General features: G+C 73.9%; 35 protein-coding genes. 15 read left to right on the forward strand and 20 right to left on the reverse strand.

Annotation, left to right across the window (positions count from 1 at the left end):
* Nucleotides 1-151: 151 nt before the first annotated feature.
* The 7 genes from ACFTZA_RS15110 to ACFTZA_RS15140 form a co-directional block, all read right to left on the reverse strand.
* A complete protein-coding gene (locus ACFTZA_RS15110; RefSeq protein ID WP_378196568.1) occupies nucleotides 152-1153 on the reverse strand; it encodes a sugar phosphate isomerase/epimerase family protein in 1002 nt (333 codons plus the stop codon).
* Nucleotides 1154-1244: 91 nt separating this feature from the next.
* The gene (locus ACFTZA_RS15115; protein ID WP_378196571.1) at nucleotides 1245-1928 is read right to left on the reverse strand and encodes a hypothetical protein; all 684 of its coding nucleotides are present in this window, start codon (nucleotides 1926-1928) and stop codon (nucleotides 1245-1247) included.
* A gap of 257 nt (nucleotides 1929-2185) precedes the next feature.
* Complete coding sequence (locus tag ACFTZA_RS15120; protein WP_378196574.1) at nucleotides 2186-7114, reverse strand: ThuA domain-containing protein; 4929 nt, start codon at nucleotides 7112-7114, stop codon at nucleotides 2186-2188.
* Between the two features lie 307 nt (nucleotides 7115-7421).
* Nucleotides 7422-8594, reverse strand: a complete 1173-nt coding sequence (locus tag ACFTZA_RS15125) for a Gfo/Idh/MocA family protein (protein WP_378196577.1) — start codon at nucleotides 8592-8594, stop codon at nucleotides 7422-7424.
* A 96-nt stretch (nucleotides 8595-8690) separates the two neighbouring features.
* Nucleotides 8691-9755, reverse strand: coding sequence for a substrate-binding domain-containing protein (locus tag ACFTZA_RS15130; RefSeq protein WP_378196580.1), 1065 nt, complete (start codon nucleotides 9753-9755; stop codon nucleotides 8691-8693).
* Between the two features lie 133 nt (nucleotides 9756-9888).
* Nucleotides 9889-10950, reverse strand: a complete 1062-nt coding sequence (locus ACFTZA_RS15135) for an ABC transporter permease (RefSeq protein WP_378196583.1) — start codon at nucleotides 10948-10950, stop codon at nucleotides 9889-9891.
* Nucleotides 10947-12467: a sugar ABC transporter ATP-binding protein gene (locus ACFTZA_RS15140; RefSeq protein WP_378196586.1), complete on the reverse strand. Its 1521-nt coding sequence runs from the start codon at nucleotides 12465-12467 to the stop codon at nucleotides 10947-10949. The genes ACFTZA_RS15135 and ACFTZA_RS15140 overlap by 4 nt, the downstream gene beginning before the upstream one ends.
* A 368-nt stretch (nucleotides 12468-12835) precedes the next feature.
* Between ACFTZA_RS15140 and ACFTZA_RS15145 the strand changes: the two genes are divergently transcribed.
* The 3 genes from ACFTZA_RS15145 to ACFTZA_RS15155 all read left to right on the forward strand — a co-directional run bounded on the left by ACFTZA_RS15145 (nucleotide 12836) and on the right by ACFTZA_RS15155 (nucleotide 15690).
* Nucleotides 12836-14017, forward strand: coding sequence for an ROK family protein (locus ACFTZA_RS15145; protein WP_378196589.1), 1182 nt, complete (start codon nucleotides 12836-12838; stop codon nucleotides 14015-14017).
* A gap of 67 nt (nucleotides 14018-14084) precedes the next feature.
* A complete protein-coding gene (locus ACFTZA_RS15150; RefSeq protein ID WP_378196592.1) occupies nucleotides 14085-14750 on the forward strand; it encodes a ThuA domain-containing protein in 666 nt (221 codons plus the stop codon).
* A 22-nt stretch (nucleotides 14751-14772) separates the two neighbouring features.
* Nucleotides 14773-15690: a dihydrodipicolinate synthase family protein gene (locus tag ACFTZA_RS15155; RefSeq protein WP_378196595.1), complete on the forward strand. Its 918-nt coding sequence runs from the start codon at nucleotides 14773-14775 to the stop codon at nucleotides 15688-15690.
* Nucleotides 15691-15696: 6 nt separating this feature from the next.
* Here the strand turns inward: ACFTZA_RS15155 and ligA are convergent, their stop codons facing one another.
* A complete protein-coding gene (gene ligA, locus ACFTZA_RS15160) occupies nucleotides 15697-18138 on the reverse strand; it encodes an NAD-dependent DNA ligase LigA (protein WP_378196598.1) in 2442 nt (813 codons plus the stop codon).
* Between the two features lie 74 nt (nucleotides 18139-18212).
* Nucleotides 18213-18815 (reverse strand): M15 family metallopeptidase, encoded by a 603-nt coding sequence (locus ACFTZA_RS15165; protein ID WP_378196601.1) that lies wholly within the window; start codon nucleotides 18813-18815, stop codon nucleotides 18213-18215.
* Between the two features lie 164 nt (nucleotides 18816-18979).
* On the opposite strand from ACFTZA_RS15165, the gene ACFTZA_RS15170 reads away from it, so the two are divergent.
* Both ACFTZA_RS15170 and ACFTZA_RS15175 read left to right on the forward strand, forming a co-directional pair.
* Nucleotides 18980-20200, forward strand: coding sequence for a sensor histidine kinase (locus ACFTZA_RS15170; protein ID WP_378196604.1), 1221 nt, complete (start codon nucleotides 18980-18982; stop codon nucleotides 20198-20200).
* Nucleotides 20197-20922, forward strand: a complete 726-nt coding sequence (locus ACFTZA_RS15175) for a response regulator (RefSeq protein ID WP_378196607.1) — start codon at nucleotides 20197-20199, stop codon at nucleotides 20920-20922. Before ACFTZA_RS15170 ends, ACFTZA_RS15175 begins: the two co-directional genes overlap by 4 nt.
* Nucleotides 20923-20961: 39 nt before the next feature.
* On the opposite strand, the gene adhE is transcribed toward ACFTZA_RS15175, so the two are convergent.
* A complete protein-coding gene (gene adhE, locus ACFTZA_RS15180; RefSeq protein WP_378196611.1) occupies nucleotides 20962-23688 on the reverse strand; it encodes a bifunctional acetaldehyde-CoA/alcohol dehydrogenase in 2727 nt (908 codons plus the stop codon).
* Between the two features lie 217 nt (nucleotides 23689-23905).
* Here adhE and ACFTZA_RS15185 point away from each other — a divergent pair, with 217 nt between their 5' ends.
* Nucleotides 23906-26068, forward strand: coding sequence for a prolyl oligopeptidase family protein (locus tag ACFTZA_RS15185; RefSeq protein WP_378196614.1), 2163 nt, complete (start codon nucleotides 23906-23908; stop codon nucleotides 26066-26068).
* 171 nt (nucleotides 26069-26239) lie between these two features.
* Here ACFTZA_RS15185 and ACFTZA_RS15190 read toward each other — a convergent pair whose 3' ends face one another.
* The 3 genes from ACFTZA_RS15190 to ACFTZA_RS15200 all read right to left on the reverse strand — a co-directional run bounded on the left by ACFTZA_RS15190 (nucleotide 26240) and on the right by ACFTZA_RS15200 (nucleotide 30622).
* Nucleotides 26240-28717: a glycoside hydrolase family 65 protein gene (locus ACFTZA_RS15190; protein ID WP_378196617.1), complete on the reverse strand. Its 2478-nt coding sequence runs from the start codon at nucleotides 28715-28717 to the stop codon at nucleotides 26240-26242.
* On the reverse strand, nucleotides 28714-29460 hold the full coding sequence (locus tag ACFTZA_RS15195) for an HAD family hydrolase (protein WP_378196620.1): 747 nt from the start codon (nucleotides 29458-29460) through the stop codon (nucleotides 28714-28716). Before ACFTZA_RS15195 ends, ACFTZA_RS15190 begins: the two co-directional genes overlap by 4 nt.
* A gap of 109 nt (nucleotides 29461-29569) precedes the next feature.
* Nucleotides 29570-30622, reverse strand: a complete 1053-nt coding sequence (locus tag ACFTZA_RS15200) for a hypothetical protein (protein WP_378196623.1) — start codon at nucleotides 30620-30622, stop codon at nucleotides 29570-29572.
* A gap of 155 nt (nucleotides 30623-30777) precedes the next feature.
* Between ACFTZA_RS15200 and ACFTZA_RS15205 the strand changes: the two genes are divergently transcribed.
* Nucleotides 30778-31206, forward strand: a complete 429-nt coding sequence (locus ACFTZA_RS15205) for an ester cyclase (protein WP_378196626.1) — start codon at nucleotides 30778-30780, stop codon at nucleotides 31204-31206.
* Here the strand turns inward: ACFTZA_RS15205 and mnmA are convergent.
* Both mnmA and ACFTZA_RS15215 read right to left on the reverse strand, forming a co-directional pair.
* Nucleotides 31188-32363, reverse strand: coding sequence for a tRNA 2-thiouridine(34) synthase MnmA (gene mnmA, locus ACFTZA_RS15210; protein WP_378196629.1), 1176 nt, complete (start codon nucleotides 32361-32363; stop codon nucleotides 31188-31190). The genes ACFTZA_RS15205 and mnmA overlap by 19 nt on opposite strands.
* Complete coding sequence (locus tag ACFTZA_RS15215; protein WP_378196632.1) at nucleotides 32360-33670, reverse strand: cysteine desulfurase family protein; 1311 nt, start codon at nucleotides 33668-33670, stop codon at nucleotides 32360-32362. The genes mnmA and ACFTZA_RS15215 overlap by 4 nt, the downstream gene beginning before the upstream one ends.
* Before the next feature lie 219 nt (nucleotides 33671-33889).
* On the opposite strand from ACFTZA_RS15215, the gene ACFTZA_RS15220 reads away from it, so the two are divergent.
* Entirely contained in the window at nucleotides 33890-34939 is a 1050-nt protein-coding gene (locus ACFTZA_RS15220; protein ID WP_378196635.1) for a phosphotransferase family protein, read from the forward strand.
* A 51-nt stretch (nucleotides 34940-34990) separates the two neighbouring features.
* Here the strand turns inward: ACFTZA_RS15220 and ACFTZA_RS15225 are convergent, their stop codons facing one another.
* The 3 genes from ACFTZA_RS15225 to ACFTZA_RS15235 all read right to left on the reverse strand — a co-directional run bounded on the left by ACFTZA_RS15225 (nucleotide 34991) and on the right by ACFTZA_RS15235 (nucleotide 39140).
* Entirely contained in the window at nucleotides 34991-37129 is a 2139-nt protein-coding gene (locus ACFTZA_RS15225; protein ID WP_378196638.1) for a PhoX family protein, read from the reverse strand.
* A gap of 139 nt (nucleotides 37130-37268) precedes the next feature.
* Nucleotides 37269-38306 carry an electron transfer flavoprotein subunit alpha/FixB family protein gene (locus ACFTZA_RS15230; protein ID WP_378196673.1) on the reverse strand — a complete coding sequence of 346 codons (1038 nt, stop codon included), beginning with the start codon at nucleotides 38304-38306 and terminating at the stop codon, nucleotides 37269-37271.
* Between the two features lie 18 nt (nucleotides 38307-38324).
* Entirely contained in the window at nucleotides 38325-39140 is an 816-nt protein-coding gene (locus ACFTZA_RS15235; protein WP_378196641.1) for an electron transfer flavoprotein subunit beta/FixA family protein, read from the reverse strand.
* A gap of 154 nt (nucleotides 39141-39294) precedes the next feature.
* Between ACFTZA_RS15235 and glgX the strand changes: the two genes are divergently transcribed.
* The 3 genes from glgX to ACFTZA_RS15250 all read left to right on the forward strand — a co-directional run bounded on the left by glgX (nucleotide 39295) and on the right by ACFTZA_RS15250 (nucleotide 44697).
* Nucleotides 39295-41556 (forward strand): glycogen debranching protein GlgX, encoded by a 2262-nt coding sequence (gene glgX, locus ACFTZA_RS15240; protein ID WP_378196644.1) that lies wholly within the window; start codon nucleotides 39295-39297, stop codon nucleotides 41554-41556.
* An 89-nt stretch (nucleotides 41557-41645) separates the two neighbouring features.
* Nucleotides 41646-43382 (forward strand): FAD-binding dehydrogenase, encoded by a 1737-nt coding sequence (locus tag ACFTZA_RS15245; RefSeq protein ID WP_378196647.1) that lies wholly within the window; start codon nucleotides 41646-41648, stop codon nucleotides 43380-43382.
* A gap of 112 nt (nucleotides 43383-43494) precedes the next feature.
* Nucleotides 43495-44697, forward strand: coding sequence for a hypothetical protein (locus tag ACFTZA_RS15250; RefSeq protein WP_378196650.1), 1203 nt, complete (start codon nucleotides 43495-43497; stop codon nucleotides 44695-44697).
* Between the two features lie 33 nt (nucleotides 44698-44730).
* On the opposite strand, the gene ACFTZA_RS15255 is transcribed toward ACFTZA_RS15250, so the two are convergent.
* Together ACFTZA_RS15255 and glgP are read right to left on the reverse strand one after the other, a co-directional pair.
* Nucleotides 44731-45753, reverse strand: coding sequence for a hypothetical protein (locus ACFTZA_RS15255; protein ID WP_378196653.1), 1023 nt, complete (start codon nucleotides 45751-45753; stop codon nucleotides 44731-44733).
* Between the two features lie 201 nt (nucleotides 45754-45954).
* On the reverse strand, nucleotides 45955-48588 hold the full coding sequence (glgP, locus tag ACFTZA_RS15260; RefSeq protein ID WP_378196656.1) for an alpha-glucan family phosphorylase: 2634 nt from the start codon (nucleotides 48586-48588) through the stop codon (nucleotides 45955-45957).
* Between the two features lie 195 nt (nucleotides 48589-48783).
* On the opposite strand from glgP, the gene ACFTZA_RS15265 reads away from it, so the two are divergent.
* The 4 genes from ACFTZA_RS15265 to glgB all read left to right on the forward strand — a co-directional run bounded on the left by ACFTZA_RS15265 (nucleotide 48784) and on the right by glgB (nucleotide 56404).
* Nucleotides 48784-50847, forward strand: coding sequence for an alpha-1,4-glucan--maltose-1-phosphate maltosyltransferase (locus ACFTZA_RS15265; protein ID WP_378196659.1), 2064 nt, complete (start codon nucleotides 48784-48786; stop codon nucleotides 50845-50847).
* Nucleotides 50844-52634, forward strand: a complete 1791-nt coding sequence (treS, locus tag ACFTZA_RS15270; RefSeq protein ID WP_378196663.1) for a maltose alpha-D-glucosyltransferase — start codon at nucleotides 50844-50846, stop codon at nucleotides 52632-52634. Before ACFTZA_RS15265 ends, treS begins: the two co-directional genes overlap by 4 nt.
* Before the next feature lie 40 nt (nucleotides 52635-52674).
* Nucleotides 52675-54111 (forward strand): aminoglycoside phosphotransferase, encoded by a 1437-nt coding sequence (locus ACFTZA_RS15275; RefSeq protein ID WP_378196666.1) that lies wholly within the window; start codon nucleotides 52675-52677, stop codon nucleotides 54109-54111.
* Nucleotides 54112-54178: 67 nt separating this feature from the next.
* Entirely contained in the window at nucleotides 54179-56404 is a 2226-nt protein-coding gene (gene glgB, locus ACFTZA_RS15280) for a 1,4-alpha-glucan branching protein GlgB (RefSeq protein WP_378196669.1), read from the forward strand.
* Nucleotides 56405-56505 lie beyond the last annotated feature (101 nt).

Consider the following 56505-nt stretch of genomic DNA (forward strand, 5'->3'; position numbering starts at 1 on the left):
ACCCCGCGCCGGACCGGGTGCCCGCCGGGCGCGGGGGGAGGGGGGGCGCGGTGCCGGAGGAGGCGCACGCCGTCGTCGCGGCCGGGGCGGCGGGGGGGGGGCGCGGGGGCCGGGCGTCGAGGACGTCCGGACGAGGGCCGGGAGGCCGTGGCTACTTCGTCGAGAACGCGGCGTCGAACGCCGCGTCCGGGGCGTCGAAGGCGTACTTCTTGACGAACTCGAGCGCCTCGGGGGCGCCGACGAGGCGGTCCATCCCCGCGTCCTCCCACTCGACGGAGATCGGGCCGTCGTAGCCGATGGTGTTGAGCATGCGGAACGCGTCCTCCCACGGCACGTCCCCGTGGCCGGTGGAGATGAAGTCCCAGCCGCGGCGCGGGTCGGCCCAGGCGAGGTGCGAGCCCATCCGCCCGTTGCGCCCGTTGTGCATCCGCTTCTTCGTGTCCTTGCAGTCCACGTGGTAGATGCGGTCCTTGAAGTCCCACAGGAAGCTCACCGGGTCGAGGTCCTGCCACACCATGTGGCTCGGGTCCCAGTTCAGGCCGAACGCCTCGCGGTGCCCGATGGCCTCGAGCGTACGCACCGTCGTCCAGTAGTCGTACGCGATCTCGCTCGGGTGCACCTCGTGCGCGAACCGCACCCCGACCTCGTCGAACACGTCGAGGATCGGGTTCCAGCGGTCGGCGAAGTCCTGGTAGCCGGCGTCGATGGCCTCCTGGGACACGGGCGGGAACATCGCGACGTACTTCCAGATCGCGGACCCGGTGAAGCCCACGACCGTCTTCACGCCGAGCTTCGCGGCCAGGCGCGCGGTGTGCTTCATCTCCTCGGCCGCGCGCTGGCGCACGCCCTCGGGGTCGCCGTCGCCCCACACCACGTCGGGCAGGATGTCGCGGTGGCGCTGGTCGATCGGGTCGTCGCAGACCGCCTGGCCCTTGAGGTGGTTGGAGATCGCGTAGACCTTCAGGTCGTACTTCGCGAGGAGGTCGAGCTTGCCCTGGACGTACGCCTCGTCGTCCCAGCGCCACGGGTCCAGGTGGTCGCCCCAGCAGGCGATCTCGAGCCCGTCGTAGCCCCAGCCCGACGCCAGCCGGGCCACCTCCTCGAAGGGCAGGTCGGCCCACTGCCCGGTGAAGAGGGTGATCGGTCGTGCCATGGTCGGTCTCCTTCGTCGATCTCGGTTCTCCCCCGGGGTCGCCGGGCGGACGTGCTGGTGCAGGAACGGTCGGGAACAGGTCGGGAACGGCTCACCGGGCCGCGGTGCCGGCGGAGGTGCGGGAGCGGCGCCGTGCGAGCACGGCGGCCAGGGCCGCGGCGGCGGCGAGCACGACGGCGAGGACGACCCACAGCAGGGTCGAGGAGCCGTCGTCGGAGCCGCCGTCGGCGGTGGCCGCCCCGCCGTCGGCCGCGCCCGCCGTGGCTCCGGCGTCCGTGCCGGCACCGGCTTCCGCGTCGTCGGCGGAGTCGCCGGCGTCGGCGGCAGGAGGCTCCGGCAACGGGGCGACGTCGACCTCGGCGGTCGCCGTGGCCTCGACGGGCGCCGTCATCGTCGCGGTGAGGGTCCAGTGACCCTCCGTGAGGAGGCCGGGTTCGGAGACGTACCAGCCGACGCCCTCGGACGCCGACCGCAGGGAGACCGGTCCGACGTTCTCCCCCGTGTCGGACACCGCGGTCACGGTCACGTCCGCGGACTCCTCGACCGGGTGCCCGTCGTTGCTGTACGTGAGGTTCGCCGTGATGCCGCCGGCACCGTCGGTCCCCACGGAGATGATGACGGGTCCGCCGTGCGCGGACGCCGGGGTGGCGAGGCCGAGCAGCGCCAGCGCTGCGGCGAGCGCGGCCGCGACGAGGCCGCGGGTCGTCCGCGCGCCGTGGCGCGCTCCACCCGCGGCTCGTCCCGCACGCGGGTCCGGCGTCTCGGGTCGGGTCATGTGCTGCTCACCTCGTCGTGTCGGAGGAAGTCGGGGTCGTCGGGCGGGGAGCCGTGCAGCTCCCCGGGGGTGTGCCCCGGCGTCCGGCCGGAGCGCCGGTACCGGGCGCCGGGGCCGGGCGACCTCGCGGTCGCCCGTGGTGCTCGTCGAGCGGACTCAGGACGGGCGGCCCGGCCGAGGGCCGTCCGTCCGTCGCCGACCGCACGTCGAGCGCCCTGCCCGGCGGGCCGGTGCGTCACCGGCCCGCCGGGGGTCTGTCAGGCGCAGCTCTGCGCGGCGTGGTCCACCGTCTCGGAGAACGTCCTCCCCTCGGCGTCGGTCGCGGTCACCGTCACGGAGCCCGCCTCCACGGCGCCCGCACGCGTCGCGAACGCCTGGTAGGCCGAGGAGCCCGGGGCGACGTCCGCGAAGGACTTCTCCCCGTAGGCCGTCTCCAGGGTGACGGCGAGCGGGACCTCGTCGTCGTTGGACGCCCGGACGGCGAGGTAGACCTTGCCGCCCATGCAGCGCGGCTGCACGGTGACCGTCACCGCGGGAGCCTCGACCTCGTCCTCGACCACCCGGAAGCGGTCGAACGACGCCGGGGCCCCGGTGTCGGCGGACGCCCCCAGCGCGAACAGGCCCACGGGCGCGTCCGCGGCGGCCGCGTTCGTCACGGCCTCGTCGAACGTCGTCCAGGACTCGCCGTCGGCGCTGTAGGCACCGGTGAACGTGTCACCCGAGCGGGTCAGGCGCAGGTGCCAGACGTCGCCCTCGAGGTTGCCCGTCTGCGGCTGCGGGTTCTGCACGACCCCGCCGACCTCGCTGCGCAGCTCGATCCGCGTCGCCCGGGCCTGGCCGGCCTGGTTGTCGACCACGAAGTCGAGCTTCACGTAGTCGTCGTCGCCGCCGTAGACGATCAGACCGCCCTGCTGGTACTGGCGGTCGAACGCCGAGCCGTCGACGACGGTCTCGACCGTCCACTCCTCGGCCGGCTGGTCCTGCAGCACGATGTTCGGCACCGGGCGGTTGTCCGTCCCGTAGATGTCCGTCGGGGTCGTGTCGATCTGCAGGGAGCCGTCCGTCACGCGGTACCCGGTCGGGTCCTCGTTGACGACCGACCAGCGGCACGTGTCGAGCGCGTCGCCGTCGAACTCGTCGTCGGGCCCGGGGGCCGGCGCCGTGTCGTCGGGCGTGATGTGGAACCAGTCGAACTGCGCGTCGAGCACGGGCGAGGTGGTGCCGTTGCCCTTGAGCGACACGAGACCGATCTGCGCGTTCTCCAGGTCGGCGATCGACTTGGTCTGCGGCATCGTCGTGAAGTCGGTGCCGTCGGCCGAGTACGCCGCCTGGAGGCTCTCGCCGTCGCTGACGAACCGCACGTACACGGTGTCGGGGTAGTCGGCCCCGAGCGCCGCGCTGTTCGACTCGCCGACCTCGTTCGGCTGGGCGTTCTCCTCCCGGATGAACTGGAAGATGCGCGTCGCCGGGTCTGCCGCGGCGGACCGGCCCTGGATCACCATCTTCGCGTAGTTGTCCTGGTCCTCCCAGATGAGCAGACCTGCCTGCTGGTACTGCTGGCGCGCCGGCAGCGTCAGCTTGGCCGTGGCCGTGAACGGCCCGTCCGGCAGGTCCTGGAGCACCAGGTTCGGCACCGCCGTGTTGTTCGTGCCGTAGAAGTCGGTCGCCGTGGTGGGCAGCACCACGTGACCGTCCGTGACCGCGAGGTTCTGGTCACGGTTCAGCACCGTCCAGCGGTCCTCGTCGAGCTCGGACCCGAGGAAGTCGTCGGAACGGCCCGCGAAGCACAGCCCCGGCTCCGTCGTCGGCTCCTCCACCGTCACCGTCGTGTACTCGACCGAGTACGCGCCGCGCTCGTCCGTGGCCCGCACCTGGAGCCGGTACTCGCCCGGCTCGTCGTACGTGACCTCGAACGTGTCGCCGCCGTCGACGAACCCGTCGCCGAGACCGGCGTCCCACGCGAACGTGATGGCGTCGTCCTCCGGGTCGGTCGCGGCGACCGACGCCGTGACCGTCAGGGGCGCGGTGCCCTCGAGCGGCGTCACGTCGAACGAGTCGATGGACGGACGCACGTTGTCGGTCACGCCGCGCCCCTCGATCTCCATCCAGTTGACGTTGGAGCCGCCCTCGGTCTGGACGAGGTACAGCGTGCCGGTGCCCGACGGGACGTCGGCCAGCTCGACCCGCACGTCCGTGTACTCCTGCCAGTCCCCCGTCACCGGCACGGTCGCGCTGCCGATCTCCGGCCCCTCGGGGTCGTCCCAGCGGAGCGAGATCGTCGCGCCGGCGCTCGCCGACGCCGCGCGCAGCGTGATCGCCTCGACGTTCACGAGCGAGATCGGCTCGTGCGCCCACCAGTCGCCCGGCTCGATGTAGCCGATGTTCAGCCCGCCGCCGGCGGAGTCGCCGGTGGTCTCGGTCTGCACGCCCGGGTCGCCGCCGCTGGTCGACCCCTCGAGGCGACCGGTCGACGTGAAGAACTCCGACTGGAGCAGCTTCGGCTGGAGGACCTGCAGGTCGTTGCCCGTCAGCGGGACGCCCGCGGCGCCGCCGTCGTCGGTGTACATCGCCTCGACCACCCAGAAGATGTTCGACTCGATGCCGTGCCCCTCGTCGCGGGCCGTCTGCATGACGCCCTCGCAGCCCGTGAGCTCCTCCATGGGGTGCGCGTGCGAGTCGTGCCCGAGCGACGTGAACAGCGTGACGTTCTCGCACGTCACCTCACCGTCGGGGTCCTCCACGGCGATCTCGTAGCGGACCTGGTCGCCCCACTCGAAGAAGCCGCCGTTGTCCGGGAAGGTGATGGACACCGTCGGCGCCTCGTTGCCCACGACGACCGAGACGTTCGCGACGCCCGTCGCGCCGCTCTCGTCGGTCGCGACGAGCTGGGCCGTGTAGCTGCCGTTCTCCGTGTACGTGTGCACGGGGTTCGCCTCGGTCGACGGCTCCGAGCCGTCGCCGAAGGTCCACTGCAGCGTGATCGGGTCGCCGGCCGGGTGGCGCGTGCCCTCGGACGAGAACTGCACCGTCAGCGGTGCGGCCCCGCTCGTCACGTCCGCGCTCGCGCGGGCGATCGGGGCGGCGTCGCCCTTGACGTAGTTGACCTTGTAGACGCCGCTCGTGTCGTTGTTGCCGCCGAAGCCAGCGCCCCAGTCGATGACGTACAGCGCGCCGTCGGGACCGAAGTCGAAGTCCATCGGGCGGTCGAACCCGGAGCTCGGGTCGAAGATCTCGGGCAGGACGCGGTTGATGTCGACGAGGTCGTCGCGCTGCTCGCCCGCGAGCTGGAACGAGTACATGCGGCCCTGGTTCCACTCGCCGAACAGGGCCTTGCCGTCCCAGTACTCGGGCCACTTGACGTCGGAGTCGAGCTCGGCGTCGTACTCGTACACGGGGCCGCCCATGGGCGCCCCGCCGCCGCCGATCTCCGGGAAGTCGGGATTACCGCCGCCGGTGTACCAGACCTCGGCCTCGACGGCCGGAGGCAGCTGCTCGATCCCGTCGTTGTTGGGCGAGTCGTTGACGACGCCGCCGGCGCAGTCGAACTCCTCGCCGGACTGCCCGGTCGCGAAGTCGTAGTCGACGTACGCGTTGTTCGAGCCGGTGCAGTACGGCCACCCGTAGAACCCGGGCTCGCTCACGACGTTCCACTCGACCGCGCCGCGCGGGCCGCGGGCCGGGTTCGCCGACCCGGCGTCGGGACCGTAGTCGGCGACGAGGACGTTGTCGTTCGCCGGGTCCACGCCGATGCGGAACGGGTTGCGGAAGCCCATCGCGAAGATCTCGGGCTGCGTCTGCGCCGTCCCGGGCTCGAACATGTTCCCCTCGGGGATCGTGTACGTGCCGTCGTCCTCGGGGTGGATGCGCAGCACCTTGCCGCGCAGGTCGCTCGAGTCGGCCGACGTGCCCTGGGCGTCGAAGTTCTGCCGCCCCGCGCGCTCGTCGATCGGCGCGTAGCCGCCCGACTCGAACGGGTTGGTGTTGTCACCCGTCACGACGTAGAGGTTGCCCTCGGAGTCGAACACCATGTCACCGCCCGCGTGGCAGCACGTGTCGCGCTGCGTGGGGATGACGAGCACCTTCTCCTCGGAGTCGAGCGAGATCGTCTTCGCCGCGGCGTCGTAGTCGAAGCGCGAGACGCGGTTGTGCGGCCCGTCCTCCCCGACGTCCTCGGGCGACCAGAACAGGTACACCCAGCCGTTGTCGGCGAAGTCCGGGTCGAGCACGACGCCCGTCAGCCCGTCCTCGTTCGCCTGCGTCACCGACAGCGTCGCCGCCGTCGTCGTCTGGTTGGTCGCCGGGTCGATGACCCGCACGCGGCCGTCGCGCTCGACGTAGAAGACCGTCCCGTCCGGGGCGACGTCGAGCATCATCGGGTTCGCGGTGTTCTCGTCGAGCGGGACCATCTCGTAGCTGTCGGACTGCGTGGCGCTGCAGTCCGAGGCGACGACGCCGGCGGCGGTCTGGATGCCGCCCAGCAGGTGCTGGAGGAACTCGGGCTCCGCGAACGACTCGTTCGTGTGCCCGCCGCCGGTGTACCAGGACCGGCCGCCGTCGTAGACCTGGCACCACGCGATCGGGTGCTCGGCACCCATCGCGCCCGAGCCCGCCGTGTACGTCGTCTCGTCGAGGCTCGCGAGGACGTGCACGTCGTCGCGCGGGTTCGTCCGGAAGTTGTACCACTCGTCGTAACGGTCCCAGCGCGCGGGGAGGTGCGCGGTGGACTCGTGGACGTGGTCCTCGACCTTGACGGTCGCGTCCTGGTTCTGCGGGTGGCTGTTGAAGTAGGCGCCGACCAGCTCGCCGTACCAGGGCCAGTCGTACTCGGTGTCGGACGCCGCGTGGACGCCCGCGTACCCGCCGCCGGCCTGGACGTACCGCTCGAACGCGGCCTGCTGGTCGTCGTCCAGCACGTCACCGGTCGTGGAGAGCCACACGACGGCCTCGTACTGGGCGAGGTTGTCGTCGGTGAAGGCGCCGGCGTCCTCCGTGGCGGTCACGGAGAAGCCGTTGTCAGCGCCGAGCTGCTGGATCGCCGCGATGCCCGCGGGGATGGATCCGTGGCGGAAGCCGGCCGTCTTGCTGAAGACGAGCACGTCGAACGGCTCGGTCTCCGCGGCCGCCGCCACGGGTGCCGCGGCGAGCGCGTCACCGGGGGCGGCCGTGGCCGACGCCGCGGTGGCCATGGTCAGGGGTAGAGCGACTGCTGTCGCGGCGAGCGCCGCGACCGCGCGCCTCGTCGCGCGCGATCCTCCTAGCACGTTTCTCACAAGGTCTCCTCGTCGAGATCAGGAACTGTGCTGCGCTCCGCGGGACGGGCGTCGTCGGCCCTCCTGCCGTCCCGGACGTGGCGGATGATCCGTGCTCCGCCGGGCACGCCGCCCGTGGCCGGGCGTCCAGGGCCTCCTTCCGGGTCGACTGTCGGACGTCGTCCTCTCGCGACGTCGGGAGAGGACGCCCGGGGCGGGGCCGTGGCCCCGCCCCGGAGGTCTGCTACGGCGTCACCCAGCCACCGGACGCCGCGCTGCGCTCGACGGCGTCCAGCACGCGCTGCACGGCCAGCCCGTCGGCGAACGTCGGCGAGGGGTGCGTCCCGGACGCGATGCCCTCGACCAGGTCGACGACCTGGTGGGTGAACGCGTGCTCGTACCCGAGCCCGTGCCCCGCCGGCCACCAGTGCGCCACGTAGGCGTGCTGCGGCTCGGTCACGACGATCCGGCGGAAGCCCGCCGTCGCCGGGTCCTCCGCCGCGTCGAAGAAGTGCAGGACGTTCATGTCCTCGAAGTCGAAGGCCAGCGAGCCCTCCGACCCGTTGATCTCGATCCGGATCGCGTTCTTGCGCCCGTACGCGAAGCGCGTCGCCTCGAAGGAGCCGATGCCGCCGCCCGAGAGGCGAGCCAGGAACAGGGCGGCGTCGTCGACCGTCACCGGCCCGCGCTCCGTGCCACCGCTTCCGGACAGCCCGGCGAAGTCGGTCGCGACCGGGCGCTCCTTCACGAACGTCTCGAGCAGACCGCTCACGCCCGTGATCCGCTCGCCGGTGATGAACTGGGCGAGGTCGATGACGTGCGCACCGATGTCCCCGAGGGCACCGCTGCCCGCCTTCGACTTGTCGAGCCGCCACGACAGCGGGGCGTCCTCGTCGGCGATCCAGTCCTGGAGGTACTGCGCCCGCACGTGGCGGACCGTGCCGATGCGCCCGTCCGCGACGAGCTGGCGCGCGAGCTGGATCGCGGGCACGCGCCGGTAGGTGAACCCGACCATCGCGACCACGCCACGTGCCGCTGCGGACTCCGCAGCGGCGACCATCTTCTCCGCCTCGGCCACCGAGTTCGCGAGCGGCTTCTCGCACAGGACGTGCTTGCCGGCCTCGAGGGCGGCGATGGCGATCTCCGCGTGGGTGTCGCCGGGGGTGCACACGTCGACGAGGTCGACGTCGTCGCGCGCGACGAGCGCCTCCCAGCTCGTCTCGGTGGACTGCCACCCGAGCTTGTCGGCCGCCGCGGCGACCGACTCCGGGTTGCGGCCGCCGAGGACACGCATCTCGGGGTGGAGGGGAAGGTCGAAGAACCGGGGGGCAGTACGCCAGGCCTGCGAGTGCGCTGCCCCCATGAACGAGTACCCGACCATGCCGACGCCGAGCGAGGCGCCGTTCTTCTCTGCCATCTCGATCCTTCCGGTACGCGCGTCGACGGCCCCGTCCGGGCACGGTGGGCCGGCCCGAACGGGGCCGTCGACGCTACGTGGTTCGTGCTCGCGCGATCAGGACTCGAACGCCAGCGGCAGGTACTCCTCGACGTTGTCCGCCGTGACGACCGGGGCGAAGAGCTGGATCTGGCGCGGCACCGTGGAGGACGCGAGGTCGCTCATGCTCTTGTCCTGCGCGATGAGACGTGCGAGCTTGACGCCGTCCGCCGCCTGGGTGGACGGGTAGATGACGGTCGCCTGGACGACCGAGTCGCCCTCCTGGATCTCGCGCATCATGTTGGCCGAGCCGGCGCCACCGACGAGGAAGAACTCGTCGCGGCCCGCGCTCTCGATGGCGGCGAGGACGCCGACGCCCTGGTCGTCGTCGTGGTTCCAGATGGCGTCGATCTCCGGCGCGGCCTGGAGCAGGCTCGCCGCGGCCTCCTGGCCGCCCTGGACCGTGAAGTCCGCGGCGACGCGGTTGGAGACCTCGAGGCCGCAGTCGGACAGCGCGTCCGCGAAGCCCTGGCTGCGGTCCTGCGTCAGCGGCAGGGAGTCGATGCCCGCGATCTCCGCGACGACCGCGTCGGGCTGGTCGCCGAGCTGCTCGCAGATGTACGTGCCCGCGGACACGCCCATGCCGTAGTTGTCGCCGAGCACGGTGGTGCGGGCGGCGAACGGGCTCGAGAACTCGCGGTCGACGTTGATGACGGGGATGCCGGCCTCCATCGCCTGCGTGGCGACGTCGGTCAGCGCGGCGCCGTCGAACGGCAGCAGGACGATCGCGTCCACGCCGTCGTTGATGAAGCCCTGGATCTGGCTGATCTGGACCGCCACGTCGTTGGTGCCCTCGGCGACGCGGAGCTCGACGTCCTCGTAGTTCTCCGCCTCCTCCTCGGCCGCGGTCGTGATGGCGCCCATCCAGCCGTGGTCGGCGGCCGGCGCCGAGAACCCGATGACGACGTCGTCACCGGGGGCGTCGTTGTCGGACGCCGCCTGGTTGGTGCCGCCACCGCCGCCGTCACCGTTCTCCTCCTCCGCGGGGGTGTTCGAGGTGCACGCCGTGGCGAGCAGCGCAAGGGACGCGGCGGTGACGGTGGCGACCGTGAAACGACGGCGCAGGCTGGTGCGTGCGGACATGAGATCTCCTTCGATACTGGTCCCGCAGGTGCGGACTGGGGTGGAACGGTCGTGCGGTGGAGGCCGGTGCCCGATGCCCGAGCACCGGCCGTGGGGGGTGAGGTGCGCCTGGCGACGACCTCGGGAGGCCGCGCTAGCCGCGTCGCGCGAGGCGCTGCTGGAGCAGGACGGCGAGGATGATGATCGCGCCCTTGGCGATGGCCTGCACCGAGCTGTCGAGGTTGTTCTGGATGAAGAGGTTCGTCAGCGTCGCGAAGATCAGGACGCCGAGCACGGTGCCGACGATGGTCCCGCGGCCACCGGCGAGCAGCGTCCCGCCGACGACGACGGCGGCGATCGCGTCGAGCTCGAGGAGCGTGCCGTTGGTCGAGGAGCCCGCGGTCGTGAGCGCGAGGATCATGATCCCCCCGATCCCGGCGGTGAGCCCCGAGAGGCCGTACAGGTACATGGTGTGACGCTTGACGTTGATGCCCGCGAGGCGCGCCGCCTCGGGGTTTCCGCCGACCGCGACGGTGCGGCGGCCGAAGGTGGTGCGGTTCAGGAGGAACCACCCCACGACGGCGACGAGCAGGAAGATCCACACGATCTTGGGCAGGCCCAGGAAGTCGCCCTTGAACATGGCGTCGAACGAGTCCACGTCGACGATCTGCGTCCGGCGGTTGGCGATGAGCTCCGCCAGGCCCCGGGCCGAGACGAGCATGGCGAGCGTCGCGATGAACGCGACGACTTTTCCGTAGGCGACGAGCACACCGTTGATCAGGCCTGCCCCGAGCCCCACGGCGAGCGCGCAGAGGACCATGATCCACCAGCCGTACTGCCGGGCCATGTCCTGCGTGGCGAGCGTCGTCGCCCACACCGACGCGAGACCGAGCACCGAACCGACCGAGAGGTCGATGCCGCCACCGGTGATGACGAAGGTCATGCCGATGCTCACGACGCCGGTGATCGCGGCGAGCTGGAGGATGACCGTGAAGTTGTTGAAGCTCAGGAACCGCTCGCCCGCGGTGAGGTACCCCACCGCGAACAGGGCCAGGAGCGCCAGGACGAGGCCCCCGTTGCGGCCGAAGGACCCGGCCTTGAGCCTGCTCCGGCGTGACGAGGACGCCGAGACGTTGTCCTTGCCCCCCGCGTCGTGCGACTCGCCGGCCGGCGGCTGCTGCGCCGCATCCCCGACCGACACCTTCTGCTCGCTCACGCGACACTTCCTTCCATGACCATGTCGAGCACCTGGTGCTCGTCGATCGATGCGGCGGGTCCTTCGTGCACCACGCGGCCCTCGGAGATGACGAGGACACGGTCGGCCAGACCCAGGACTTCGGGGATCTCGCTCGAGACGACGACGACGGCGGCGCCCTCGTCGGCGAGGCGGCGGATGAGCGCGTAGATCTCGGCGCGCGCGCCGACGTCCACGCCGCGCGTCGGCTCGTCGAGCAGGAGCACCCGGCACCCGTGCACGAGCCAGCGCGCGAGCATCGCCTTCTGCTGGTTGCCCCCGGACAGCGTGCGGATCGCCCGCTCGACGCCCTTCGGGCGCAGGTCGAGGTAGCGCGCCTGCTCGTCGGCGGCCGACCGCTCGGCGCGCTCGTCGAGGAAACCGCCGCGCGCGAAGCGCGAGAACGTCGACAGGGTCACGTTGCGGTAGACCGGCTCGTCCAGGAGCAGCCCCTGGCTCTTGCGCTCCTCGGGCGCGAGGCCGATGCCGGCCCCCACCGCACCGGCGACGGAGCCCGCGCGCAGCCGGCGACCGTCGACGTGGACCTTGCCCGCGCTCGCCTTGCGTGCGCCGTAGATGGTCTCGAGGATCTCGGACCTCCCCGAGCCGACGAGTCCCGCGAGCCCGACGATCTCGCCCGCGCGCACGTGCAGGCTGACGTCCTCGAAGACGTCGCGCAGCGCGAGGCCCTCCACGTCGAGCACCACCGGCGCCTCGTCCGGCACGCCGTCCGTCTCGGGGAACACGTACTCGACGGTGCGGCCCGTCATGAGCGTGATGAGCTCGGCGGTCGGTGTCTCGGACACGGGGAGGTTCTGGGCGACCGTCTTGCCGTCCTTGAGCACCGTGATGCGGTCACCGATCTCGCGGATCTCCTCGAGGCGGTGCGAGATGTAGACGATGGCGACACCCGCGGCGGTCAGCTCCTTCACCACGCGGAAGAGGTTCGCGACCTCCTCGGAGTCCAGCACGGCGGACGGCTCGTCCATGATGATGACGCGCGCGTCGTGCGAGAGCGCCCGGGCCATCGACACGATCTGCTTGCCGGCCGCGGAGAGGTTGCCCACCTCCTGGCGCGGCGAGATCTCGGGGTGGCCCAGCCGGCGCAGGATGTCGCGCGTGTGCTTGATCGCCTCGCGACGCTGGGAGAAGCCCATCGTCGCGAGCTCGTGACCGAGGTACACGTTCTCGGCGACCGTGAGGCCGTCCACGACGTCGAGCTCCTGGTACATCGTCGCCACGCCGTGGCTGAGGGCAGCGACGGGGTTGGCGATGGTGATGGGCTCGCCGTCGAGGAGGATGCGCCCCTCGGTCGGCTGGTGGGCACCGGCGAGGACCTTGATGAGGGTCGACTTGCCGGCGCCGTTCTGGCCGAGGAGGCAGTGGACCTCACCGGGCAGGATCTCGAGGTCGACCCCGTCGAGCGCACGTGCGCCGGGGAAGACCTTGACGATGCCCTGCATGTGCAGGAGCGGCTGGGGAGGGTCTGCGTTGACCATGTCCGTGAACCTAGGGGACCTTTTGACGGACGTCAAGCAGAAGATGTGCAGCGCCCGCACTGTTATGCGTTCGTGATCACCAAAAGTCTTTCGCCCGGTATGTGCGACGGGAGGACCGCGGTCGCGGAGAGCGACGGTCGGCGAACGAGGAACGGGGATGACGGGTGCGGGACGCGCAGTGCACCAGCGAGCTGCGTGGGCGGCGAGCACCCGGACGGGAGGTCGGCAGGCCTCCGAGCTGTCGGCGACGGCGGTGTCGCCTTGTCGGGCGAGCGTAGTGGTACCTTTTGTCGATCGTCAAGCAAAAGACGACGTTGTCACCCTGCTGAGCGGACGATCGACGAGAGGCTTCGTGATTCACTGTGCCCATGGAGGAGCTCCTGAAGTTCGCACCGCGGCCGACCGGTGCGGGCGACATGTTCCAGCTGCTCAGGGACGGGCAGCCCCGCACCCGCGCGGACCTCGCCGCGATCACGGGCCAGGCGCGGTCGACCATCGCCGCGCGCATCGATCTCCTCATGGCGTCCGGCCTCATCGCCCCTGCCGGTGAGGCCAGCTCCACGGGCGGACGGCCGCCGGTCACCTTCGCCTTCAACCCGGGTGCACGCATCGTGCTCGCGGTCGACCTCGGCGCCACGCACGCCCGTCTCGCGGTCACCGACCTCGGCTCGAACATCCTCGCCGAGACCGACGCCGCCATCGCCATCGCCGACGGGCCCGACGTCGTGCTGTCCTGGGTCGCGCAGACGGGCGAGAAGCTCGTGGCGACGGCGGGACGCAGCATGGACGACCTCGTGAGCGTGGGCGTCGGGCTGCCCGGTCCGGTCGAGCACTCCACGGGTCGTCCCATCAACCCGCCGATCATGCCGACCTGGGACGACGTCGACGTGCCGGGCATCCTCGCCAAGCGTTTCGGCGCCGCCGTCCTCGTGGACAACGACGTCAACATCATGGCTCTGGGCGAGCACCGGACCACCTGGCCCACGGTGACCGACATGCTCTTCGTCAAGGTCGCGACCGGCATCGGCTCCGGGATCATCGCGGACGGCGAGCTGCGCCGCGGCGCGCAGGGCGCCGCCGGCGACATCGGCCACGTCGCGGTGCCGAGCGCCGCCGACGTGCCGTGCCGCTGCGGGAACGTCGGGTGCCTCGAGGCCGTCGCGAGCGGCCAGGCCGTCGCCCACGCGCTCTGCCAGGCCGGGCTCGACGCCACCTCCAGCACCGACGTCGTCAGCCTGGTGCGCTCCGGCGACCTCTCCGCGAGCCAGGCCGTGCGTCAAGCCGGGCGCGACATCGGCTCGGTGCTCGCCGCGTGCGTCAGCCTCCTCAACCCGTCGCTCATCGTCATCGGCGGCGTCGTCGCGGAGGCCGGCGAGCACCTCATCGCGGGCATCCGAGAGATCGTCTACCAGCGCTCGCTGCCGCTCGCGACGCAGCACCTGCGCATCGTGACGTCCCAGGCCAGGGGCCGGGCCGCGGTCCTGGGTGCCAGCGCCATGGCGGTCGATCACGTACTCTCTCCCGCAGCGATCGACGCCCTCATCTCCTGAGGCGGCGCCTCACGGGCCGCCACGGCGGCGCGGGCGGCAACGGTGTGACGACGCACGAGGAGGACGCATGACCGAGCGGGGCCGTCGGGCGCTCGTGGTCCGGGGCGGCTGGGCAGGGCACGCCCCCGAGGAGGCCGCGGAGCTGTTCGTCCCGTTCCTGACCGAGTCGGGATTCGACGTGACCCTCGAGGGATCGCTCGAGGCGTACGCCGACGCCGACTTCATGGCGGAGATCGACCTCGTCGTCCAGTGCTGGACGATGGGCGAGATCCTGCCCGACGAGATGCGCGGCCTGCGCACGGCCGTCGCGAACGGCACCGGGCTCGCCGGGTGGCACGGCGGGGTCGTGGACTCCTTCCGCCTCGCGACCGACTACCTCCAGCTCGTGGGCGGCCAGTTCGCCGCGCACCCCCACGACCTCGTGGACCACACGATCGAGGTGGTGGCCGAGCGCGCGGACCACGAGATCGTCGCCGGCGTCGGGACGATCGCGCTCCACTCGGAGCAGTACTGGGTGCTCACCGACTCGTTGAACGACGTGCTCGCGACGACGACGATCCGCTCGCGCGAGGGCGACCCCTGGCACGAGCCGGTGGTCTCCCCCGCCGTCTGGACGCGGCGCTGGGGTGCCGGCCGGGTCTTCGTGAGCACGGTGGGTCACCAGCTCGCCGACCTCGAGATCCCCGCGGTCCGCACCGTCGTCGAGCGCGGGCTCCTCTGGGCCGCCCGCTGAGGGACGCCCCTACACTCGGCCCGTGAGCTTCCGCGGCCTCCTCGCCTACCCGATCACCCCGCTGACCCCCGACGGCGCGCCGGACCTCGGCGCGCTCGCGACGCTCGTGCGGTCGGCCGGGGCGGCGGGCGTCGACGCCGTCACGGTGCTCGCGACGTCGGGGGCGGGCGTGACGTTCGCGCCGGAGGAGCGGGACGCCGTCGTCCGAGCAGCCGTCGAGGCCGCCGCGACCTCGCCGACCGGCCCGATGCCCGTGAACGTCGCGGTGAGCTCCGTCTCCACGGAGGCCGTCGTGCGCGCAGCGCGCGCCGCGCGCGGAGCCGGGGCGGCGGGGCTCGTCCTCGCGCCCTTCTCGTACCTTCCCCTGGACGACGCCGAGGTCGTCGCCCTGTTCGCGGCCGTCGCGGACGCCGTCGATCTGCCGGTGTGCTTCTACAACAAGCCGCTGCAGACCGGCTACGACGTCTCGCCCGACGTGCTCGCCCGGCTCGCCGAGGCGACGCGGGTCACCGCCGTGAAGGACCCCGCCTCGCTGCCCGCCCGTCCGGACGGCCGCGCCGAGGAACTCCGCGCGGCGCTGCACGGGCTGAGCGTCGACGTCGGGCTGAGCGGCGACGTCGCGCTCCTCGACGGCGCCCCGGCCGCCGACGCCTGGCACAGCGGGCTCGCCGCGCTCGCTCCCGAGGAGTATGTCACCGTCCGCCGCGAACGGTCCACGGGCGCGCGCACCCGAGGCGGCGAGCAGGCACGCCGCTGGTTGCTCGACGTCGCCCGCGAGCTCGCCGCCGCGCGTCCCGTGAGCGGCCTCCATGCGCTGGCGACCTCGCTGGGCACGCCCACCGCTCCCCCGCGCGGCCCGTCGCTCCCCGCGACGCCGGACGTCGCCGCGAGCATGCGGGCACTGGTCGCCCGGCGTCCCGTCGGCGCGCCGGCGACCTGACCCGGGTCAGTCCTGCGGCGCGTCGCCCGCGGCGTCGCCCGCCGCGTCACCGACGAGGTGCGCGACCGCGTCGGGCCCGCCCGCGAGGAGCGCGACGAAGCCGTCCTCGTCGAGGATCGGCAGCCCGAGGTCGCGCGCCTTGGTCTCCTTGGACCCGGCGTTCTCGCCGACGACGACGTAGTCCGTCCTCTTCGACACCGAGCCCGACGACTTGCCGCCCGCGGCGACGATCGCCTCCTTCGCCCCGTCCCGGCTGAAGCCCTCGAGCCCGCCCGTCACCACGACCGTGAGCCCGTCGAGCGGGCCCGACGGCGTCTCCGCCCTCCCGGGGCCGGGGTGGCCGGGCGTCGTGAACCGCACGCCGTCCGCCGCCCACGTCTCGACGATCTCGCGGTGCCAGTCGACGTCGAACCACGCGAGCACCTCGTCGGCGATCACCGGGCCGACGCCCTCGACCGCGGCGAGCTCGTCGTGCGACGCCTCCCGGATCAGGTCGAGGGAGCCGAACCAGTCCGCGAGCGCCCGGGCCGCGACCGGCCCGACGTGCCGGATGTTGAGGCTCACGAGGATGCGCCACAGGTCCTTCGTCTTCGCCCGGTCCAGCTCGGCGATCAGCGTCTCGGCGGTGCTGGAGGGGCCGTACACCGGGAAGTCCTTGCGCACCCCGGCCGTGCGCCGCTCCGCGGGCGTCGCGTCCTCGTACCCGGGCGGGTAGGTGCGGCTCACGACCTTCTGGAACGGGCGGACCACCTTGGCGTCCAGGACCGAGCCGTCGGACATCGTGACCTCGGCCGCCTCTCCCCTCCCGTCGCTCGGGCGGGGCAGCCCGGTCTCGGGGTCGCGCACGACGACCCGGATCGGCGCGAGCTGCTCCACGGTGAGACCGAACAGGTCCTTCTCCGTGCGCAGAGGCGGCTCCGCGGGCTCGTACGGCTGCGTGAGGGCGGCCGCCGTGACCTCCCCGAGCGCCTCGACGTCGAGACCGCCGCGCGAGCCGATGTGCTCGACGCGCCCGCGCACCTGCGCCGGGCACGACTCGGCGTTCGGGCAGCGCAGGTCGACGTCGCCCTCCTTCATGGGACGCAGCGCCGTGCCGCACTCGGGGCACTCGGCCGGCATGACGAAGTCCTCGCGCGGGTACCCGTCGTCGGCGAGCGCGGCGACGGGCCCGAGGATCTCGGGGATGACGTCGCCGGCCTTGCGCAGCACCACCATGTCACCGATGCGCACGCCCTTGGCGCGCACGACGTCCCGGTTGTGCAGCGTCGCCTGCCGCACGGTGGACCCGGCGACCTTGACGGGCTCCATGACGGCGTAGGGCGTGGCGCGGCCCGTGCGCCCGACCCCGACCTGGATGGCGAGGAGCCGCGTGTTGACCTCCTCGGGCGGGTACTTGTAGGCGATCGCCCAGCGCGGCGCGCGGCTCGTGGCGCCGAGGCGGCGCTGGAGCGCGAGCTCGTCGACCTTGACGACGATCCCGTCGAGCTCGTGCTCGATGGAGTGCCGGTGCTCGCCGAAGTACGCGATCATCTCCGTCACGCCCTCGAGGCCGGGCACCACGCGGTTGTGCGGCGAGACCGGTACGTCCCACCGCTCGAACAGCGCGTAGGCGTCGGACTGCCGCTCGAGCTCGGCGTGCTCGCCCTCGCGCCACTGCAGCGCGCCGACGCCGTGCGCGTACATGCGCAGGTTGCGGCTCGCGGTGACGGCCGGGTCCTTCTGGCGCAGCGACCCGGCCGCGGTGTTGCGCGGGTTGGCGTACGGGTCCTGGCCGGCGGCGACCAGGCTCTCGTTGAGCCGCGCGAAGTCGGCGACGCCCATGAAGACCTCGCCCCGGATCTCGATGACGTCCGGGTGGGTGTCCGGGTCGCCGCCGAGCCGCTGCGGGATCGAGCCGATGGTCCGCACGTTCGCGGTGACGTCCTCCCCCGTGCGGCCGTCGCCGCGCGTCGCGGCGCGCACGAGTCGGCCCTTCTCGTACAGCAGCGCGATGGCGAGGCCGTCGATCTTCACCTCGCACAGGAACTCGACGCCCGCGTCGGCCGGGACCCCGAGGTCGCGGTGGACGCGTGCCGCCCAGGCGGCGAGGTCGTCCTCGCCGAACGCGTTGTCGAGCGAGAGCATGCGCTCGAGGTGCTCGACGGTCGCGAACCCGGCCGCGGCCCGGCCGCCCACGCGCTGCGTCGGCGACTCCGGGGTCACGAGCGCCGGGTGCGCGGCCTCGAGCGCCTCGAGCTCGTGCATCCGCGCGTCGTACTCGGCGTCCGAGGAGACCGGCTGGTCCTGCTCGTAGTAGGCGCGCTGGTCCTGCTCGACCTGCGCGACGAGCTCGACCCAGCGGCGCCGCGCGGCCGTCTCGTCGAGCTCGGCGGCCCCCGGCACGTCGGTGCGGGCGGGCGCGGGCGGGTCGACGATCGGGTCGGCGGTCGCGTCGGTGCTCTCGGTCACCGGCACATCATCGCGCGAACCGCCCACACGTGCCGGTCCGTCCTCGGCGCTGCGGCGGCGGCCGACGGCGCCCCTCACCAGCCGTGGGACGCGTCCGCGTGCTGCGGGGGGCACGTCCCGCCCGGCTCGGCCGCGGCCTCGTAGTGCCACACCTCGTTCGCGTAGGTCTGGCACAGCCCGAACCGCGCACCGTGCTGCTGGAGCCAGTACGCGCCCTCGGTCGGGCCGACGTCGATCGCGGCGCCGGCGACGTGCTCCGAGCTCTCCGGCGGCAGGACCCACCGGTGCGTCTCCTCCACGGACCCGTACCGCTCGAGGGCGCGCTCGACGAGCTCCTGCTGCTCCGCCGCGCTGCGCCACCCCGACGTGACACGCAGCTCGACGCCCTCGGCGGCCGCGGCCGCCCGTGCCTCCTCGAACCGTCGCAGGAGCTCGGGGTCCAGGCCGTCCGCCTCCCCCTCGCCCGGCCGCGCCGTGCCCGACGCCCCGGGCTCGGCGGCCGTCCGCTGCTCCGTCGCGCCCTCCCCGACGGTCGACCCGCGTCCGGACGACCAGGGCGCCCCCACGCCGAGCACGGTCGTCGTCGCGCCCGCGAGGGCGAGCACGACGGCCACGACGAACAGCACGAGGACGAGGGAGCTGAGGGACGTGCGGGATCGTGACGTGCTCTCGGTCATGTCCCGAGCCTGCGGCGCGCACGTGCCGCGGCGCCTCGGCCCCAGGGCTCCTCCCGCCCCTGTCCCTCGGGCGGTCGCGCCTCCGCCCTGGGGCGGAGGTGCGTGCACACCGGGTCCTCCCCCGGTGCGTCGTCGGCGCCGCGCCCGGTCGCTACCGTGATCACGTGCCGTCCCGCCACCCGCTGCCCGCCCCGGCCCAGGACCTCGTGCTCGCCGCCGTGGCGGGCGCCGCGTGGTTCACCGTGGTGACGGTGCTGGAGCGCGGGGGCTCGTGGCACCCGCGGAGCGTCGACGCCTACGTCGTGGCCGGCGTCTGGACCGTCGCGGCGCTCGCGCTGCGCCGTACCGCGCCCGGCCCGCTCCTGTGGGCGACCGCCGCGCTCTACCCGCTCACCCACCCGGTGGTCCTGCAGTCGCCGTTCGAGCTGGCGCCACTCGTGGTCGCCGGGTTCGCGGCCACGCGCGCCGGCGCGGTCCCGTGGCCGCTCGCCGGCCTCGCCGGCGGCCTCTCCGCCTGTTCGCTGCTCGTCGCGGGGCGCCCGACGCTCACGCCCTGGCCCGACCTGACCGCCACGGCCTGGATGTCGCTCGCGCGCTCGCCGTCCGACGTCGCGCTCACGCTCGCCCTGGTGACGGGCGCGGTCGCGGCGGGCGTGTTCTTCCGCCGTCTCGACCTGACGTCCCAGCGCCTGCGCGAGCGCAACGCGGAGCTCCGCGAGCTCCAGACCGAGCTGGCGGAGCAGGCCGTCGTCGCCGAGCGCACGCGCATCGCGCGCGAGCTGCACGACGTCGTCGCGCACCACGTCGCCGCGATCGTCGTCCGCGCGCAGGCCGCCGACCGGGTGGCCGCGAACCGCCCGGACGCACCGCGCGAGGCGGTGCGGTGGATCGGCGACGAGGGCAAGCGCGCGCTGACGTCGATGCGGTCGGTCGTGCACGTCCTGCAGGACGCCGGGGACGCGGGCGGCGTGCTCGCCCCGACCCCCGGGTCCGACGACGCCCCGGAGCAGCTGCGCGCGGCGGCGCGGCGCCTCGAGGACGCCGGCCGCGACGTCGCCCTCACCCTGCCGAACCCGTGGCCGGCGACGAGCGCAGGGTGCGGGCTCGCCGTCGTGCGCATCACCCAGGAGGCCCTGACGAACGTGCTCCTGCACTCCCTCGCGCCCGCCGTCTCCGTGACGGTCACCGTCACGAGCACCCACGTGGGGGTGCGCGTGCACGACCCCGGGCCGCCGCTGCCGGACGACCCGTCCGTCGGACGCGCGGGGTTCGGCCTGTCCAACATGCGCGAACGCGCCCTCGCCGTCGGCGGCCGCCTCACGGCGGGCCCCGACGAGCACGGTGGCTGGCTCGTCGACGCGTTCCTGCCGCGAGGCACCCGGTGAGCGGGCCGGAGCCGGACGGTCCCGAGCCCGGACCGGTCCGCGTCGTCGTCGCCGACGACCAGGCGACGATCCGCCTCGGGCTGCGGATGATCCTCGACGACGAGCCCGACGTGACGGTCGTGGGTGAGGCGGGCGACGGCGCGACGGCGGTCGCGATGGCCGCGGCGCTGCGGCCCGACGTCGTCCTCATGGACGTGCGGATGCCGCGCCTGGACGGGATCGGCGCGACGGCCCGGATCGCGGAGGACCCCGACCTCGCCGGCGTGCGGGTCCTCGTGCTCACCACGTTCGACGACGACGAGTACGTCTACGGCGCGCTGCGCGCGGGCGCGGCGGGCTTCCTGCTCAAGGACGCCGACCCGCAGACCCTCGTCGACGCCGTCCACCGCGTGCGCGCCGGCGACTCGCTGCTGGACCCGGCCGTCACCGGCCGCATCATCGCGACGTACGTCGAGCTCGCGCGCCCCGGCGCGTCCGGTGCGGGCGCCTCTCCGCTCCCCGCCGACGGTCTGGGGGCCGCGACGCCGCGCGAGCGCGAGGTGCTCCTCGCGGTGGCCCGCGGGCTGTCGAACCGCGAGATCGGCGCCGAGCTGCACCTCACCGAGGCGACCGTGAAGAGCCACGTGCGCTCGCTGCTGACCAAGGTGGGGCTCGCGAACCGGGTCCAGCTCGTCGTCCTCGCGTACGAGGCGGGGCTCGTGCGGCCGGGCCGCGACGCCTGAGCGTCGCGACCCGGCGGGACGAGGGTCTGCCCGTCAGGCTCAGCCGGCGACCACCGCGGCCTCCTCCGCGGCGGCGTCCGCGGCGCGCTCGGCCGCGAGGCGTGCCGCCCGGGCCTCCTCGCGGCTCGTGCCGCGGTACGCCGCCACGAGGATGTCGCGCATGTCCTCCAGCACCGGCAGGCGCGGGTTGGCGGGCGCGCACTGGTCCTCGAAGGACCGCATCGCCAGCTCGTCGAGGCGGTTCATGAACGCCGCCTCGTCGACGCCCTGGGCGGCGAACGTCGCCTCGATGCCCACCTTCGCGCGCAGCTCCTCGACCGCGCGGGCGTACGACTCGACGCCCTCCTCCGGCGTGGCGGCCGGCAGGCCCAGGTGCTGCGCGATCTGCTGGAAGCGCTCGGGTGCGACGTAACGCTCGTACTTGGGCCAGCTCGTCAGCTTGGTCGGCACCTGGCCGTTGTACCGGATCACGTGCGGCAGCAGCACCGCGTTGGTGCGCCCGTGCACGAGGTGGAACGTCGAGCCGACGGTGTGCGCCATGGCGTGGACGATGCCGAGCATCGCCGAGCCGAACGCCATGCCGGCGATCGTCGCCGCGTTGTGCATGCGCTCGCGCGCCTTGGGCGCCGACGCCCCGCGCGTCACCGACTCCTCGATGCTCTCGAAGACCATCTTGATGGCCTGCAGGCACAGGCCGTCGGTGAAGTCGTTCGCGTAGACCGACACGAACGCCTCGGTCGCGTGGGTCAGGGCGTCGAACCCGGAGTCCGCGGCGAGCTTCGCCGGCATGGTCTCGGTGAGCACCGGGTCGACGATCGCGACCGTCGGGGTGAGCGCGTAGTCCGCCAACGGGTACTTGTACCCCGTCTCCTCGTCGGTGATGACCGCGAACGGCGTCACCTCCGCGCCGGTGCCCGACGACGTCGGGATGCACACGAGCTTCGCCCGGCCACCGAGCTCGGGGAACTTGTACGCGCGCTTGCGCACGTCGAAGAACTTCTCGCGCATGTCGGAGAACTCGATCTCCGGGTGCTCGTAGCGCAGCCACATGACCTTCGCGGCGTCCATCGGCGAGCCGCCGCCGACCGCGACGATCGTGTCGGGCTCGAAGTCGCGCATGGACTCCGCGCCGCGGTTCACGGTGCCGACGCTCGGCTCCGGCTCGACCGAGTCGATGATCTGGACCGCGACCTTCTCCTCGCGGCGGCCGAGGACGTCGAGCACGCGGTCGACGACGCCGATGCGGTTCATGACCTTGTCCGTGACGATCGTGACGCGGTGCACGTCGCGCATCTGCGCGAGGTACTGCAGGGAGTTCGGCTCGAAGTACGTCTTCGCGGGGACCTTGAACCACTGCATGTTGTTGTTGCGCCGCCCGATCCGCTTGATGTTGACGAGGTTGACCGCCGAGACGTTGTTCGACACCGAGTTCGCGCCGTAGCTGCCGCAGCCGAGCGTGAGCGACGGGACGAGCGCGTTGTAGATGTCGCCGATGCCGCCGAGCGACGTCGGGCTGTTCCACAGCACGCGCACCGCCTTGACGCGCGAGCCGAACCGCTCGACGAGCGCCTCGTCGGCCGTGTGGATCGCGGCCGAGTGGCCCAGGCCGTCGAGCTCGACCATGCGCTCGGCGAGCGAGATCCCGTGCTCGGTGTCGCGGGCCCGCAGGACCGCGAGGACGGGCGTGAGCTTCTCGCGGCTCAGCGGCTCGTCGGGACCGACGTCGTCGATCTCGGCGAGGATGATCGAGGTGTCGTCGGGGACCTCGAACCCCGCCTCGCGCGCGATCCACGACGGCGGCTTGCCGACGACCCCCGGGTTGAGCTTCGCACCCGCGCAGCTCGTCCCGCTCGCCTCGACGCCGAAGACGAGGCGCTCGAGCATGGCCTTCTCGGCGGGCGTCGCGCGGTAGGCGTGCAGGCGGGCGAGCTCGCGCATCGCCTCGTCGTAGATCGCGTCGTCGAGGATGATCGCCTGCTCCGAGGCGCACACCATGCCGTTGTCGAACGCCTTCGACATGACGACGTCGTTGATCGCCCGCCCGAGGTCGGCGCTGCGCTCGACGTACGCCGGGACGTTGCCCGCCCCGACGCCGAGCGCGGGCTTGCCGGCCGAGTAGGCGGCGCGGACCATCGCGTTGCCGCCGGTCGCGAGGATGAGCGAGACGCCCGGGTGGTGCATGAGCGCGTTGGTCGCCTCGATCGACGGGTGCTCGACCCACTGGACGCAGTCGTCAGGGGCGCCCGCGGCCACGGCCGCGTCGCGCACGATCCGGGCGGCCTCGGCCGAGGAGCGCTGCGCGCTCGGGTGGAACGCGAACACGACGGGGTTGCGCGTCTTGAGGGCGATGAGCGACTTGAAGATCGTGGTCGACGTCGGGTTCGTCACCGGCGTCACGGCGCACACGACGCCGACGGGCTCGGCGATCTCGACGACGCCGGCGAGCTCGTCACGACCGACGACGCCCACCGTCCGCAGACCGGCCATCGAGTTGGGCACGTGCTCGCACGCGAAGATGTTCTTCGTCGCCTTGTCCTCGAACACCCCGCGCCCCGTCTCGGCGACGGCCATCTGCGCGAGGTGGCCGTGGCGGCCGAGGGCCGCGACGGAGGCCTTGAGGACGATCCTGTCGACGTCCTCCTGCGTGAGGGTCATGTACCGGTCGAGGGCCTTGCGAGCACGCTCGACGAGGACGTCGATCTCCGTCGTGCGCGGCTCGTCGGTACCGGTGGTCTCGGGCCTCGCGGTCGTGCCCCTGGCGCTCATGGCGTCCCCTTCGTCCCGGCCGTGCCGGGGTTCGGGCCGTGGGTGCTCCGGGGCCGGATGCCCCGGCTCCTTCGGCGGTGTCTACTTGTGAATACTTTCACAAACCATCGGCGAGGAGCCAGGTCCTGGTGCCGTCCGGCCCGGATCAGGGTCTTTGGTCCCGGGGACGCCCCCTGCCACCGGCCCGGCCGCCGCGCGACCCGTAGGGTGGGACCCCATGACGACCGAGCACGTGACGGACGCCCTGACGCCCGCGACCAGCGACACCGACCCCTACCTGTGGCTCGAGGAGGTCGAGGGCGACGAGGCTCTCGCGTGGGTCCGTGCCCGCAACGCCGAGGTCGCCGCGACGCTCGAGACGCACGACGGGTTCGCCGCCACCGAGGCGGCCGTGCGCGAGGTCCTCGACTCCGACGCGAAGATCCCCGAGGTGTCCCGGATCGGCGACCACCTCTACAACTTCTGGCGCGACGCCCGGCACGAGCGCGGCCTGTGGCGGCGCACGACGCTCGAGTCGTACCGCACCGCCGAGCCCGCGTGGGAGACCGTTCTCGACCTCGACGCCCTCGGCGCTGCCGAGGGGCAGAGCTGGGTCTGGCACGGCGCGCGCGTGCTGCGCCCCACGCCCGAGGAGCTCGCGGCCGGCGAGCCGTGGCGCCGTGCGCTGGTCGAGCTGTCCCCCGGCGGCTCGGACGCCGACGTCACGCGCGAGTTCGACCTCGTGGAGAAGCGGTTCGTGGACCCTGCCGACGGCGGCTTCCACCGCGACGAGGCCAAGGGGTCGCTCGGGTGGGTCGACGCCGACACGGTCTACGTCTTCACCGACTTCGGGCCGGGCACGCTCACGCCGTCGGGCTACCCGCGCGTCGTCAAGCGGTGGAGGCGCGGCACGCCCCTCGCCGACGCCGTCACGGTCTTCGAGGGCACCGACGCGGACATGTACATCTCCGCCTGGCGCACCCACACTCCCGGCTTCGAGCGCGACTTCGTGCACCGCTCCAAGGCCTTCTACTCCGACGAGCTCTACCTCGCCGAGAACCCCGGCACGCCCGAGCAGCGGCTGACGAAGATCGACGTGCCCGACTCGGCCGAGGTCGGCGTGCGCCGCGAGTGGATGCTCGTCGAGCTGCGCGAGGACTGGACGGTCGGCGACGCCGCGGGCACCACCTACCGCGCCGGCTCGCTCCTCGCCGCCCGGTTCGACGACTTCCTCGCCGGCGACCGCGGGTTCACCGTGCTGTTCGAGCCCACCCCCCGCACGTCCCTCGCGGGCGCCACGTGGACGCGTCACCACCTCGTGGTCAACGTGCTCGACGACGTCAAGAACCGCCTGCACGTGCTCACCCCGCCGTCCGGCGCGAGCGCGAGCGACGCCCCGTGGGTGCGCGGCGAGATCCCCGGCCTGCCCGAGCTCGGCACGATCGGCGTCAGCGCCGTCGACCCCGTCGAGTCCGACGACCTGTGGCTCGTCACGACCGACTACCTCACGCCCACGACGCTCTCCCTCGTCGAGCTCGGCGCGCAGCCGGGCGAGGCGAGCGCGCCCGAGGCGCTCAAGGCGAACCCCGCGTTCTTCGACGCGTCCGGCATGACGACCGCCCAGCACTTCGCCGTGTCCGACGACGGCACGCGCGTGCCGTACTTCGTCGTCGGACGGTCGGACCTCGTCTCGGGCACCGGCACCGGCACGGCGCCGACGCTCCTGTACGGCTACGGCGGGTTCGAGGTCTCGCTCACGCCCGGCTACTCGGGGGCGCTCGGCCGAGCCTGGCTCTCCCAGGGCGGCGTGTACGTCGTGGCGAACATCCGCGGCGGCGGCGAGTACGGCCCCGCGTGGCACCAGGCCGCGCTCAAGGCCGACCGGCACCGCGCCTACGAGGACTTCGCGGCCGTGGCGCGCGACCTCGTCGCCCGAGGCATCACGACGCACGAGCACCTCGGCATGGAGGGCCGCTCCAACGGCGGCCTGCTCGCCGGCAACATGCTCACGCAGTACCCCGAGCTGTTCGCCGCCGTCATCGTCGGCGTCCCGCTGCTCGACATGAAGCGGTACACCAAGCTCCTCGCGGGCGCCTCGTGGGCCGCGGAGTACGGCGACCCGGACGACCCCGACCAGTGGGAGTTCCTCCGCACGTTCTCGCCGTACCACCTGTTCGACGCCGACCGCGACTACCCGCCGGTGCTGTTCACGACGTCGACGAAGGACGACCGCGTCCACCCGGGCCACGCGCGCAAGCTCGCCGCGCTCATGCTCCAGGCCGGCAAGGACGTCACGTACTACGAGAACATCGAGGGCGGCCACGGCGGCGCGGCCAACAACGCCCAGGCCGCCCACATGGCGGCGGTGCACTGGCGCTTCCTGGCCGAGCGCCTCGCCTGAGCACGGCGACGCCGCCCTGTCGTGGGGACGGGGCGGCGTGCGGGCGCGGGTCGTGGCGGGTCTGGCGGGAGCCCGCGAGGCACGAGCGGGCGGATGGTAGACCCGCGCCCGCACGGCGCCCTGGACCCTCGTGACGACGACGCTCCACCGACGGCCGAGCGCCGCCGCCCCTCAGGAGTGCGGGACCGTCGCGGTGATGAGCGTGCCGTCCTCGCGACGGTTGCCCGAGAGCGCGCGCAGGCTCGGGCGGCCTGGCTTGACGGGGCCCTGGCCGTCGAGCGCGACCCGCGTCACCTCGCCGGGCACGACCTTCACCTGCTCCCCGCGCACACCGACCTGCGTGCCCTCGCCGGTCTCCGCCTCGATCTCGAAGGCGTCGGGCAGCACGGTGACGCGCAGCCGCGTGCCCTTCCACGTGACCCGGTACGTCAGCGACTCCCACCCCTGGGGCAGGCGCGGGTCGAACGTCAGCTCGCCGTTGTAGTCGCGCATGCCGCCGAAGCCGCACGCGAGCGCCGACCACGTGCCGCCCGCGGAGGCGACGTGCACGCCGTCGGACGCGTTCGCGTGGAGGTTCGCGAGGTCGACGAAGAGCGAGGAGACGAAGTACTCGAGCGCGAGCTCGTGGTAGCCCACCTCCGCCGCGACGATCGACTGGACGACGCCGGAGAGGGTCGAGTCGCCCGTCGTCAGCGGGTCGTAGTACTCGAAGTCGGCGAGCTTCTCCTCCGGGGTGAAGTAGTTGCCCTGGAGGAAGAGCGCGAGCACGACGTCGGCCTGCTTGAGCACCTGGTAGCGATAGATGACGAGCGGGTGGTAATGCAGCAAGAGCGGACGCTTGTCGGCGGGCGTGTGAGCGAGGTCCCAGAGCTCGCGCTCGAGGAAGTGGGAGTCCTGCGGGTGGATCCCGATGCCCTCGGCGAACGGGATCGACATGTGGTCCGCGGCGCGCTTCCACTCCGTGGGCTCGCACACGCCGAGGCCGAGCCGCTCCACGAGCTCCGCGTAGTCGTCCGGGTAGTCCTCGCGCAGCCGCTCGACGACGAACGCCGCGGCGCGCAGGTTGAACCGCGCCATGACGTTGGTGAAGAGGTTGTCGTTGACGACCGTCGTGTACTCGTCCGGCCCGGTGACGCCGTGGATGTGGAAGTTGTCGTCGCCGTTGGCGCGCCAGAAGCCCAGGTCCTCCCACATGCGGGCGGTCTCGACGAGGATGTCGACGCCCTCGCGGCGCAGGAAGTCGCGGTCGTCCGTGGCGCGCACGTACTGCACGAGCGCGTAGCTCACGTCCGCGTCGATGTGGTACTGCGCGGTGCCGGCGGCGTAGTAGGCGGAGGCCTCCTCGCCGTTGATGGTGCGCCACGGGAACAGCGCGCCCTTCTGCGACAGCTCACGGGCGCGGCGTCGGGCGGCGTCGAGCATCTGGTACCGGAAGCGCAGCGCGTTGCGCGCGTAGCGCGGGCTTGTGTAGGTGAGGAACGGCAGGACGTAGATCTCGGTGTCCCAGAAGTAGTGCCCGCTGTACCCCGATCCGGTGAGGCCCTTCGCCGGCACGCCGCTGCCCTCGGCCCGCGCGGTGGCCTGCGCGAGCTGGAAGAGGTTCCAGCGCACGGCCTGCTGGATCTCCGGCTGGCCTCCGACCTCGACGTCCGAGCGGGCCCAGAAGTCGTCGAGCCAGGCGCGCTGGTCGGCGAGCTGGGCCGCCGTCCCGCCGTCACGGGCGCGGTCGAGGGTGCGGCGGCACCGGTCGACGAGCTCGCGCGAGGGCACGCCGCGCGACGTGTGGTACGCGACCGTCTTGGTGAGACGGATCGGGACGCCCGGCTCCGCGTGGACGCGGAAGACGTGCTTCGCGAGGTCCTCGTCGACCTGGGTGCGCACGTCCCACTCGTTCTCGGTCTCGAGGTGGTCGTCGGCGGCCACGGCGAGGGTCATGCCGGAGTTGTGGCACCGGTACGACAGGACGAGCCGCTCGTCGTCACCCCACTGCGTGCGCGGCTGCAGCACGCGCCCGGCGAACTCGTTCGTCTTGCGCGGGTCGAAGCCCTCGCCCAGCGACGCGGCGCGGACGTGGTACTCGTCCTGGCCGTCCTGGCGGTTGAGGATCTGCGACGAGATGGCGACCGGCGCCGACGCGTCCAGCAGCGTGACCTCGAACGTCATGACGGCGAGGTGGCGCTCGGCGAACGACACCATGCGCTCGGAGCGCACGCGCACGTGCTTGCCCGACGGGGTGCGCCACACGAGGTCACGTCGCAGCACGCCGTCGCGCAGGTCGAGGGCGCGCTCGTACTCCACGAGGTCGGCGACGGGGAGCAGCAGCGGCTCGTCGTCGACGTAGAGCCGGATGACCTTGGCGTCGGGGACGTTGACGATCGTCTGGCCGACGCGTGCGAAGCCGTACGCCTCCTCGGCGTGGCGGATGGGCCACGTCTCGTGGAAGCCGTTGATGAACGTGCCGTGCGTGTGGGACTCGCGCCCCTCCTCGACGTTCCCGCGCATGCCGAGGTAGCCGTTCGCCACGGCGAACAACGTCTCGGTCACCCCCAGGTCCTCCGCGGAGAAGCGCGACTCGACGAGGCGCCACGGGTCCGCGGGGAACCGCGAGCGGTCGACCGTGCCCTTCTCGTCGGCGGTCCTGCCGATCACGCGCCGACCTCCTCGTCACGCCGCTCGCCGTCGAGGACGGTCAGGTCGAGCTCGCCGAGGTCGGGCACCACGACGTCCGCGCCGTGCTCGCGCAGGGCGTCCGCGCCGACGCCGCGGTCGACGCCGATCACGAGCCCGAAGTCGCCGGCCGCGCCGGCCTGCACGCCGGAGAGCGCGTCCTCCACGACCACGGCCTCGGCAGCGGGCACGCCGAGCAGCTCGGCGGCGCGCAGGTACGTGTCCGGGGCCGGCTTGCCGGCGATGTGCTCGCGCGCCGCGACGTTGCCGTCCACGACGACCTCGAACCGGGCGGCGAGACCGGCCGCCTCGAGGACGGTCGGCGTGTTCCGCGACGACGACACGACGGCGACCGCGACGCCCGCCGCCGTCACGGCGTCGAGGAAGCGCACCGAGCCCGGGTAGGGCTCGATGCCCTCCTCGACGAACATGCGGTTGACGATCTCGTCCTTGCGGTTGCCCAGCGCGCAGACCGTGCCCTCCCCGGGTGCGTCGGACGGCTCGCCCCACGGCAGCTCGACGCCGCGCGACGCGAGGAACGTCGCGACGCCGTCGTAGCGGGGCTTGCCGTCGATGTGCGCGAAGTAGTCCGCGTCCGTGTAGGGGGCCAGGGCGCGCGCGGTGCTGAAGGGAGCGAACAGCCGCTCCCAGGCACGCATGTGCAGCGCGGCGGTCGGCGTGAGCACGCCGTCGAGGTCGAAGAGCACGGCTCGCAGCACGGGCATGGGTCCTTCGCTGGGTGAGGGGTGACGAGGGGGACCCCGAGGCTGCCCGCGGCAGCGGCTCGTGACCCGGGACAAGCGTACGCACGCCGGGGCGCACGGAGAAAGCGCGTCAGGCGTGGGCGCGCTCGGCGAGCACCTCCGCGACGCGGCCGAGGTTCGCGAGCAGCGCGCGGTGCTCGTCGGGCGCGCCGGCGACCGTGCGGCCAGGACCTGCGCCGACGTCCCGCGGGGCGCCGAGCAGGGTGACGTTGTCGAGCCCTGCGGCGGGCAGGCCGATGCGGCGCCAGGGCACGCCGACGAGGTCGGCGAGCTCCCCGAGCGCCGGGCCGGCGCACTGCGAGACCCGTGCGGGCGGAAGGGCGAACCAGAGCCCCACGCCCCGCTCGACGGTCCGGGCGACCGTCTCCCACAGCGGCTCGTCCCAGCCGCCGCCCGGCGCGAGACCGACCGCGTCGGCGCCCGCCAGCACGGCCGGCGCCACGCCCGCTCGGGCCGCGCCCACGTGCACCACCGTCGTCGCCCCCGCCCCGCGCACCGCGTCGAGCACGGGGCGCAGGCCGTCGACGAGGTCGGGACCGGGCACGGCGCGCAGGCGCGCGTAGCCGGAGAAGGTCGGCAGGACACCGGCGCCCACCTGAGCGAGCAGCGGATCGTCGAGCTGCACGACGACGTCCGCACCCGGGACCTGCCGACGGACCTCGGCGACGTGGTCGGCGACGCCCGCCGCGAGCGCCTCCACGAGGTCGCGCACGGCGCCGCGGTCGGACAGCACGCGGTCCCCGCGGGCGAGGTAGAGCTCGGCGGCCAGCGTCCAGGGTCCGCGGACGGCGAGCGCGAGCGGTCCGGCGTACCCGGCGGCCGCGATCGCGAGCGCCTCGAGGTCCTCGCGCCGGAACGCGTCGGCCCGCCGCTCGTCCGCGCCCGCGTGGTCGGCGAGCTTCCACCCGTGCGGCCCGAGCTCGACGGGCAGGCCGGGCAGCAGCGCGGCGGCGCGCCCGGTCGTGTCGGCGCCCGGGCCGCGCCCCGGCAGCTGCACGAGGAACGGCACGCCCCGCACGCCCGTGGGCAGCGCGGCGAGGTCGCCGAGGACCGTCAGCTGCGCCTCGAGGACGTCGGCGCCCTCGCCGCCCGGCCACGGACCGAGCCCGCTCACCGCGGTCATCGGGCGTCCTGCCCCGCCGCGGCGTCCGCCGCACCCGTGTCACGGACCATGGACCGGCCACCTCTCTCCTGGGGAACTCGGGGAACGCAGCCGCGCCGGGGCCCCGCCGGGGCCCGGGGGCCGCACGGCTCGCCCTGCGGACGGACGAGGTCGACATGACGACGGACAACAAGGCCGTGGCGATCGCGGTGCACACGCAGGCGCTGCCGGGCAACCACGCCCAGGCGCTGACGGCGCTCCTCGCGCCCGGCTTCCACGACCACGACCCGGTGCACGGTCGCGCCGGCGGCGCCGAGAGCCTGCTCGCGACGATGCACTGGTACTGCGACGCGTTCACCGACCAGCGGGTCGACGTGCTGCACGCGATCGCCGAGGGCGACCTCGTGGCGCTGCACCTCGAGCTGAGCGCGCGCCACACGGGCTACTACCGGGGGGTGGCGCCGACGGGGCGCCGCTTCCGGGTGCGCGAGATGCACGTGCTGCGCTTCGCGGACGGGCGCGAGGCCGAGCACTGGTGCGTGCGGGACGAGGCCGCGCTGGTCCGGGCGCTCGAGCACGCGCCCGGTCACGTCGCGGCCGGCTGAGCCGCGCGAGCGGCGTGCGCACCGCCGGCCCCGCCGGGGCGGGCACGGTACGCGCGGTCCACGGTGGCCTGGCCGAGCACGCGGGTCCCGGCGTAGACGACGAGCGACTGCCCGGCCGCGACGCCGCGCAACGTGGTGCCGGTCAGTTCGACCTCCATCGCCGCACCTCCCGGGCCGGTCGTCGCGCGCACCCGCGCCGGCACGGCGGACCCGTGGGCGCGGACCTGCACCTGCGCGTCGAACGCCTCCCCCGGCCGGGCGAGCGCCCCGGGACCGTCGAGGACGCCGTCGAACCACACCGCTCCCCCGGCCTCGACGCGGTCGACGCTGAGCAGCTCGGCGGCGCCGACGACGACGCGGTTCGTGCCCGGCTGGACGTCGAGCACGTAGCGGGGGCGGCCGTCGAGCGCCGGACGGTCGATGCGCAGGCCCTTGCGCTGGCCCACGGTGTACGCGTAGGCGCCGTCGTGCTCGCCGAGCACGCGGCCGTCGGCGTCGACGATCTCGCCGGGCCGCGACCCGAGGCGCTCTCGCAGGAAGCCCTGCGTGTCGCCGTCCGCGACGAAGCAGATGTCGTAGGAGTCCGGCTTGGCCGAGACGGACAGGCCGCGTCGGGCGGCCTCGACCCGCACCTCGTCCTTCGACGCGAAGTCCCCGAGCGGGAACATCGCGCGCGCGAGCCGCTCGGGCCCCATCACGGCGAGGACGTAGGACTGGTCCTTCGCCGCGTTCGGGGAACGGTGCAGCTCGCGGGCGTCACCCGTGACCACGCGCGCGTAGTGGCCCGTCGCCACGGCGTCGAAGCCGAGCGCGGTGGCCTTGTCGAGCAGCGCCTCGAACTTGATGTGCTCGTTGCAGCGCACGCACGGGTTCGGCGTGCGCCCCGCCTCGTACTCGGCGAGGAAGTCGGCGACGACGGTGTCCTCGAAGCGCTCGGACAGGTCCCACACGTAGTAGGGGATGCCGAGCACGTCGGCCGCACGCCGCGCGTCGCCCGCGTCCTCGATCGAGCAGCACCCGCGCGACCCGGTGCGGAACTGGTCGCGGTTGCGCGACAGGGCCATGTGCACGCCCACGACGTCGTGCCCGGCCTCGACGGCGAGCGCCGCGGCGACCGCGGAGTCGACCCCGCCGGACATGGCGGCCAGGACCCTCATGCGGCACCTCCCGCCGTGCCCGCCGCGACGGCGCGCGACGCGCCGGCCGACGCGAGCCCCGCCGCCCGGGCGCGGTCCACGGCCGCGGGGAGCGCATCGAGGAGGTGGGCGACGTCGTCGGGCGTGGACGTGACGCCGAGCGAGAACCGGAGCGCGCCCCGTGCGGCCGGCTCGGGCACGCCCATGGCCAGCAGCACGTGCGACGGCTGCGGCACGCCGGCCTGGCACGCGGAGCCGGTGGACGCCTGGACCCCCGCGGAGTCGAGCAGGTAGAGCAGCGAGTCCCCCTCCGCGCCGGGGAACGTGAAGTGCGCGTTGGCCGGCAGGCGTGCCGGCCGCTCGTCGGTGTCGTCGCCCGACCCGCCGGCGGGCTCGGGCCCGCTCAGGACCGCGTCGGGGACGAGGCGCCGAACGCCCGCGACGAGCTCGTCGCGGAGCGCGGCGAGGTGGCGCGCCCGCTCCTCGCGGTGCGCGACGGCGTCCGCCACGGCGACGCCGAACGCCCGGATCGCGGGCACGTCGAGCGTGCCGGAGCGCACCCCGCGCTCCTGGCCGCCGCCGTGCAGCACCGGCGTCAGCGGGGCGTCGCGCCGGGCGACGAGGGCGCCCACGCCCACGGGCCCGCCGAGCTTGTGCCCGGAGACCGTCATGGCGTCGAGGCCGCTCGCGGCGAAGTCCACGGGGACCTGTCCCACGGCCTGCACGGCGTCGGAGTGCACCGGGATGCCGTGGGGGCGCGCGAGCTGCACGACCTCCTGCACCGGCTGCAGCGTGCCGACCTCGTTGTTCGCCCACATCACGGAGATGAGCGCGATCTCCGCCGCGTGCTCCGCGAGCTCGGCGCGCAGCGCGTCGAGGTCGACCCGGCCGTCGGCGTCGACGGGGAGCAGGACGATCTCGGCACCGGTGTGCTCGGCCATCCAGAACGCCGGGTCGAGGACGGCGTGGTGCTCGACCGCGGAGACGACGATGCGGCGACGGCGCTGGTCCGTGGTGCGGCGCCCCCAGAACAGGCCCTTGACCGCCAGGTTGTCCGCCTCCGTGCCGCCCGCGGTGAGCACCACCTCGCTGGGTCGCGCCCCGAGCGCGTGCGCGACGGCCTCGCGCGCCTCCTCGACCGTGCGCCGGGCGGCCCGGCCCGCCGCGTGCAGCGAGGACGGGTTTCCGGTGCGCGAGAGCTCGTCGACGAGGGCGTCGCGGGCGGCGCCCGAGAGCGGAGTCGTCGCGGCGTGGTCGAGGTACGCGACGCGCGGTGCGGGCCGTGGCCCGCTCGTCGCGCGGCGCGACGGGCCGGATGGCTGGGTCACGGTCACCCAGTCTACGGAGCCGTCGGCGGGGCGCGTGCCGAGCGGTCCGGGCGGTGCTGGACATCCGCCGTGGACGCGCTACCTTGTCATGGTCTGTGCCCGGCCGGGACCCGGTGGGCACGGACGGGAGCCGCGGCAGCCGCGACGCCAGACCGTCGTGCACCCGGCCGTGGCGGGGGCGTCACGCCGAACCCACTGATCGAGGGAACCACCACCACCATGTCCGACGAGCTCTCGACCGTCGTCGGGGAGGCCGACGACGTCCCGTCCGCGCGCCCCGGCCGGCTGCGCTGGAGCGACCTGCCGTCCACGGTCCGCGCCGAGATCGAGGCCACGGCGGGCGCGCGCGTCGTCGCCGAGACGTCCTTCCCGGCGTCGTCGGCCTCGGAGGTCACGTCCCTCCTCGAGCTGGAGGACGGCGCGCGGTACTTCGTCAAGGCGACGCGGGTGAGCGACGGTCCCGCCGTCATCGGCCGCTACCGCGCCGAGGTGTACGTGGCCCGTCACCTGCCGCGCGGCATGCCGGCGCCGCGGCTCGCCTGGGCGCTGCGCGACGAGGACTGGGGCATGCTCGCGTTCGAGGCGCTCGACGGCCGCCTGCCCGCCACCCCGTGGGACCCCGACGAGCTGGACCGCGTCCTCGCCGCGCTCCGGACCGTGGCGTCGCTGCCGGGTGCACGCGAGGCACGGCTGACGCCGGCCGGCCCCGAGCTCGCGGACCTCTCGACCGGCTGGCGGGCCCTGCGCGACGACCCGGACCCGGAGCTCGAGCGCCTCGTGCCCTGGGCGGCCCACCACCTGGACGCGCTGGTCGACGCCGAGCGCGGGGTGCTCGTCGCGTGCGAGGGCGAGGCGTTCGTCCACGGCGACGTGCGCGCCGACACGATCGTGCTCACGCCGTCGTCCGTCCACCTCGTCGACTGGGCCCACGCCTCGCGCGGCGCCCCGTGGCTCGACCTGGCGACGTTCCTGCCCGGCGTCGTGGTGCAGGGCGTCACGGACGTCGTCGAGCCGGTTCCGGTCGCCGCGGACGCCGCGCGCCGCGCCCGCGGGGGCGCGTGGGCCGCCGCGACGTTCGACGCCCACCCGCTCGGCCGGGACGTGCACCCGGCCGACGTGCGGGCCGTCGTCGCGGGGATCGCCGGGTACTACCTGAGCTCTGCGCGCCGGCCCGCCCCCGCGGGCCAGTCGCGCCTGCGGGCGTCCCAGCGCGCCCAGGGGGTCGCTGCCGTGGCGTGGCTCGAGCAGATCGGCCTCTGCGACGGCTGAGCCCGACGGCGCCGGCCCCCGCCCGGGGGCCGGCGCCGTCGGGCTCCTGCCTCAGTCCTGCCAGACCTGGACCACGGAAGGCCGCGGGCCCGCGAACGCGCCGGCCGGCACCGGTGCGCCCGGCGTGACGTAGTCCGGGAAGTAGGAGTTCTGGCTGGCGAACGTGCCGTCCTCCCCCGGGTGCTGGACCGCGACGTACACCATGCGGTCCCTCGAGTCGACGACGGGGCCGCACGTCTCGGCGTCGCGCGGGACCGAGAGGAACTGCTGCACGTGGCCACGCTCACGGCCCGTCAGCGGCACCTTGAACAGCCCGTCGCACTTCTGGATCGTGCTCGGCTGGCCGTCCGTGGAGATCCACAGGTTGCCCTCGGCGTCGAACGCGAGGTTGTCGGGGCACGAGATCGGGGAGACCTTGTCCCGCGGGTAGCCCGCGAAGTACGTCGAGCCGTTGGTCGACGGGTCGCCCGCGACGAGCAGCAGGTTCCAGGAGAACGTGCGCGACGTGGCGTCGTCGCGGTCCTCGACGATCTCCACGACGTGCCCGTCACGGTTGGTGTTGCGGGGGTTGGGCTCGGTCGCCGCCTCCGCACCGGCGGGGCCCCGCGCGGTGTTGTTCGTGCAGGCGACGTAGACGCGGCCGGTCACCGGGTTGGGCTCGACGTCCTCGGGGCGGTCCATCTTGGTGGCGCCCACCCTGTCGGCCGCGACGCGCGTGCGGACGAGGACCTCCTCGACGGACATGCCCTCGACCGCGCTGCGGCCGTCGACGACGAGCGGGACCCACTCGCCGCGGCCGTCGAACGCGCCGTCGGACGGCAGCCGGCCCGAGCCGTCGATCTCGCCGGCCGGCGAGTCGCCGTGGAAGCGCGCCACGTACAGCGAGCCCTCGGTGAGCAGCTGCTTGTTGTGCCGGCGCGCCCACGGGCTGTTCCCCTGCCGCATCGTGCGCGACGAGACGAACTTGTAGACGTAGTCGAAGCGCTCGTCGTCGCCCATGTACGCGACCGCGTGGCCGCGCCGCGACAGGATGACGTTCGCGCCCTCGTGCTTGAACCGGCCCAGCGCCGTGTGCTTCACCGGCGCCTCGTCCGGCGCGTACGGGTCGATCTCGACGACCCACCCGAAGCGGTGCGGCTCGTTCTCGTACCCGGGGTTGCGGGCGTCGAAGCGCGGGTCGTCGAGCTCCCAGCCGTAGCCCGTCGGGGCGTCGCGCAGGCCGTACCGCGCGTCGTCGCCCTGGCCCGACGTGCGGAAGTAGCCGTGGAAGTTCTCCTCGCCGGACAGCACGGTCCCCCACGGGGTCGTGCCTCCCGCGCAGTTGTTGAGCGTGCCGAGCACGCGCGTGCCCGAGGGGTCGGCGACGGTCCGCAGGAGGTCCGAGCCCGCGGCGGGCCCGGTCATCCGGAACTCGGTGCCGAGGTGCACGCGGCGGTTGAACCGGCTGCGGCGCTCGTAGTCCCACGGCTCGCCCGTGCGGCGCCGGCGCACCTCGACGACCGACATGCCGTGCGCGGCCCGCTCGATGGCGCGACGCGTCGCCGCGTCGTAGGAGTCGTCGAACATGATGGCCGGGTTCGTGTACTCGTGGTTCGTCACGAGCAGCCCGCGCGTGCCGCGGCCGGGCCCGCGCCCGGGGGTGCGGCAGTTCGCGAGGTGGTGCGAGCGCTCGAGCGGGAGGATGTCCAGGTAGTCGTTGTTGTACCCGAACTGCAGCGCCTGCTGCTCGGGCGTCTGGCGCGCGACGTCGAAGTCCGCCCCGCCCGGCAGGATCGGGTCGCCCCACCGGATGATCGGGCGCCAGGCGTACCCGTCGGGCACCACGACGGCGTCGGTGACCCCCGCCTGCGGCGCGATCGGGCCGAAGGCGAGGCCGCGGGCCGGGCGGCCGCCGTGGCCGTGCCCGCGGCCGGCCGCGAGCGCGCCCTCCGCGGCCGCCGGCGGCGCCGCGACGGCCTGCGCCCCGACGACGACGGCCGCCGCACCCACGGCGAGCCCGCCGAGCAGGGCGCGGCGCGAGAGCGCACGGCCGGCGACGTCGCGGAAGTACTCGTTCTCGCTCGTGTTCGGCACGGCGTGCGAGCACGCGTCGGCGCACTTGAGCCGGCACGTCACCGGGCTGCGCTTGCCGCGCGCGTGCGGCGTGAGGGGCAGCAGCGACCGCTGCTCGGGGGCGGGAGTGATCGTCATCGGGTTCTCCACGAGGCTGGGGGGCCTCCTCGCTGTCGAGGAGTCGACCAGACGCTAGGAACGCTCGATGACGCCGCCCCTGCCGCAGGGCGACGAGCGGGTGAACTCTGTGCGCCCGCCAGGAGCGGACGTCCTCCGGCTAGCCGCGGGAGGCCTTGTGCTCGCGGATCGCCTCCGCGGCCTGCGGCAGCACCTCGGCGAGGTCACCGACGACGGCGAAGTCCGAGATCTCGAACAGCGGGCACTCCGGGTCGTTGTTCACCGCCACGACGACCTGCGCCGCCTGCATGCCGCCCCGGTGGTGCGGCGCGCCCGAGACGCCCGCCCCGATGTACAGCCGCGGCGCGACCGTCACGCCCGTCTGCCCGACGAACTGGTCGTGCCAGCCCTCGTAGACGGCGTCGCGGGTCGCCCCGACGGCGGCGCCGAGCGCGTCGGCGAGCTCCACGACGGGGGCGAAGTCGCCGTTCGTCCCGCGACCGCCCGTGACCACGACCGAGGCCTCGCCCAGGGCCGGGCGACCGCTGCCGGACGTCTCGTGCGTCGTGCGCGACACGACCCGGGCCGCGGTCGCGGCGGCCGGCACCGTGACGCCGAAGCCGACGACCTCGGTCGCGACCGCCTCCGGCGCGGGCTCCGGCACGACGGCGTTCGCGCGGACCGTGAGCACGGCGAGGTCCGTCGTCACGGCGCTCCGCACGTCCCACGACCCGGCGAAGACGCGCTTGTCCGCGACGAGGTGCGTGCCGTCGTCGCCCAGGTCGGACGCGTCGACGACGAGGCCCGCGCCCGTGAGGAAGGCCAGGCGCGCGGCGGCCTCCTTGTTCGGGAACGACGAGGTGAGCAGGACGGCGTCGGCGTCGCAGGCGCGCGCCGCCGCGGCGAGCGCCTCGGCGACGACGGGCGTCAGGTGCGCGACGTCCGCGGACGGGGCGTGCCCGTCGGCGGACAGCTCGGCCTGGCGCACCGTCTCGACGCCGTGCGCGCCGAGCTGGGCGAGCACCTCGAGGCTCGGCGCCTCGAGCGCCACGGCCTCGACGCGTCCGACGCGGCGCGCGAGGGTGAGGAGCTCGAGCACGGGCGAGCGCAGCTCGGTGCCGGGCGTGTCGAGCAGGACGAGGACGGTCCGGTTGCCGGTGCCCTCGGGGGTCGTCCCGGGGCTCGTCTCGGGGGTCACGGTCACGGTCGCGTCCTCTCAGACCAGGTCGTTGCGGATGAGGTAGTCGGCGAGCGCGCGCCCGCCCTCGCCCTTGTCGACGACGATCTCGGCCTCCGGGCGGGGCGGGTGCGGCGACGCGGCGAGCACGCGGGTGCGCGCGCCCGCGTCGCCGACCTGTGCGGCGTCGACGTCCAGGTCGGCGAGGCTCCACGCCTCCACCGGCTTGGAGCGCGCCGCCATGATGAGCTTGAAGTTGGGGAAGCGGGGGTCGTTGGCGTGGTCGGTCACGCTGACCACCGCGGGCAGCGGCGCCTCGAGCACCTCGTCGACGCCGTCGAGCTCGCGCGTGACCCGTGCGCCGCGGGCGCCGGCCTCGCCCGTGAGCTCCACCCGGCCCGCGAGCGTGAGCTGCGGCAGCCCGAGCTCGGCGGACAGCAGAGCGGGGACGACGGAGCCGAGCCCGTCGAGCGCCGCCATGCCCGTGACGACGAGGTCCACGGGAGCCTCCTCGGCGAGGCGGCGCACGGCGGCCGCGAGCACGCGCGCCGTGCCGAAGTAGTCGGAGCCGGCGATCGCGTCGTCGCTCACGCGGACCCCGCGGTCGACGCCGAGCTGGAACGCCTTCTTCACCGCGGCGTCGGCGTCGGGGCCGGCGACCGTGACCACGACGACCTCGCTGGCCGCCCGCTCGTCCTCGGGGAGCGACTCCACGAGTCGCAGCGCCGCCTCGACGGCGTTCTCGTCCAGCTCGTTGAGCGTCCCCTCGTCGGGCCGACGGACCACCCGTCCGCCCTCGAAGCCCCGGTCGGCGTGGATGTCCGGGACGTACTTGACGGCGACGACGATCCGCATCGGGCTCGCTCCCTTGCTGGCGGTCGGTGGACGATACGTGGGCGATGACGTGGGCGGTGGACCGGGTGGTCGGAGGTGCGGCGCACCGGGCCCGCTCAGGGCAGCGTACCGGCGGGTGCGCGACCAGGTCGGTGACTCCGGCCACAATGGTGGCGTGCACGCTCCTCCCGTACCCCCGCACCGTCCCGCGGCCGTCGCGGCCGCCGACGCCCACGAGACCGACCGGCACGCGCCCCAGCCACGCCTCGGCGTCCACCTCGCGGGCGACGGCGTCGACGTCGCGGCGCTCGCGTCGCACGCGACCGCCGTCGAGCTGTGCCTGGTCGACGTCGTCGAGGGCGAAGGAGCGGCACGCTTCCGCGAGCGCCGCGTCGCGCTGTCCGGACCGGCGTACGGCGTGTGGCGCGCGCACGTGCCGGGCGTGCGCGCCGGGCAGCGGTACGGGTTCCGCGTCCACGGCCCGTGGGACCCGGCGGCCGGGCTGCGGCACAACCCCGCGAAGCTCCTCGTGGACCCGTACGCGCGCGGGCTCGTGGGCGAGCTGGTCGACGACCCGGCGATCCGCGGCCACGCCGGGACCGACGCGTACGGCCCGCCCGACGAGCGCGACTCGCTGCCGTTCGTGCCGCACTCGGTCGTGGTGCCCGAGCCCACCGGTCCGCTCGCGCCCCGTCCGCGCGTGCCGTGGTCGCGGACGGTCGTGTACGAGGCGCACGTGCGCGGCCTCACGCAGCGGCTCGAGGCGCTGCCCGAGCACCTGCGGGGCACGTACGCCGGCGTCGCGCACCCGACGACGATCGAGCACCTGCGCTCCCTCGGCGTGACGACGCTCGAGCTGCTCCCGGTGCACGCCAACGTGCCCGAGCCGCACCTGCTGGGCAGCGGGCGCACCAACTACTGGGGCTACTCGACGCTCGGGTTCTTCGCGCCGCACGCCGCGTACGCCACCCGGGCGGCCCAGGAGGCCGGCCCCGAGGCCGTGCTCGACGAGGTGCGCGGCATGGTCCACCTGCTGCACGAGGCCGGCATCGAGGTGCTGCTCGACGTCGTGCACAACCACACGTGCGAGGGCGGTGCCGACGGGTACCACCTGTCGTGGCGCGGCCTCGACAACCCGCTGTACTACCTGCACGACGGCGGCTCCCCGGCACGGCTCGCGGACGTCACCGGGACGGGCAACACGCTCGACTTCCGCCGCCCGGCCGTGATCCGCGCGGCCCTCGACTCGCTGCGGTACTGGGCGCAGGTCGTCGGCGTCGACGGGTTCCGCTTCGACCTCGCCGTGACGCTCGGTCGCGGGGCCGACGGGTTCGACGCGCACCACCCGTTCCTCGTCGCGCTGCAGACCGACCCGGTGCTGTGCGGCCTCAAGCTCGTCGCCGAGCCGTGGGACGTCGGGCCCGGCGGGTGGCGCACGGGGCAGTTCCCGCCGCCGTTCGCGGAGTGGAACGACCGGTTCCGCGACGCGGTGCGCCAGTTCTGGCTCGCCGACGCGCGGGAGGCGGCGCACGGCCGCTCCGGGCACGGCGTGCGCGACCTCGCGACGCGGCTCGCCGGGTCGGCGGACCTGTTCGGCCACAGCGACCCGCCGCTCCTGCGCGGCCCCGTCGCGTCGGTGAGCTACGTGACCGCGCACGACGGCTTCACGCTCGCCGACCTCGTCGCGTACGAGCACAAGCACAACCTCGCCAACGGCGAGCAGAACCGGGACGGCACGGACGACAACCGGTCGTGGAACCACGGCCTCGAGGGGCCGGCGGAGCCACCCGGTGCGGAGATCGCGCCGCTGCGTCGGCGCTCGATCCGCAACGTGCTGGCCACGCTCCTGCTGTCCGCGGGCACGCCGATGCTCACCGCGGGCGACGAGATGGGCCGCACCCAGCGCGGGAACAACAACGCGTACGTGGCCGACGACGAGACGTCGTGGGTGTCGTGGGACCTGTCGCCGTGGCGCAAGGACCTGCTCGCGACGGCCCGGTACCTGCTCGGCCTCCGGCGCGAGCACGCCGCCCTGCGCCCCGACACCTTCTTCACCGGGCGACCCCGCCCCGGCGCGCCGGACGGCGTCCCGGACCTCGCCTGGTTCGACGTCGACGCCGGACCGCTGGACCACGCGGCCTGGCACGACCCCCGGGTGCGCACCCTCCAGATGCTGCGCACCGCGCCCGTCGCCGGTGCGCGCGACGTGCTGGTCGTCCTCGCCGGCGGACTCGACCCGGTCGACGTCACGCTGCCCGGTCTGCGGGCCGCCGCCGGGGAGGGCGCCGAGGAGTGGGCCCTCGCGTGGGACTCCACGTGGGAGCACCCGGGCGAGCACGTCGAGGCGGACGGCGACGGGCTCGGGCGTCCGGGGGACGTCGCCGCGCTCGAGCCGCTGAGCCTGCGCGTGTACGTCTCCCCGACCACGACCTCGTAGGCCCGGCCCCGCGAGCAGAGGCGGAGGCGACGTGCCGCAGCCGCCCGCGACCCCTGCCCGGGGCGGCGCGCGTGCTCTAGTCTTCGCGCATGAGTGACACCGATCACACCGACGTGAACGGTCCGGCGGACGTCGTCGTCGTCGGCGCGGGCTTGTCCGGCCTCGTCGCCGCGACCGAGCTCACCGCGGCAGGGCGCCGCGTCGTCCTGCTCGACCAAGAGCCCGCGGCGAGCCTCGGCGGCCAGGCGTGGTGGTCGTTCGGCGGGCTGTTCCTCGTCGGCTCGCCCGAGCAGCGGCGCATGGGAGTGCGCGACAGCGCCGAGCTCGCGTTCGACGACTGGCTCGGGTCCGCGCAGTTCGCCCCCGGCGCCGAGAGAGGCGAGGGGCCCGACCGGCACGGGTACGCGTGGGCGCGGGCGTTCGTCGACTTCGCCGCCGGCGAGATGCGTCCGTGGCTGCACGGCAAGGGCGTGCGCTGGTTCCCGCTCGTCCAGTGGGCCGAGCGCGGCGGCTACCCGGTGCAGCCGGGCACCGACGGCCAGGTCGGTGCGCACGGCAACTCCGTGCCGCGCTTCCACGTCACCTGGGGCACCGGCCCCGCGGTGCTCGAACCGTTCGTCCGCGCCGCGCTCGACGCCCGGGCCGAGGGCCTGCTCGACGTGCGGTTCCGGCACCGGGTCACGTCGCTCGTGGTGACCGACGGCGCCGTGACGGGCGTGCGGGCCGAGGTCCTCGCGCCGTCGGACGCCGAGCGCGGTGCGCCGTCCACGCGCGACGTCGTGGGCGAGGTCGAGATCGCCGCGGGCGCCGTCGTGCTCACCTCCGGCGGGATCGGCGCGAACCACGAGCTCGTCGCGTCGCGCTGGCCCGGCTCGGCCGGGCGGCTCCCGGCCCGCATGCTGTCCGGCGTGCCCGACTCGACGGACGGCCTCGCGCTCACCGCCGCCGCCGACGCGGGCGCCGCCCTCGTCCACGAGGACCGCATGTGGCACTACCCGGAGGGCATCGCCAACCACTCCCTCGTGTGGACGAACCACGGCATCCGCATCCTGCCCGGGCCGAGCTCGCTGTGGCTCGACGCCGACGGCAACCGGCTCCCCGCGCCGCTGTTCCCCGGCTTCGACGCTCTCGGCGCCCTGCGGCACGTCACCGGGCGCGGTGACGACCACTCCTGGTTCGTGCTCAACAAGGCGATCATGGAGACCGAGTTCGCACTGTCGGGCTCCGAGCAGAACCCCGACCTCACCGGCAAGGACGTGCGGCTGCTCGCCCAGCGTGTGCGTCCCGGCGCCGTGGGGCCGGTGGCGCGGTTCGCCGAGCAGTCGCCGGAGTTCGTGTGGGCCGACACCGCCGAGGGGCTCGCCGCCGGGATGAACGCGCTCACCGAAGCCACGCCCGGCTCGCGCGGGCACGTGGACCCCGACGCCCTCGCCCGGGTGATCCACCTGCGCGACGAGCAGGTACGCACCGGTCTGGGCAAGGACCCGCAGGTGGTCGCGACCGCGATGGCGCGCCGCTACCGCGTCGACCGGCTCATCCGCGTCTCACCGCCGCGCCCCCTGACCACCCCGAAGGACGGGCCGCTGCTCGCGGTGCGGCTGTCGGTCCTCACGCGCAAGACGCTCGGCGGCCTGTGGACCGACACGTCCGGGCGCGTGCTGCGCGCCGACGGCACCGTGCTGCCCGGCCTGTGGGCCGCCGGCGAGGCGGCCGGCTTCGGCGGCGGGGGCGTGCACGGCCACCGGGCGCTCGAGGGCACGTTCCTCGGCGGCTGCCTGTTCTCCGGTCGCGTCGCCGGCCGCGCTCTGGCGGCCGAGCTCGCCTGAGCGTGCAGACCGGGGCGATCGCGAGATAGAGGGTTTCCCGCGAGGTAGAGGGCGATCTCCCTCTACCTCGACGAGAACCCTCTACCTCGCGTTCGCCGGTAAGGTCCCGGCCATGACCGTGCCCGACGACGCGTCCCCGGCCCCCGCGCCCGAGGCCGCCCTGCTCGACGCCGCGGCGTGCGAGCGGTTCTTCCGCCGCAACGGCCTGCCGCTCCTCGTCGAGGGGCACTCGCTCGACCGCGACGTGTTCGGCCGGTCCGCGCCGTTCCTGCTCGTCGTGCTGCTCGCCGAGCTGTCGGGCGCCGTCCGGACGGCCTGGCCCGCATGGGCCAACGTGCTCGCCCTGCTCGGCGGTGCGGCGATCGTCGGCGCCGCGTACGCGGGCGTCAACGTGCTGCGCGGCCGGCGCTGGTCGACGCTGCCCCAGTCCGTCGGGCTGCCGGAGCTCGCCGTGTTCGTCCTCGCGCCCGCGCTCCTGCCCCTCGTGTTCGGCGGGCAGTGGGACGAGGCGCTGCTCACCGTCGCGGGCAACCTCGTGCTGCTCGGGATCGTGCGCGTCGTCGTGGGGTACGGCGTCCTGTCGTCTCTGTGGTGGGGGCTCGCGCGCGTCGCCGACGAGCTCGGCGCGTCGCTCCTGCGGCTCGTGCGTCTCCTGCCGCTCCTCCTCGTCTTCTCGCTCGTGCTGTTCTACAACGCCGAGGTGTGGCAGGTCTTCGACCGCACGCACGGCGTCGCCGACCTCGCGCTCGGCGCGTTCTTCCTCCTGCTGATCGTCCTGTTCGTCGCGCTCCGTGTGCCCGGCGAGGCGCGTGAGGCGCTCGCGGACGCCGCCGTCGACGTGCCGGGCAGCGAGCGCGCGGCACGGCTCACCCGCCGCCAGACGGGCAACCTCGCCGCGATGATCGCCACGAGCCAGCTGCTTCAGGTGCTCGTCGTGAGCCTCGGGATGGGCGTGTTCTTCATGGCGCTCGGGACGCTCACCGTGACGCCCGAGGTGATGGCGCTGTGGGACGTCGAGGGCGGCACCTGGCAGCGCACGTTCGCTCTCGCCGGCGGCCCCGGCGTCGATGGGGCCGAGCTCGTCGTGACGCAGACGCTCCTGCGCGTGTCCGTCGCGATCGCGACCTTCACCGGGCTCTACTACGCCATCTCCGTCCAGGTCGACGCGGTCTACCGCGAGGAGTTCGTCGACGGCATCGGCACGCAGCTCCGCGACGTCCTGCGCACCCGCGCCCGCTACCTGGACCTGCTCGACGCCGGGGAGCGCTCCCCCGCTGCTCCCGCCTCCCCCGCCGCACCCACCCCCGCGAGATAGAACCAACCGTCACGAGGTAGAACACGCAGGGTTCTACCTCGCGACCGCAGCTTCTATCTCGCGATCCCGGCGGCGCAAGGCGGTCGACAGCGCAGACCGAATCCTGCGTGCCACGACGTCCGAGTCGGCGAGGTCGTCCCACGTCACGCGTACGACGAGCCACCCGGCTTCCACCAGCGCGTCGTGACGGGCCTTTTCCGCGAGGAGCCGGCGCTGCGGGTCGCCGTACTCCCCGCCCGAGTACTTGACGGCCCCGTCGAACTCGACCGCGACGCGGTGCGCCGTCCACGCGAGGTCGAGCCGGTACGCGCCCCGCCATGTCGGCACGGTGAGGTTCGGCTCCGGACGAGGCAGGCCGGCCTCGATGGCGATCCATCGCACCACGCTCTCCCCGGGCGACTCGGAGCGACCGTCGGCCTCTGCCAGCACCTGCCGCGCTCGCCGCACCCCGCGACCACCGGCAGCCGCCTGGAGGACGACCCCGATCCGCTCGAGGTCCGCCCCGGCACGCAGCCCGGAGTCCGCGACGACGATCCCGGCCACGGGCGGCAGAGAGCGCGCACAGTCGACGATCGTCCGTTCGAGCGACGTGACCGGCAGACCGCTGAGCTCGTCGCGGTCGTCGTGCGCCAGCGCCGTCCAGTGCCGCCGGACGCGCGGATCGGTCCGGCGCCGCACCGACGGGTTGCCGAGCTGGGTGACGTGCACCTCGTCGGCGAGCCGCCAGGTCCAGAGACCGTGCAGCACCGCAGCGGTCGAGTGGCTGAACCAGTAGTCCGTCGTGAGCCGTTCCGCGAGCGCGACGGCGCTCGTCACCACGGCGTCCCGGCGTCGCTTCGCCGGGGACGAGGCCCCGTGCGGTGGGCGCACGTAGACCCCTTGCCGGGCCCGGACCAACGCGCCGCTGCGCAGGGCGGCCGCGATCTCCGCGCGCCGCTCCGGCGAGAAACGTGTGACCGACGGCAGCCACGAGGAGGACGGCGCCTCGTCGGTGGGTGCGGGAAGGTGTCGGGACTGCTGATCGACCGTGCGGACGATGCGCTCGTGGGTGCTCACGAGCCCAGCGTCGCGGAGCACTGGTGCATCGGACAGGACCGGTCACGATCCTGTGGACGACCCGCGACGCCTCGAGGGCTCCACGCTGCCCCCGAGCCGCGCGCTACGTCGCGACGTAGAACCCGCGGTCGTGAGGTAGAGCTCCAGGGCTTCTACCTCGCGACCGCGGGTTCTATCTCGCGTCTGCCGCCTTCAAGCGCGTCAGGCGTTGGCGACGAGGCCGAGCTCGGCCGCGCTGGGCAGGCCGGCGTGCTTCGGCACGACGCGCACCGTGTAGCCGAACGGGCCCGAGGCCTCGAGCACGACCTCGCCCGCGAACGCGTGCCGCCCGGCCTCGTACGTCTCGGCGAGCACGAGCGGCTGCGCGGTGAACTCCTCGATGACGTCGGCCTCGGTGACGTGCCCGTGCACGACCTGCACCTCGACGTCGTCCGGACCGAGGTCGCCGAGGGAGACGTACGCACGCACGGTGAGCCGGTCCCCGACCTGCGGGACCTCGCTGACGCCGCTGGAGTCGACGTGGTCGACGCGCACGCGCGACCAGCCGTCGCGCACGGACCGCTTCCAGCGCGCGAGCTCGCGCGCGGGGGCGAGACCGTCGGCGGCGAGCGCGCGCCCCGCCGCGGCTGCGGGCGCGTAGAGCCGCGTGACGTACTCGCCGACCATGCGCGTCGCCTGCACCTTGGGGCCGAGCGTCGCGAGCGTGTGCCGCACCATGGCCAGCCAGCGGCCGGGGACCCCGTCGTCGGAGCGGTCGTAGAACCGGGGCGCCACCTGGTGCTCGACGAGGTCGTAGAGCGCCGCGGCCTCGAGGTCGTCGCGCCGGTCGGGGTCGTCGACGCCGTCCGCGGTGGGGATGGCCCAGCCGTTCTCGCCGTCGAACCACTCGTCCCACCACCCGTCGAGGACGGACAGGTTGAGGCCGCCGTTGAGCGCGGACTTCATGCCCGACGTCCCGGACGCCTCGAGCGGGCGCAGCGGGTTGTTCAGCCACACGTCGCAGCCCGGGTAGAGCGACTGCGCCATGCCGATGTCGTAGTTCGGCAGGAAGACGATGCGGTGGCGCACCTCGGGGTCGTCGGTGAAGCGCACGAGCTGCTGGATGAGCCGCTTGCCCTGGTCGTCGGCGGGGTGCGACTTGCCGGCGACGACCAGCTGGACGGGCCGCTCCGGGTGCAGCAGCAGCGCCTTGAGCCGCTGCGGGTCGCGCAGCATGAGCGTGAGCCGCTTGTACGTCGGCACGCGGCGCGCGAAACCGATGGTGAGCACGTCCGGCGACAGGGCGTCGTCGACCCAGCCGAGCTCGGCCGGGCTGGCCCCGCGCTCGCGCCAGGAGCGGCGCAGACGGCGCCGCGCCTCCTCGACGAGGCGTCCGCGCATCTCGCGGCGCAGGGCCCACAGCTCGGCGTCGCTCACCGCGGGCTCGTCCCCGGCGCCCTCGCGCCCGGCCCGCAGCCAGCCCGACGACGCGCCGTCGGCCGTGAGCTCGTCGAGCCCGAGCCGCTCGGCCTGCAGGGCGGCGAACGCCGGGTCCACCCAGGTGGGCGAGTGGACGCCGTTGGTCACCGACGTGATGGGGACCTCGCGCTCGTCGAAGCCCGGCCACAGGCCCTCGAACATGCCGCGCGACACCTCGCCGTGCAGCAGCGAGACACCGTTCGCGCGGCCCCCGAGCCGCAGGCCCATGACGGCCATGTTGAACACGGTGGGGTCGCCGCCGTCGTAGTCCTCGGCCCCGAGCGCGAGGACCCGGTCGGCGGGCAGCCCGTCGACCGCCATGTCCCCGGCGAAGTACTGCGTGATCAGGTCTCGCCCGAACCGGTCGATGCCCGCGGGCACGGGCGTGTGCGTGGTGAACACCGTGGCCGCGCGCACCGCCTCGAGCGCCTCGTCGAACGTCAGGCCGCCCTCGACGAGCTCGCGGATGCGCTCCACGCCGAGGAACCCCGCGTGGCCCTCGTTGGTGTGGTAGACCTCCGGCTCGGGCGCACCGGTGAGCCGCGACCACAGGCGCAGCGCCCGCACGCCGCCGACGCCGAGCAGCAGCTCCTGCTGGAGGCGGTGCTCGCCGCCGCCGCCGTAGAGCCGGTCGGTGACCTTGCGCGCCGCCTCGTCGTTGCCGGGCACGTTCGAGTCGAGCAGCAGCAGCGGCACGCGGCCGACCGCCGCGACCCACACGTGCGCGTGGAGCGCGCGCCCGCCCGGGAGGTCGAGCGACACGCGTGCGGGCGTGCCGTCGTCCTCGCGCAGCAGGGTCAGCGGGAGCCCGTCCGGGTCGAGCAGGGGGTAGGTCTCCACCTGCCAGGCGTCGCGCGTGAGGGACTGCCGGAAGTACCCGGCGCCGTACAGCAGGCCGACGCCGACGATCGGCACGCCCAGGTCGCTCGCGCTCTTGAGGTGGTCGCCCGCGAGGATCCCCAGACCGCCGGAGTACTGCGGGAGCACGGAGGTGATGCCGAACTCCGGGGAGAAGTACGCGATGGCCGCGGGCAGCGGCCCGCCGTCGGGCGTCGCCGGGGTCCCGGCTCCGTCCGCCGCGCGCTGCTGGTACCACAGGTCGTCCTGCAGGTAGTGGTGCAGGTCGTCCGCCGCGGCGCGCACGCGCTCGACGAACGCCGCGTCGTCGGCGAGCGCGGCGAGCCGGTCCGGCCCGAGGGCGCCGAGCAGGCCGACCGGGTCCCCGTGCACGGTGGTCCACAGCTCCGGGTCGATCCCGGCGAACAGATCGCGCGTCGGGGCGTGCCACGACCAGCGCAGGTTGTGGGCCAGCTCGTCGAGGTCGCGCAGCGGGGCGGGCAGCAGGGTGCGGACGGTGAAACGTCGGATCGCTCTCACGGGGTCGAGACTACGCAGCCGCACGAGCGGGCACACGCTCGCGCCGCCAGCCCGCCGTGACGGCTGCGTGAACTTTCACCCCGACCCGTCCGGAGCCGCCCCGCGGGCGCGACGCCGACCCGGCCCGCGCCGCGCGGGAGGACCTTTCGCCCTCTCCAGGTGCCTGCCCCCCGCAGGCCTCGATACGTTGTGCGTGTGACGTCGACCCCACCGGCCAGCGCCCCCCTCCGTCCCCCGTCGCCCACGCCGGCCGCTCCCGTCGGCCGCATCCCCGTCCTGGAGGTGTCACCCGTCGTCGAGGGCGGCCGCTGGCCGGCGAAGGCCGTCGTCGGCGAGATGGTCCCCGTCGAGGCCACCGTGTTCCGGGAGGGCCACGACGCCGTCGCCGCGACCGCCGTCCTCGTCGCGCCGGACGGCTCCGAGCGCACGGCCCGCATGGTCGACGTCGCGCCCGGCCTCGACCGGTTCCGCGCGACCCTGCACCCCGACACCACGGGCGACTGGGCGCTGCGCGTCGAGGCGTGGAGCGACCCGTACGGCACGTGGGCGCACGACGCGACGGTGAAGATCGAGGCGGGCGTCGACGTCGACCTCATGCTCGCCGAGGGCGTGCGGCTGTTCGAGCGCGTGCTCGCCGACGACGTCGCGCGCGAGCCCGCAGACGCCCGGGTCCTCGCGGACGCCGCGGCGGCCCTCGCCGACGCCGCCCGGCCGGCGCCCGCCCGGCTCGCCGCGGCGACGTCGCCCGAGGTGCGCACCGCCCTGGGGCGCGGCCCGCTGCGCGACCACGTCACGGCGTCGGCCACGTACCCGCTGCGCGTGGACCGCCCGCTCGCGCTGGCGGGCGCCTGGTACGAGATGTTCCCGCGCTCGGAGGGTGCACGGCGGCTCAAGGACGGGCGCTGGCGCTCGGGCACGTTCACGGCCGCGGCGCGACGCCTGCCGGCGATCGCCGAGATGGGCTTCGACGTCGTCTACCTGACGCCGGTCCACCCCATCGGCACGACGCACCGCAAGGGCCGCAACAACTCCCTCACCGCCCTGCCGGGCGACCCGGGCAGCCCGTACGCGATCGGCTCCGCGGACGGCGGCCACGACGCGATCCACCCCGAGCTGGGCAGCGAGCGCACGTTCAAGGCGTTCGTGAAGGAGGCCCGGCGCAACGGGCTCGAGGTCGCGATCGACCTCGCGCTGCAGTGCTCCCCGGACCACCCGTGGGTCACCGAGCACCCCGAGTGGTTCACGACGCGCGTCGACGGCTCGATCGCGTACGCGGAGAACCCGCCGAAGAAGTACCAGGACATCTACCCGCTCAACTTCGACAACGACCCCGAGGGCATCTACGCCGAGGTGCTGCGCGTGGTGCGGGTGTGGATCGAGCGCGGCGTCACGGCCTTCCGGGTCGACAACCCGCACACCAAGCCGCTCGACTTCTGGGAGTGGCTGCTCGCCGAGGTGCGGCGCACGAACCCCGAGGTGATCTTCCTGTCGGAGGCGTTCACCAAGCCGGCGATGATGCACACGCTCGCGCGCATCGGGTTCCACCAGTCGTACACGTACTTCACGTGGCGCAACACGCGCGAGGAGCTGGCGGAGTACCTCGAGGAGGTCTCCGGCCCCGCGGGGAGCTACATGCGCCCGTCGTTCTGGCCGACGACGCACGACATCCTCCCGCCGTACCTCCAGCACGGCGGCGTGGCCGGCTTCGCGGTCCGCGCGGTGCTGGCGGCGCTCGGCTCGCCGACGTGGGGGATCTACTCCGGGTACGAGCTCGTCGAGAACGTGCCCCGCCCCGGCGTCGAGGAGCAGATCGACAACGAGAAGTACGAGTACCGGCCGCGCGACTGGTCGCTCGCCGACGACCTCGGCGTCGCGACGCTGCTCACCCGGCTCAACGAGGTCCGCCGCGACCACCCCGCGCTGCGACAGCTGCGCAACCTCACCGTGCATCCCACGACGAACGACCAGGTGCTCGCGTTCTCGCGGCACCTCCCGGCCGAGCACTCGCCCACGGGCGTCGCGGACACGGTGGTCGTCGTCGTCAACCTCGACCCGCACTCCCCCCAGGAGTCCACCGTGCACCTCGACCTCGCCGCGCTCGGCCTGCCCCTGCCCCCCGACGGGCACGACCCGTGGTCGCCGTCGTTCGTGGCGCACGACGAGCTGTCGGGCGAGAGCTACGGCTGGGGCCAGGACGTGTTCGTGCGGCTCGAGCCGTGGCGCCAGGTGGCGCACGTCGTCCACGTGAGGCCCGCATGACGACGCCGCCGACCGCACCGCGCGGCGTGGCCGCCGGACCGGCGCCCGTGGCACCCCTGACGGCGCCCGTGCCGATCGCCGCGCTGCCGCCCCGGCGGCAGCCGGTCCCGCCCGCCGACACGCGCCCCGGCCTGTCCGACGACCCCGAGTGGTACCGCACCGCCGTCTTCTACGAGGTGATCATCCGGGCGTTCTCCGACTCCGACGGCACCGGGACCGGGGACCTGCGCGGCCTCATCGACCGCCTCGACTACCTCCAGTGGCTCGGCATCGACGCCCTGTGGCTCCCGCCGTTCTTCCCCTCGCCGCTGCGCGACGGCGGCTACGACGTGTCGGACTACACCGCGATCGCCCCGCAGTACGGGTCGACGTCGGACTTCGCCGAGCTCGTCACCGAGGCCCACGCGCGGGGCATCCGTGTCGTCATCGACCTCGTCATGAACCACACGAGCGACCAGCACCCGTGGTTCCAGGCGTCGCGCGCCGACCCCGAGGGCCCGTACGGCGACTTCTACGTGTGGAGCGACGACGACTCCCGCTACCCCGACGCGCGCATCATCTTCGTCGACACCGAGACGTCGAACTGGACGTTCGACCCCGTGCGGCGCCAGTTCTTCTGGCACCGGTTCTTCTCGCACCAGCCGGACCTCAACTTCGAGAACCCGCGCGTCGCGGACGCCATGCTCGACGTCGCACGCTTCTGGCTGCAGATGGGCGTCGACGGGTTCCGGCTCGACGCCGTGCCCTACCTGTACGAGGAGGAGGGCACGAACTGCGAGAACCTCCCGCGCACGCACGACTTCCTGCGGCGGGTCCGCCAGATGGTCGACACGGAGTTCCCCGGCCGGATCCTCCTGGCCGAGGCGAACCAGTGGCCGCGCGAGGTCGTGGACTACTTCGGCACCGAGGAGGAGCCGGAGTGCCACATGTGCTTCCACTTCCCCGTGATGCCGCGCATCTTCTACGCGATCCGCGACCAGCGCGCCAACCAGCTGCTCGAGATCCTCGCGGACACGCCCGACATCCCGCCCGGCGCGCAGTGGAGCACGTTCCTGCGCAACCACGACGAGCTCACGCTCGAGATGGTCTCCACCGAGGAGCGCGCGTCGATGTACGGGTGGTACGCGCAGGACCCGCGCATGCGCGCCAACGTGGGTATCCGACGGCGGCTCGCGACGCTGCTGGACAACTCGCGCAAGGAGGTCGAGCTCGCGCACGCCCTGCTGCTGTCGCTGCCGGGCAGCCCGTGCCTGTACTACGGCGACGAGATCGGCATGGGCGACAACATCTGGCTGCCCGACCGCGACGCCGTGCGGACCCCCATGCAGTGGACGCCGGACCGCAACGCGGGGTTCTCGACCGCGGACCCGGGCAAGCTGTACCTGCCGCTCATCCAGTCGCTCGTGCACCACTACGGGTACGTGAACGTCGAGGGGCAGCTCGAGCAGTCGACGTCGCTGCTGCACTGGGTGCACGGCATGCTCAAGGTCCGCCGTCGTCATCCCGGGTTCGGCACCGGTGACTTCGTGGCGCTCGAGTGCGACAACGAGTCCGTCATCGCGTTCCTGCGTCGCACGCCCGACGAGACGCTGCTGTGCGCGGCGAACCTGTCGGCGACGGCGCGGTCCGCGACGATCCGGCTCCCCGACCACGCCGGTGCGGACCTCCTCGACGTGTTCGGCGGCGCGCACTTCCCGCGCGTGAGCGAGGACGGCGAGGTCGTGATGACATGGGGCTCGCGGGACTTCTACTGGCTGGTGGTCGCGCCACCGTCCGAGGACGACTGACGGATCCGGAGGGACGGCCGGACGAGACGGGAGCGACCAGGTGACGGCACGGCGCACGAGCACTCCTTCCCCCGACCTGCTCGCGCTGCTCGACGCCTGGCTGCCCGCGCGGCGCTGGTACCCCGTCAAGGGCGTCGCGGTGCGGCACGAGCCCTGGCTGTCGTTCGCGCTCGACGTCCCCGCACCGCCTCCCCCCGGGGCGGGCGACGTCCCGCCCGGCACGCGCGTCGACCTGCACCTCGTGCGCCTCGTCGGCGACGGCGTCGACCTCGTCGTCCAGGTGCCGCTCGTGCTCGTCCCCACCACCGGGACGACGACGGACGGCACGACGGCGGACGGCTCGTCGACGCACGGCCCGGCCCGGATCGGCGAGCTGGTCGAGGACGGCGCCACGTGGGAGGTGCACGACGGCGCTGCGCACCCCGCCTGCTGGGCCGCGCTCCTCGCGGCCGCGATGTGGGACCTGCCTCCCGAGCACGGCGCCCCGCACGTGGACCTCGCCGACGGGCGCGCGCTGTCCGTCGAGCAGTCCAACAGCTCCGTGCTGCTGCCCGCCACCGCCGGCGGGACGATGCTCAAGGTGCTGCGCGCGATCGCGATCGGACCCAATCCGGACGTCACCATCCCGCGCGCCCTCGCGCACCAGGGCTGGACCGGCGTGCCACGGCCCCTCGCGTGGCTCGAGGTGACCTGGGACGCGGCCGACGACCCCGGGCCGGCACCGCCCGAGCGGTCCGCCCACCTGGCGGTCCTCGGCGAGTTCGTCGAGGGTGCGCGCGACGGCTTCGACCTGGCGTGCTCCTACGCGGGCCAGGACGCGTCGTTCGCCGACCTCGCGTCCGACCTCGGACGCGTGCTCGCCGACCTGCACGCGGCGCTGCGCGACGCGTTCGGCGTCGGGGCGCCCGTCGACGCGCGCTGGCTCGTCGACGACCTGCGCCGCCGGTCCGACGAGGCGGTCGCGTCGTCCCACGCGCTCGCGCGGCGCGCCGACGACGTCACGGCGTTCTGGGACCGGACGGCCGAGCGCCTGTCCGCCGTCGCGCACGTGCCCGACGCGCTCCCGCGCCTGCAGACCGTGCACGGGGACCTGCACCTCGGCCAGGTGCTGCACGCGCGCCGGTTCGGGTGGAAGGTCCTCGACTTCGAGGGCGAGCCCCTGCGCCCCGTCGCCGAGCGCACGCGCCCCGACCTCGCGCTGCGCGACGTCGCGGGCGTCGTGCGCTCCTTCGACTACGCGGCCGCCGTGGGCAGCGCACCGAGCGCCGGCTGGGCCGTGCAGGCCCGCACCGCGTTCCTCGAGGCGTACGAGCGCGCGGACACCGCCGGCGTCGACAGCGGCACCACCGAGGCGCTCGTGCGCGCCCTCACGCTCGACAAGGCGCTCTACGAGGTCGTGTACGAGTCGCGCAACCGGCCCGACTGGGAGCCCATCCCGCTCGCGGCCGTCGACCGCCTGCTGGCCGGGGCAGGATGACGGCGTCCGCCCCCACCGCACTCCGGCTCACCATGTGGGCCGCTCGCAGACGTGGAAAGGTTGCCCCATGACCGGGCCGGACTCCTCCCCCACGCCACTTCCCGTCGTCGCGCAGCCGGACGCCCTGGCCGCCGTCTCGTCGGGACGCACCTTCGACCCCCACGCCGTGCTCGGCCCGCACCTGGTCCCCGACGTCGACGACGCGCGCGCCGTCGTGCGCGTGCTGCGCCCGCTCGCGGACGAGGTCGTCGTCGTCACGACCGACGGCGAGCACCCCGCGGCGCACGAGCACGAGGGCGTGTGGGCCGCCGTCGTGCCCGTCCCGGTGGGCGACGACGGCGCGCGCCACGCCCCCGACTACCGCGTCCGGGCCCGCTACGGCGAGCACGAGACGACGACCGACGACCCGTACCGGTTCCTGCCCACGCTCGGCGACGTCGACCAGCACCTCGTCCGCGAGGGCCGCCACGAGGAGCTGTGGCGCGTGCTCGGCGCCAACGTGCGCAGCTACCCGAGCGTGCTGGGCGAGACCACCGGCACGGCGTTCGCCGTGTGGGCGCCGAACGCGCGCGCCGTTCGCGTCATCGGTGACTTCAACGGGTGGGGCGCCACCCACCCCATGCGCTCCCTGGGGTCCAGCGGCGTCTGGGAGCTGTTCGTCCCCGGCGTGCGCGGCGGCGAACGCTACAAGTACGAGATCCTCGGTCCCGACGGGTCGTGGCGGCAGAAGGCCGACCCGCTCGCGAAGAGCGCGGAGGTCCCGCCGGCGACGGCGAGCGTCGTCGTCGAGTCCGACCACGCGTGGTCGGACGACGCCTGGCTGGCCGCACGCGCGTCGAGCGACCCGCACAGCGGTCCGCTGAGCATCTACGAGGTGCACCTCGGCTCCTGGCGGCAGGGCCTGTCGTACCGCGACCTCGCCGAGCAGCTGACGGAGTACGTCGTCGAGCAGGGCTTCACGCACGTCGAGCTCCTGCCCGTCGCCGAGCACCCGTTCGGCGGGTCGTGGGGCTACCAGGTGACCGGCTACTACGCGCCCACCTCCCGGTTCGGCCACCCCGACGAGCTGCGCCACCTCGTCGACGCCCTGCACGCGGCCGGCGTCGGCGTGATCGTCGACTGGGTGCCCGCCCACTTCCCCCGCGACGAGTGGGCGCTCGCCCGCTTCGACGGCACGCCGCTGTACGAGCACGCCGACCCGCTGCGCGGCGAGCAGCCCGACTGGGGCACCTACGTCTTCGACTTCGGGCGCAACGAGGTGCGCAACTTCCTCGTCGCCAACGCCACCTACTGGTTCGAGGAGTTCCACGTCGACGCGCTGCGCGTCGACGCCGTCGCCTCCATGCTCTACCTCGACTACTCGCGCGGGCCCGGGCAGTGGCACCCCAACGTGCACGGCGGACGGGAGAACCTCGAGGCCATCTCGTTCCTCCAGGAGGCCAACGCCACCGCCTACCGGCGCACCCCCGGCGTCATGATGATCGCCGAGGAGTCCACCGCCTGGCCCGGCGTCACGCGGCCCACCTCCGCCGGCGGGCTCGGGTTCGGGCTCAAGTGGAACATGGGCTGGATGAACGACTCCCTGCGCTACGTCGCCGAGGAGCCCATCAACCGGCGCTACCACCACCACGAGATCACGTTCTCCATGGTGTACGCGTACTCCGAGCAGTTCGTGCTGCCCATCAGCCACGACGAGGTCGTGCACGGCAAGGGCTCGCTGTACGGCAAGATGCCCGGCGACGACTGGCAGAAGCGCGCCGGGGTCCGCTCCTTCCTCGCCTACCAGTGGTCCCACCCCGGCAAGCAGCTGCTGTTCATGGGCAGCGAGATCGGGCAGCACACCGAGTGGAACGAGGGCCGCTCGCTCGACTGGGACGGCCTCGCCGCCGACCCCGGCCGCGCCGGCATCCAGCGCACCGTCCGCGACCTCAACGCCCTCTACCGGGCCACCCCCGCCCTCTGGGAGCTCGACCACGACCCCGCCGGCTTCGAGTGGCTCGACGCCGACGACGCGGACCACAACGTCCTCGCGTTCCTCCGGCGCGGTCGCGACGGCAGCCAGGTCGCCGTCGTCGTGAACTTCGCCGGGACGCCCCACGAGGGCTACCGGCTCCCCCTGCCCGGCGACGGCGCATGGCGCGAGGTGCTCAACACCGACGCCGAGGTCTACGGCGGGTCCGGCGTCGGGAACCTCGGCGAGGTGCGGGCGGAGGCGGTCCCGTGGAAGGGGCGTGCGCACTCCGCCGGGCTGCGCGTGCCGCCGCTCGGGGTGCTGTACCTCGTGCCGGCGTAAGCGTCCTCGCGCGCTCACCCTGGGTGGTGGGTGGGGTGGGGGCGCCGGGTCCACCATCCGCCGCTCGTGCCTCGCGGCTCCCGCCAGGCCCGCCACGACCC

The organism is Cellulosimicrobium sp. NPDC057127, assembly GCF_042670945.1.
In the GTDB taxonomy this organism is placed as follows: Bacteria; Actinomycetota; Actinomycetes; order Actinomycetales; family Cellulomonadaceae; genus Cellulosimicrobium.

Coding starts and splice junctions, on each gene's coding strand:
- ACFTZA_RS15110 (WP_378196568.1), bottom strand. CDS start 1,153: ATGGCACGACCGATCACCCTCTTCACCGGGCAGTGGGCCGACCTGCCC.
- ACFTZA_RS15115 (WP_378196571.1), bottom strand. CDS start 1,928: ATGACCCGACCCGAGACGCCGGACCCGCGTGCGGGACGAGCCGCGGGT.
- ACFTZA_RS15120 (WP_378196574.1), bottom strand. CDS start 7,114: ATGGCCACCGCGGCGTCGGCCACGGCCGCCCCCGGTGACGCGCTCGCC.
- ACFTZA_RS15125 (WP_378196577.1), bottom strand. CDS start 8,594: ATGGCAGAGAAGAACGGCGCCTCGCTCGGCGTCGGCATGGTCGGGTAC.
- ACFTZA_RS15130 (WP_378196580.1), bottom strand. CDS start 9,755: ATGTCCGCACGCACCAGCCTGCGCCGTCGTTTCACGGTCGCCACCGTC.
- ACFTZA_RS15140 (WP_378196586.1), bottom strand. CDS start 12,467: ATGGTCAACGCAGACCCTCCCCAGCCGCTCCTGCACATGCAGGGCATC.
- ACFTZA_RS15145 (WP_378196589.1), top strand. CDS start 12,836: ATGGAGGAGCTCCTGAAGTTCGCACCGCGGCCGACCGGTGCGGGCGAC.
- ACFTZA_RS15150 (WP_378196592.1), top strand. CDS start 14,085: ATGACCGAGCGGGGCCGTCGGGCGCTCGTGGTCCGGGGCGGCTGGGCA.
- ACFTZA_RS15165 (WP_378196601.1), bottom strand. CDS start 18,815: ATGACCGAGAGCACGTCACGATCCCGCACGTCCCTCAGCTCCCTCGTC.
- adhE (WP_378196611.1), bottom strand. CDS start 23,688: ATGAGCGCCAGGGGCACGACCGCGAGGCCCGAGACCACCGGTACCGAC.
- ACFTZA_RS15185 (WP_378196614.1), top strand. CDS start 23,906: ATGACGACCGAGCACGTGACGGACGCCCTGACGCCCGCGACCAGCGAC.
- ACFTZA_RS15195 (WP_378196620.1), bottom strand. CDS start 29,460: ATGCCCGTGCTGCGAGCCGTGCTCTTCGACCTCGACGGCGTGCTCACG.
- ACFTZA_RS15200 (WP_378196623.1), bottom strand. CDS start 30,622: ATGACCGCGGTGAGCGGGCTCGGTCCGTGGCCGGGCGGCGAGGGCGCC.
- ACFTZA_RS15205 (WP_378196626.1), top strand. CDS start 30,778: ATGACGACGGACAACAAGGCCGTGGCGATCGCGGTGCACACGCAGGCG.
- mnmA (WP_378196629.1), bottom strand. CDS start 32,363: ATGAGGGTCCTGGCCGCCATGTCCGGCGGGGTCGACTCCGCGGTCGCC.
- ACFTZA_RS15220 (WP_378196635.1), top strand. CDS start 33,890: ATGTCCGACGAGCTCTCGACCGTCGTCGGGGAGGCCGACGACGTCCCG.
- ACFTZA_RS15225 (WP_378196638.1), bottom strand. CDS start 37,129: ATGACGATCACTCCCGCCCCCGAGCAGCGGTCGCTGCTGCCCCTCACG.
- ACFTZA_RS15235 (WP_378196641.1), bottom strand. CDS start 39,140: ATGCGGATCGTCGTCGCCGTCAAGTACGTCCCGGACATCCACGCCGAC.
- ACFTZA_RS15245 (WP_378196647.1), top strand. CDS start 41,646: ATGAGTGACACCGATCACACCGACGTGAACGGTCCGGCGGACGTCGTC.
- ACFTZA_RS15250 (WP_378196650.1), top strand. CDS start 43,495: ATGACCGTGCCCGACGACGCGTCCCCGGCCCCCGCGCCCGAGGCCGCC.
- treS (WP_378196663.1), top strand. CDS start 50,844: ATGACGACGCCGCCGACCGCACCGCGCGGCGTGGCCGCCGGACCGGCG.
- glgB (WP_378196669.1), top strand. CDS start 54,179: ATGACCGGGCCGGACTCCTCCCCCACGCCACTTCCCGTCGTCGCGCAG.